The sequence below is a fragment of the Desulfosporosinus hippei DSM 8344 genome (assembly GCF_900100785.1).
GTDB classification, from domain to species: Bacteria; Bacillota; Desulfitobacteriia; order Desulfitobacteriales; family Desulfitobacteriaceae; genus Desulfosporosinus; species Desulfosporosinus hippei.
The window spans coordinates 1-57,671 of the sequence record NZ_FNCP01000002.1 but is presented as its reverse complement, the minus strand read 5'-3'; the positions used below and the strand labels follow the sequence as shown (position 1 = coordinate 57,671).

Annotated in this window: 50 protein-coding genes and 6 riboswitches (1 of these 56 running past the window's edge); of the genes, 19 read left to right on the top strand and 31 right to left on the bottom strand. The window is 41.1% G+C overall.

The genetic code is table 11. The features are described from left to right. Positions 1-103, top strand: partial view of a tRNA (N6-threonylcarbamoyladenosine(37)-N6)-methyltransferase TrmO gene (gene tsaA / locus BLS16_RS02130; protein WP_092329268.1) — the end only. It extends 461 nt beyond the left edge of the window; only the last 103 of its 564 coding nucleotides appear in the window; its start codon lies beyond the left edge, outside the window; it ends in the stop codon at positions 101-103. A 233-nt stretch (positions 104-336) separates the two neighbouring features. On the opposite strand, the gene BLS16_RS02125 is transcribed toward tsaA, so the two are convergent. Next, on the bottom strand, positions 337-1,140 hold the full coding sequence (locus BLS16_RS02125; protein WP_092329265.1) for a manganese catalase family protein: 804 nt from the start codon (positions 1,138-1,140) through the stop codon (positions 337-339). Between the two features lie 234 nt (positions 1,141-1,374). Continuing rightward, positions 1,375-1,485: riboswitch (cyclic di-GMP riboswitch) on the top strand. A gap of 438 nt (positions 1,486-1,923) precedes the next feature. On the opposite strand from BLS16_RS02125, the gene nhaB (BLS16_RS02120) reads away from it, so the two are divergent. Next, entirely contained in the window at positions 1,924-3,453 is a 1,530-nt protein-coding gene (nhaB, locus tag BLS16_RS02120; protein WP_092329263.1) for a sodium/proton antiporter NhaB, read from the top strand. Between the two features lie 39 nt (positions 3,454-3,492). Beyond that, positions 3,493-3,597, top strand: a riboswitch (cyclic di-GMP riboswitch). Positions 3,598-3,794: 197 nt separating this feature from the next. Further along, positions 3,795-5,324, top strand: coding sequence for a sodium/proton antiporter NhaB (gene nhaB / locus BLS16_RS02115; protein ID WP_092329260.1), 1,530 nt, complete (start codon positions 3,795-3,797; stop codon positions 5,322-5,324). Between the two features lie 235 nt (positions 5,325-5,559). Here nhaB (BLS16_RS02115) and amrS read toward each other — a convergent pair whose 3' ends face one another. Then, the gene (gene amrS / locus BLS16_RS02110) at positions 5,560-6,558 is read right to left on the bottom strand and encodes an AmmeMemoRadiSam system radical SAM enzyme (RefSeq protein WP_176786040.1); all 999 of its coding nucleotides are present in this window, start codon (positions 6,556-6,558) and stop codon (positions 5,560-5,562) included. After that, positions 6,551-7,813, bottom strand: a complete 1,263-nt coding sequence (gene amrA / locus BLS16_RS02105) for an AmmeMemoRadiSam system protein A (protein WP_092329901.1) — start codon at positions 7,811-7,813, stop codon at positions 6,551-6,553. Before amrA ends, amrS begins: the two co-directional genes overlap by 8 nt. Positions 7,814-8,217: 404 nt before the next feature. Here amrA and BLS16_RS02100 point away from each other — a divergent pair, with 404 nt between their 5' ends. The 3 genes from BLS16_RS02100 (at position 8,218) to BLS16_RS02090 (ending at position 11,385) form a co-directional block, all read left to right on the top strand. Continuing rightward, positions 8,218-8,598, top strand: a complete 381-nt coding sequence (locus BLS16_RS02100) for a RidA family protein (protein WP_014901442.1) — start codon at positions 8,218-8,220, stop codon at positions 8,596-8,598. Between the two features lie 369 nt (positions 8,599-8,967). Beyond that, entirely contained in the window at positions 8,968-10,287 is a 1,320-nt protein-coding gene (locus tag BLS16_RS02095) for an MFS transporter (RefSeq protein WP_092329258.1), read from the top strand. Between the two features lie 570 nt (positions 10,288-10,857). After that, complete coding sequence (locus tag BLS16_RS02090; RefSeq protein ID WP_092329255.1) at positions 10,858-11,385, top strand: hypothetical protein; 528 nt, start codon at positions 10,858-10,860, stop codon at positions 11,383-11,385. A 125-nt stretch (positions 11,386-11,510) separates the two neighbouring features. On the opposite strand, the gene BLS16_RS02085 is transcribed toward BLS16_RS02090, so the two are convergent. After that, a complete protein-coding gene (locus BLS16_RS02085) occupies positions 11,511-11,939 on the bottom strand; it encodes a universal stress protein (RefSeq protein ID WP_092329252.1) in 429 nt (142 codons plus the stop codon). Between the two features lie 198 nt (positions 11,940-12,137). Further along, entirely contained in the window at positions 12,138-12,566 is a 429-nt protein-coding gene (locus tag BLS16_RS02080) for a universal stress protein (RefSeq protein WP_092329250.1), read from the bottom strand. Positions 12,567-12,823: 257 nt separating this feature from the next. On the opposite strand from BLS16_RS02080, the gene BLS16_RS02075 reads away from it, so the two are divergent. Beyond that, positions 12,824-13,075, top strand: a complete 252-nt coding sequence (locus tag BLS16_RS02075; RefSeq protein WP_242876160.1) for a hypothetical protein — start codon at positions 12,824-12,826, stop codon at positions 13,073-13,075. Positions 13,076-13,191: 116 nt separating this feature from the next. On the opposite strand, the gene BLS16_RS02070 is transcribed toward BLS16_RS02075, so the two are convergent. Beyond that, a complete protein-coding gene (locus BLS16_RS02070; RefSeq protein ID WP_207649715.1) occupies positions 13,192-13,725 on the bottom strand; it encodes a DUF2179 domain-containing protein in 534 nt (177 codons plus the stop codon). A 188-nt stretch (positions 13,726-13,913) separates the two neighbouring features. Here BLS16_RS02070 and BLS16_RS02065 point away from each other — a divergent pair, with 188 nt between their 5' ends. Then, on the top strand, positions 13,914-14,384 hold the full coding sequence (locus BLS16_RS02065) for an HAD family hydrolase (RefSeq protein WP_092329246.1): 471 nt from the start codon (positions 13,914-13,916) through the stop codon (positions 14,382-14,384). 91 nt (positions 14,385-14,475) lie between these two features. Next, on the top strand, positions 14,476-14,901 hold the full coding sequence (locus tag BLS16_RS02060) for a YueI family protein (RefSeq protein WP_092329243.1): 426 nt from the start codon (positions 14,476-14,478) through the stop codon (positions 14,899-14,901). Positions 14,902-14,915: 14 nt separating this feature from the next. On the opposite strand, the gene BLS16_RS02055 is transcribed toward BLS16_RS02060, so the two are convergent. Continuing rightward, positions 14,916-15,992: a radical SAM/SPASM domain-containing protein gene (locus BLS16_RS02055; protein WP_092329241.1), complete on the bottom strand. Its 1,077-nt coding sequence runs from the start codon at positions 15,990-15,992 to the stop codon at positions 14,916-14,918. Positions 15,993-16,056: 64 nt separating this feature from the next. Then, positions 16,057-16,983, bottom strand: a complete 927-nt coding sequence (locus BLS16_RS02050; RefSeq protein WP_092329239.1) for a LysR family transcriptional regulator — start codon at positions 16,981-16,983, stop codon at positions 16,057-16,059. Positions 16,984-17,255: 272 nt separating this feature from the next. On the opposite strand from BLS16_RS02050, the gene crcB reads away from it, so the two are divergent. The 3 genes from crcB (at position 17,256) to metA (ending at position 20,506) form a co-directional block, all read left to right on the top strand. Next, positions 17,256-17,630, top strand: a complete 375-nt coding sequence (crcB, locus tag BLS16_RS02045) for a fluoride efflux transporter CrcB (RefSeq protein WP_092329236.1) — start codon at positions 17,256-17,258, stop codon at positions 17,628-17,630. A gap of 187 nt (positions 17,631-17,817) precedes the next feature. Next, a riboswitch (SAM riboswitch) is annotated at positions 17,818-17,924 on the top strand. Between the two features lie 193 nt (positions 17,925-18,117). After that, a complete protein-coding gene (locus BLS16_RS02040; protein ID WP_092329234.1) occupies positions 18,118-19,410 on the top strand; it encodes a homocysteine synthase in 1,293 nt (430 codons plus the stop codon). Positions 19,411-19,582: 172 nt separating this feature from the next. Continuing rightward, positions 19,583-20,506 (top strand): homoserine O-acetyltransferase MetA, encoded by a 924-nt coding sequence (metA, locus tag BLS16_RS02035; protein ID WP_092329231.1) that lies wholly within the window; start codon positions 19,583-19,585, stop codon positions 20,504-20,506. Between the two features lie 86 nt (positions 20,507-20,592). Here the strand turns inward: metA and cooS are convergent, their stop codons facing one another. After that, positions 20,593-22,524 (bottom strand): anaerobic carbon-monoxide dehydrogenase catalytic subunit, encoded by a 1,932-nt coding sequence (gene cooS / locus BLS16_RS02030; RefSeq protein ID WP_092329229.1) that lies wholly within the window; start codon positions 22,522-22,524, stop codon positions 20,593-20,595. A 207-nt stretch (positions 22,525-22,731) separates the two neighbouring features. On the opposite strand from cooS, the gene BLS16_RS02025 reads away from it, so the two are divergent. From BLS16_RS02025 to BLS16_RS02015, 3 genes are all read left to right on the top strand, one after another. Then, entirely contained in the window at positions 22,732-23,079 is a 348-nt protein-coding gene (locus BLS16_RS02025) for a YggT family protein (RefSeq protein ID WP_092329226.1), read from the top strand. A gap of 337 nt (positions 23,080-23,416) precedes the next feature. Beyond that, the gene (locus BLS16_RS02020) at positions 23,417-23,785 is read left to right on the top strand and encodes a MarR family winged helix-turn-helix transcriptional regulator (protein WP_242876159.1); all 369 of its coding nucleotides are present in this window, start codon (positions 23,417-23,419) and stop codon (positions 23,783-23,785) included. 10 nt (positions 23,786-23,795) lie between these two features. After that, positions 23,796-25,202 carry an MFS transporter gene (locus BLS16_RS02015; RefSeq protein WP_092329221.1) on the top strand — a complete coding sequence of 469 codons (1,407 nt, stop codon included), beginning with the start codon at positions 23,796-23,798 and terminating at the stop codon, positions 25,200-25,202. A 128-nt stretch (positions 25,203-25,330) separates the two neighbouring features. Here the strand turns inward: BLS16_RS02015 and BLS16_RS02010 are convergent, their stop codons facing one another. The 12 genes from BLS16_RS02010 to modA (BLS16_RS01955) form a co-directional block, all read right to left on the bottom strand. Further along, complete coding sequence (locus BLS16_RS02010) at positions 25,331-25,981, bottom strand: potassium channel family protein (protein ID WP_092329219.1); 651 nt, start codon at positions 25,979-25,981, stop codon at positions 25,331-25,333. Between the two features lie 13 nt (positions 25,982-25,994). Continuing rightward, positions 25,995-27,308 carry a TrkH family potassium uptake protein gene (locus BLS16_RS02005; protein ID WP_092329897.1) on the bottom strand — a complete coding sequence of 438 codons (1,314 nt, stop codon included), beginning with the start codon at positions 27,306-27,308 and terminating at the stop codon, positions 25,995-25,997. Positions 27,309-27,356: 48 nt separating this feature from the next. Continuing rightward, entirely contained in the window at positions 27,357-28,040 is a 684-nt protein-coding gene (locus tag BLS16_RS02000) for a response regulator (RefSeq protein ID WP_092329216.1), read from the bottom strand. 1 nt (position 28,041) lies between these two features. Then, positions 28,042-30,717 carry a sensor histidine kinase gene (locus BLS16_RS01995; protein ID WP_092329214.1) on the bottom strand — a complete coding sequence of 892 codons (2,676 nt, stop codon included), beginning with the start codon at positions 30,715-30,717 and terminating at the stop codon, positions 28,042-28,044. A 533-nt stretch (positions 30,718-31,250) separates the two neighbouring features. Next, positions 31,251-32,336 (bottom strand): XdhC family protein, encoded by a 1,086-nt coding sequence (locus BLS16_RS01990; RefSeq protein WP_092329895.1) that lies wholly within the window; start codon positions 32,334-32,336, stop codon positions 31,251-31,253. A gap of 171 nt (positions 32,337-32,507) precedes the next feature. Continuing rightward, positions 32,508-32,638: riboswitch (molybdenum cofactor riboswitch) on the bottom strand. Between the two features lie 34 nt (positions 32,639-32,672). After that, positions 32,673-33,527: a ModD protein gene (gene modD, locus BLS16_RS01985; protein WP_092329211.1), complete on the bottom strand. Its 855-nt coding sequence runs from the start codon at positions 33,525-33,527 to the stop codon at positions 32,673-32,675. 64 nt (positions 33,528-33,591) lie between these two features. After that, on the bottom strand, positions 33,592-34,458 hold the full coding sequence (gene modA, locus BLS16_RS01980) for a molybdate ABC transporter substrate-binding protein (RefSeq protein ID WP_092329208.1): 867 nt from the start codon (positions 34,456-34,458) through the stop codon (positions 33,592-33,594). Between the two features lie 16 nt (positions 34,459-34,474). Further along, complete coding sequence (locus BLS16_RS01975; protein ID WP_092329205.1) at positions 34,475-35,536, bottom strand: sulfate/molybdate ABC transporter ATP-binding protein; 1,062 nt, start codon at positions 35,534-35,536, stop codon at positions 34,475-34,477. 1 nt (position 35,537) lies between these two features. Next, positions 35,538-36,224, bottom strand: coding sequence for a molybdate ABC transporter permease subunit (gene modB, locus BLS16_RS01970; protein WP_092329893.1), 687 nt, complete (start codon positions 36,222-36,224; stop codon positions 35,538-35,540). A gap of 126 nt (positions 36,225-36,350) precedes the next feature. Further along, a riboswitch (molybdenum cofactor riboswitch) is annotated at positions 36,351-36,485 on the bottom strand. Beyond that, positions 36,479-37,165: an ATP-binding cassette domain-containing protein gene (locus BLS16_RS01965; protein WP_092329203.1), complete on the bottom strand. Its 687-nt coding sequence runs from the start codon at positions 37,163-37,165 to the stop codon at positions 36,479-36,481. It overlaps the preceding riboswitch by 7 nt. Beyond that, complete coding sequence (gene modB, locus BLS16_RS01960) at positions 37,158-37,850, bottom strand: molybdate ABC transporter permease subunit (RefSeq protein ID WP_092329200.1); 693 nt, start codon at positions 37,848-37,850, stop codon at positions 37,158-37,160. Before modB (BLS16_RS01960) ends, BLS16_RS01965 begins: the two co-directional genes overlap by 8 nt. A 166-nt stretch (positions 37,851-38,016) precedes the next feature. Beyond that, positions 38,017-38,829, bottom strand: a complete 813-nt coding sequence (gene modA, locus BLS16_RS01955; RefSeq protein ID WP_092329198.1) for a molybdate ABC transporter substrate-binding protein — start codon at positions 38,827-38,829, stop codon at positions 38,017-38,019. A 223-nt stretch (positions 38,830-39,052) separates the two neighbouring features. Between modA (BLS16_RS01955) and BLS16_RS01950 the strand changes: the two genes are divergently transcribed. Next, the gene (locus BLS16_RS01950) at positions 39,053-40,006 is read left to right on the top strand and encodes a helix-turn-helix transcriptional regulator (RefSeq protein WP_092329195.1); all 954 of its coding nucleotides are present in this window, start codon (positions 39,053-39,055) and stop codon (positions 40,004-40,006) included. 156 nt (positions 40,007-40,162) lie between these two features. Here BLS16_RS01950 and BLS16_RS01945 read toward each other — a convergent pair whose 3' ends face one another. The 6 genes from BLS16_RS01945 to BLS16_RS01925 form a co-directional block, all read right to left on the bottom strand. Next, a complete protein-coding gene (locus BLS16_RS01945) occupies positions 40,163-42,169 on the bottom strand; it encodes a methyl-accepting chemotaxis protein (RefSeq protein WP_092329192.1) in 2,007 nt (668 codons plus the stop codon). Positions 42,170-42,556: 387 nt separating this feature from the next. Next, positions 42,557-42,988 carry an FAD-binding oxidoreductase/lyase gene (locus BLS16_RS24145; RefSeq protein ID WP_242876158.1) on the bottom strand — a complete coding sequence of 144 codons (432 nt, stop codon included), beginning with the start codon at positions 42,986-42,988 and terminating at the stop codon, positions 42,557-42,559. Further along, complete coding sequence (locus tag BLS16_RS24140) at positions 42,930-43,199, bottom strand: FAD-dependent oxidoreductase (protein ID WP_242876157.1); 270 nt, start codon at positions 43,197-43,199, stop codon at positions 42,930-42,932. The genes BLS16_RS24145 and BLS16_RS24140 overlap by 59 nt, the downstream gene beginning before the upstream one ends. A 161-nt stretch (positions 43,200-43,360) precedes the next feature. Continuing rightward, positions 43,361-45,328 carry a PAS domain S-box protein gene (locus tag BLS16_RS01935; protein WP_092329190.1) on the bottom strand — a complete coding sequence of 656 codons (1,968 nt, stop codon included), beginning with the start codon at positions 45,326-45,328 and terminating at the stop codon, positions 43,361-43,363. Between the two features lie 72 nt (positions 45,329-45,400). Further along, a complete protein-coding gene (locus tag BLS16_RS01930; protein WP_092329187.1) occupies positions 45,401-46,240 on the bottom strand; it encodes a CheR family methyltransferase in 840 nt (279 codons plus the stop codon). A gap of 32 nt (positions 46,241-46,272) precedes the next feature. Next, on the bottom strand, positions 46,273-49,047 hold the full coding sequence (locus BLS16_RS01925) for a response regulator (RefSeq protein WP_092329184.1): 2,775 nt from the start codon (positions 49,045-49,047) through the stop codon (positions 46,273-46,275). Positions 49,048-49,479: 432 nt separating this feature from the next. On the opposite strand from BLS16_RS01925, the gene BLS16_RS01920 reads away from it, so the two are divergent. After that, positions 49,480-50,586 (top strand): DUF362 domain-containing protein, encoded by a 1,107-nt coding sequence (locus BLS16_RS01920; RefSeq protein WP_092329891.1) that lies wholly within the window; start codon positions 49,480-49,482, stop codon positions 50,584-50,586. 185 nt (positions 50,587-50,771) lie between these two features. Here BLS16_RS01920 and BLS16_RS01915 read toward each other — a convergent pair whose 3' ends face one another. Next, positions 50,772-51,968: an MFS transporter gene (locus tag BLS16_RS01915; protein WP_092329182.1), complete on the bottom strand. Its 1,197-nt coding sequence runs from the start codon at positions 51,966-51,968 to the stop codon at positions 50,772-50,774. Between the two features lie 178 nt (positions 51,969-52,146). Between BLS16_RS01915 and BLS16_RS01910 the strand changes: the two genes are divergently transcribed. Next, on the top strand, positions 52,147-52,515 hold the full coding sequence (locus BLS16_RS01910; protein ID WP_092329179.1) for a MerR family transcriptional regulator: 369 nt from the start codon (positions 52,147-52,149) through the stop codon (positions 52,513-52,515). A 147-nt stretch (positions 52,516-52,662) separates the two neighbouring features. Here BLS16_RS01910 and BLS16_RS01905 read toward each other — a convergent pair whose 3' ends face one another. The 3 genes from BLS16_RS01905 to BLS16_RS01895 form a co-directional block, all read right to left on the bottom strand. Continuing rightward, positions 52,663-54,735 (bottom strand): sensor histidine kinase, encoded by a 2,073-nt coding sequence (locus BLS16_RS01905; RefSeq protein ID WP_092329177.1) that lies wholly within the window; start codon positions 54,733-54,735, stop codon positions 52,663-52,665. Continuing rightward, positions 54,710-55,396 (bottom strand): response regulator transcription factor, encoded by a 687-nt coding sequence (locus tag BLS16_RS01900; RefSeq protein ID WP_092329174.1) that lies wholly within the window; start codon positions 55,394-55,396, stop codon positions 54,710-54,712. The genes BLS16_RS01905 and BLS16_RS01900 overlap by 26 nt, the downstream gene beginning before the upstream one ends. Positions 55,397-55,665: 269 nt before the next feature. Then, a complete protein-coding gene (locus BLS16_RS01895; RefSeq protein ID WP_092329172.1) occupies positions 55,666-56,025 on the bottom strand; it encodes a response regulator in 360 nt (119 codons plus the stop codon). A gap of 75 nt (positions 56,026-56,100) precedes the next feature. Beyond that, a riboswitch (cyclic di-GMP riboswitch) is annotated at positions 56,101-56,184 on the bottom strand. A gap of 341 nt (positions 56,185-56,525) precedes the next feature. Between BLS16_RS01895 and BLS16_RS01890 the strand changes: the two genes are divergently transcribed. Then, positions 56,526-57,305, top strand: coding sequence for a TetR/AcrR family transcriptional regulator (locus BLS16_RS01890; RefSeq protein ID WP_143015490.1), 780 nt, complete (start codon positions 56,526-56,528; stop codon positions 57,303-57,305). The last annotated feature ends 366 nt before the right edge of the window (positions 57,306-57,671 follow it).

Sequence of the window (57,671 nt, the reverse complement as noted above, 5' to 3'; positions counted from 1 at the left end):
TCATGCCCTGGGCCTTGCCCATAGCCATAGCCACAACCATGACCATCATCATGAACATGAGCCCCTTAGGCATGCAAAAAAACCCCATAGTCATAACGACTAGGTTCATCAAACTTAGATTGAATAACAAACAATACTAATCCTCAGTCTATGGGCATTGAATTTTTTTATCTCAAGATTTCAGATTGACGTTTAGTAAACGAGTTGATTGAAGCATAACCTTAGTCAAAATTAAGTTAATAGGAAGCTAACCGGCAGAAAAAAGCGAGAGGCTAAATGGCATTCTATTGCACATTTAGCCTCTTTGACTATCAAAAGTCTATTTTGGGGACTTATTTAATGTTTTGGATTAGGCTGTGGTTGAGAGTATTGTGGGTTATTCCGCGTATTGTCATTATATCCAGGCTGAACTTCCTTGGCTCCTGCTGGTTGAGGGTCTTTACCATACTGAGCAGGTCCGCCATATTTCTCATTAGGGTTTTCTTCATAGGAAAACTCATTGCCCTGGTTCCAAGGCCCTCTGCTGTCCCCTTGACCTGTTGACATATTCATGTATTTCTTCGAGAAATCGGAATCACGGAAGTCTTTGTTTACTCCAGTTCCTTTTATGGTCTCCAGTGCTTGCATGAAGGAAAAATTATGGGATTCCTCACGACTCAATAGGAATCGAATCATATCTTTCACTCCGGCATCGTCCGTCTGTTGAAGAAGACGCTCATAAACTAACTTAGCTCTAAGTTCCGCTCCGGCATTGGAAGAAAGATCTGTATAGAGATCCCCTGTGGAATTTACAAAGTTGGCCGTCCATGGTACTCCGGCAGAGTTTACCAGAAGGGGGCCGCCTCCAAGTAAGGCCATATGATTTGCCGAAAAGTCTTTAGGAATATTGTCGACGGGACCAATCAGCATCGCCAGGCACTCACCCACCATCTCCAGATGGCTTAATTCTTCTGCAGCAATGTCTTGGAGCAAATCCCGTATCTTTGGATCATTACACCCTAAACTCTGAGAAAAATACTGCATGGCTGCTTTTAGTTCACCATTGCCGCCACCAAATTGCTCAAGTAATAATACAGCAAACCGAGGATCCGGTTTATCCACATGTACGGTATATTCCATATCTTTGACATGTTTAAACACCTAAAAAACCTCCCTTTTATTTGTTTAAATCCCTAAAATGCTTTTTAACAAACATTTTCAAGAATAGTATCTGATTAACCCTAGATTTTTATCCCTAGTATATTAGGATTTGTAATTATGATTTTTTTGTTTTGGCAATAATTCAGGCAAATGCCAATTATTACTCTTGACGATTAAAAGAAACATTTGGTATACTACGATTGATTTTGTAATTCTTAAAACTAAATAGTCCAAGTTCGGTTGGGGTAAACTTCGCGAAAGCGAAGGACGCTAAAGTCATGGGTCTAAGGCTATATTTAAAGGGCTACTAATCCCTTTGAAAGTTATGATCGCCAGACTACAAGCACAGAACTTCTTAGGGGAGAGCGGTCTTTTTAAGGTTGCTCTCTTCTTGTTTTTGGAAGATTGTCCAGATTACTGCATTGCCGTTGATTTACTATTGAGCATTATTCTTATACCGATTAGCGGGAATAATCGAAATAGTTATTTAGATTATTTTAAGGAGGTATTTGAACATTGATTTAATTGTTGTAGTATTTTTATTCTGACCTACGGACTTATTCTTACATCGTGTAGTAGCTGCTCTTGCGAACTGGCAATCGACCTTTTAGTTTTAAATCCAACAAGTTTTTTCCAGCTGCACTCTTTTAAGCGATAATCAAGTTTAGCAGCGATATTAATGCAAAAAGGGGTAATTCTACAGAATACTACAATAGTGACTAACCTGTGGGTACTTATAATTTGTTAGGTGATATAAAATTTTTTATTTTAGAGGAGGAGCATATGAAACAAACGGGTAACGGACAGGTAAAACAGATGGGTATCGGACGGGCATTTAGCGCAAATTTTCTCGGTCACGCTCCGAGCTGGTACAAAACAACAATTCTTGCTTTTCTGGTGTTGAACCCTATTTTGATGTTTACCGTCGGTAAGTACATTACCGGGTGGGTCTTAATTGTCGAATTTATTTTCACCCTAGCAATGGCGCTGAAATGTTATCCCCTCCCTGCGGGTGGACTTCTGGCCATCGAAGCCGTTGTGATTGGGCTGACTAACCCCCATTCGATCTATCACGAAGTTGAACTGAACCTGCCGGTCATTCTACTTCTAATGTTCATGGTTGCCGGGATCTATTTTATGAAAGAAGGTCTCGTGTACCTGTTTACCAAGATCCTCACCAAAGTACGCTCTAAAGTCGCCCTGGCCTTCCTGTTCTCTATAATGGGTGCAGTTCTTTCCGCTTTTCTGGATGCCCTAACCGTAACAGCGGTGATCATCGCCGTGGCCTATGGGTTCTATAACATCTTCCACAAGTTTGCTTCCAGCGAAAAAGTATACGATACCTATGACATCAATCACGACCATATTATTGATGACATATACCAGGAGGACCTGAACCAGTTCCGTGGTTTTCTGCGCAATCTGATGATGCATGGTGCCGTGGGTACTGCCCTGGGCGGAGCAACAACTCTGGTTGGTGAACCCCAGAACCTACTCATCGGCTCCATTATGAAATGGGACTTCGTTGATTTCTTTTTAAACAGCGCACCTGTGTCTATCCCTGTACTAATCGCTGGTCTTCTGACCGCCATTACCCTTGAAGTCACTAAGTTTTGGGGATACGGCTATCAGCTTCCTGCGTCTGTTCGAAAGGTTATGGAAGATGACGCAAACGCCAAAGATGCTGCCATGGATACTCGCGGACGTATACGCCTGATTATTATGGCTGTATGCGGCGTTCTGCTGATCTTCTCCTTAGCCTTGCACCTGGCAGAAGTTGGTATTATTGGCCTAATGATTATCATCCTGCTTACCGCTTTCAATGGGGTTATTGAAGAAGGGCGCATCGGTCATGCCTTTGAAGAAGCAATGCCCTTTACTGCGCTGCTGATCGTATTTTTCTCCATTGTTGCCGTTATTCATGACCAGCATCTGTTTACGCCAATCATTCAGTGGGTACTGCACCAGGAAGGACAGAATCAGCTTGTGGCTTTCTTTGCAGCTAACGGTATCCTTTCCGCAATCAGTGACAACGTATTTGTGGCTACCGTCTATATGACCGAAGCACAGAAAGCCTTTGAAGCCGGAGGCATTCCTCTGGAGCATTACAACAAGATGGCAGTTGCCATCAACATGGGGACAAACATCCCTTCCGTTGCTACACCAAACGGTCAGGCGGCGTTCCTGTTCCTGTTGACCTCTGCACTTGCTCCCCTGATTCGCCTGTCTTATATGGAAATGGTCAAACTGGCTCTGCCCTACACCGTCGTTATGTCTCTTACAGGTGTACTGGCAACAATGTACCTGTTATAATCCTAAAAGGTATAGAATTGTACAACTAAATACTCGTAAAAACGGTTGGGGTAAACTTCGCCAAAGCGAAGGACGCTAAAATCATGGGTCTAAGGTTACTAATTTCACACATTGAAATTAGGCTAGGATCGCCAGATTACAAGCAGGAACTTCTCAGGGAGAGTAGTCATCTTAGGACTACTCTCTTTTTATTTGGGAATGTTAAAACATTATATGGAGGTGTGATAAAAGCTTATTGTGAGGTAATTGAACATCGACTTAATTGTTATAGTTTTTTCTGACCTGCGAAATTATTCTACATCGTAAAGAATACATAATTTACATTTTTAGAGGAGGGGCATATGAAACAAGCGGGTAACAGACAGGTGAAACAGATGGGTATCGGAGAGGCCTTCAGAGCCAATTTTCTCGGTCACGCTCCGAGCTGGTACAAAACAACAATTCTTGCTTTTCTGGTGTTAAACCCTATTTTGATGTTTACCGCCGGTAAGTACATTACCGGGTGGGTCTTGATTGTCGAATTTATTTTCACCCTGGCAATGGCGCTAAAATGTTATCCCCTCCCTGCAGGGGGACTTCTGGCCATCGAAGCCGTTGTGATTGGGCTGACTAACCCCCATTCGATCTATCACGAAGTTGAACTGAACCTGCCGGTTATTCTGCTCCTGATGTTCATGGTTGCCGGGATCTATTTTATGAAAGAAGGTCTTGTGTACCTGTTTACCAAGATCCTCACCAAAGTACGTTCTAAAGTCGCCCTGGCCTTCTTGTTCTCTATACTGGGTGCAATTCTTTCCGCTTTCCTGGATGCCCTAACCGTAACGGCGGTGATCATCGCTGTAGCCTATGGGTTCTACAACATCTTCCACAAGTTTGCTTCCAGCGAAAAAGTATACGACACCTATGACATCAATTATGACCATATTATTGATGTCAAATATCAGGAGGACCTAAACCAGTTCCGTGGTTTTCTGCGCAATCTTATGATGCATGGCGCTGTGGGTACCGCCCTGGGCGGAGCAACAACACTGGTTGGTGAACCCCAGAACCTGCTGATCGCCTCCATTATGAAATGGGACTTCGTTGATTTCTTTTTAAACAGCGCACCCGTGTCTATCCCGGTACTGATCGCTGGTCTTCTGACCGCCATTACCCTTGAAGTCACCAAGTTTTGGGGGTACGGCTATCAGCTTCCTGAGTCTGTTCGAAAGGTTATGGAAGATGACGCAAACGCCAAAGATGCTGCCATGGATACTCGCGGACGTGTACGCCTGATTATTATGGCAGTATGCGGCGTTCTGCTGATCTTCTCCCTTGCGTTGCACCTGGCAGAAGTTGGTATTATTGGCCTGATGATTATCATCCTGCTTACTGCTTTCAACGGGGTTATTGAAGAAGGGCGCATCGGTCATGCCTTTGAAGAAGCACTGCCTTTTACTGCGCTGCTGGTCGTATTTTTCTCCATCGTTGCAGTTATTCATGACCAGCATCTGTTTACACCGATCATTCAGTGGGTATTGCGCCTGGAAGGAGAGGATCAGCTTGTGGCTTTCTTTGCGGCTAACGGTGTCCTTTCGGCAATTAGTGACAACGTATTTGTGGCTACCGTCTATATGAGCGAAACACAGAAAGCTTTTGAAGCTGGCGGTATTGCCCTGGAGCATTACAACAAGCTGGCAGTTGCCATCAACATGGGGACAAATACTCCTTCTGTTGCTACACCAAACGGTCAGGCGGCATTCCTGTTCCTGTTGACCTCTGCACTTGCTCCCCTGATTCGCCTGTCTTACATGGAAATGGTGAAGCTGGCTCTGCCCTACACCATCGTTATGTCTCTTACAGGTGTACTGGCAACTATGTATCTGTTGTAATCCTAAATTTAGACAATAAAGGGCGGTTCTCTGGTTTTTGCCGAAGAACCGCCCCCCTGTCTTATCTTTGCGGAAACGGGAAGAAGAAGAATCTGATCCATTTCGTTTTTTCGTTCCTTTATAACTTTTCTTGCAAAGAGCCCCGTGATTCCAAGGGTAATTACTAGTCCGGCGGAATAAGAAATGCTTGTGGGCAGACCAAAACCTTTCGGTGCTCTTTAGGAATCTCCTTTCATTACATCATCATCCCAACTCCAAAAATACCCTCCCCACATTTTGGGCAACATCCTTGATCTAGGTAGTTAATAAGGTGGGGTTGACGTTCAATAACAACTTTCCCGCACTGTGGACAAAAGGTCGTGCCTCCCCCTCCTACATTTCCTAAATAGACATAAGGCAGATACTCTTTGCCAATATCCCAGGCTCGTTCTAAAGTTTTTCTCTCCGTGGGCGGAACAGCAAGCTTATAAGCAGGATGATAGGCACTTAGATGCCAGGCCAGTGGGATATTAAGTTGGCGCAGCCATTTTGCTAATTCTTTTAGCTCTTGGGGATTATCATTTGCCCCTTGAATAAGAAGAGTTGTGATTTCCAAATGAACTCTCCCTGCTAATCGCTCTACATTATCTAATACCCAGGCTAATTTGCTGCCACAATAATGCTGATAAAAATTTTCTGTAAAAGCTTTTATATCAATGTTAACTGCATCCAGCCAAGGAATTAGCTCCTCAAGAAAGTGCGGCGCAATAGTTCCATTGCTTACCAAAACCACCTTCCCCCCTCGAGCACGAACCAAGGGAGCAGTATCTCTAATCATCTCAAACCACACGCTGGGCTCTGAATATGTAAAACAAAGCCCTATTGATTCCTGCTCCTGCATAGAGAGCTCTGCCAGCTTTGAGGGAGAAACCTTTTTTCCAACTTGATGTTGCTGAGATATCTCATGATTTTGGCAAAAGGAACAGCTTAGATTACAACCAAAACCTCCGACAGAAAAAATCCATGATCCAGGATAAAAATGATAAAGAGGCTTCTTTTCAATGGGATCCATATTCCAGGAGGCTACTTCACCATAGGTTCGAGATACAACTTCCCCTTCTCGGTTTTCTCGAGCATGGCATCTGCCTGATTGTCCATGACTTAATTGACAGTGCTGAGGACAGAGCAGACAGCTGGCTTTATAGGTTTTTTCCGGCAAAAGAACTCTCCCCGTGTCTAGCCTGTGATTACTCATAATGCCTCTTAACCTCAAATCTCCAAAGTTCTACGGAGCCTTCGTAGATGCCCGCCTTTTGTTGAGCAATACTAATTTGCTCGGCCACGGTATCTACCCCTTCCAAATGGGGGAGCAAAAGTCCGCTTTTTCCTCGTTGTCGAACAACAACTCCATATCTCCAGGGATCCAACTCTTCAGGCCCGTCGATCTTCTCAAGTTCTCCAAGTACATCTACCGTAAAGCTTAGGGAATCCAATTCCTCCCCTCGAACTGGGCGAAAACGCGGATCCTGTGTCCCGGCGGCGATTGCATTATGCTGGATTTCCAAAGCTAAATTTTCCTGCCATGGTTCAGTTGTCCCAATACATCCTCGCAAATTCCCCCCTTGTTTCAGGGTGACGAAACATCCCCCTCGCACAGAGAACTCCGATGTTAATGGGGCTGGCAAATCTAATACCCCCTGCTCACCCTTCTCTAAATAAGCAGACAGACAACGCCGCGCCCACTGTGGCAAAGGTGAAGAATGATAGAGATCAGCAACGAGATACCCTACGCCAAAAGGCCCTTCATACGAAAGGACTTCAGGTGCTCCCTCTTTAGCTGCCAGTGCCAAGAGCAGGCTTCGGTAACCGCATTCACCGGCTTCTTCAACAAGGTCAGCCGGCAGATCAGCGATTTTTCTCGTATCTCTCTGGAGGGTCTTCACGATAAATTGGTCGAACTCCGGCCCGGCAGAATCAAAGCCATAGGGCCCGTCCTCTCTCAAACGATGAGAGAGATCCCCGCTTGCTACAAGGGCATAGCGTCCTGGCAATTCCTCAAGAATCTGACCGATCCGCAGCCCGTAATCCTCAGGTTGCTCTAAGGGCATCCCTAACAGAACAACCTTGCCCTTCCACCCTGCCTTTTGCAAGAAATAAAGAGGTACAAAGGCACCATGATCAATAGAACCCTGTATCGGAATAACTCCTGAAAGCTTTTGAAATTGTTCTATAACCAGAGGGTCAGTTGCTAAAGACAAACTGACCTGAGGGGCTCCAAATTGAGCAAAGTTTCCTTGAATATTGTCATCAACGACAAGAGTCATGCCATCCTTGACAAGAGGCGCGTGAGGTGAAACTAAGATTACCGTTTCAACTCCCGCTTGAGCTATTCGATTTGAAATCTCACGATAGGAATCTAAGCTTGCTTGACATTTTCTTTCCTCTCCCTTACCAACTTCAGGAACCAGAAGAGGCGGATGGGGAACAAATATTGTATAAACTAAGCTCATGTTCAACACTCCCTTGATGGAATCATTTAACAACAGTTTGACAAGGGCTTTCTCCTTTGTCAATTGAGAGTCAACTCTTAACGAGGAGCAGTTGTTTGCTAAAATAGGTTTCTCAATTTATAAAATAATTATAGCTTAATCCTTGGGAACAGTTCCGTTAGCATACTATCCCTACCCCCAGAAACAAAACGGTACTAAAACCCAAAACCGAATGACGTTTCAAAACCGGATAAAAACTCCTTATAAGGGAAAACTATTTTCAATCAACCTAAAATCCCAATTTCTTGCTTGGTTATTCCCCTAAACTGGGCTATACTTAATAAGTCATTGCATAGAAGAATTAATTCAGACAGAGTTCTCTGTCAGATATTTGCATGACTAAATTCAAGGAGGTAGATCTTACCATGAATAAACAAACCCTTAATACTCAAAATGCCCCTGCGGCTATTGGTCCATATTCACAAGGGGTCAAAGTAGGCAACCTAATCTTTACATCAGGGCAATTGCCTATTAACACTCAGAGTGGAGAATTAGTTACTGATATTGAAGGAGCTACCAAGCAATCCTTAGATAATGTTAAGGCAATTTTAGAATCCTCTGGTTCTTCAATGGATAAAATCGTCAAGACAGTGGTTTTCTTAAGAGATATGAACGATTTTGCAGCAATGAATGCGGTTTATGCCACCTATTTCCCGAGTAATCCACCTGCCAGATCCGCTGTTCAAGTTGCAAAATTACCTAAAGATGCAATTGTAGAAATCGAAGCAATCGCTCTCGCTGAATAAAGCGTTTTGAAAAAAGGTTCCTAAATTCAACTTGCGAATTTAGGAACCTTTTAAAATTAATTCCGCCTACACCAAGCATGTGTTAAACGGAACTCTTCAGTGCCCATATATCTCCAAAGACTCTTTTCTAACATATACTTAAGCCTTTCTGAAGTGCACTAACAAAAATCCCTGACCAATATAAAAGCTATATCGCGATATCTTACTTTGAGGTTGTTCAGTAAAGCACCGATAAAATAAATTTTTATCCAAACTCCATAACTTTTGGAGGTATTTGCATAATAGAGTGGAGAATATGTACTATACTATCGAATAACATAAATATTTACACTTAAGATCTTATTAGTATGCTTAGAAAGGACGAAGGATATGACCCTAACCGAACGCTTAGAAACATTACCTGTATCTAAATTTCATTATCTTCTGCTAATCTCAGCTGGCCTAGGTTGGATGTTTGACTCTATGGACACCGGAATTATTTCCTTTGTACTCCCTGTGTTAATGAAGGCTTGGAGCCTCAGCCCAGAACAAGTCGGTACAATCGGGAGCATTGGACTTGTAGGTATGGCAATCGGGGCCATACTTTCGGGAACTATCGCTGATTTGATTGGCCGAAAGAAAGTTTTTGCCTCAACACTTATTATCTATAGTTTGGCTACAGGATTATGTGGTCTGTCTTGGAATTATGAATCTCTATTATTATTCCGTTTTTTGGTAGGCTTCGGTTTAGGAGGGCAACTTCCTGTAGCTGTAACCCTGGTAAGTGAATTTTCTCCTGCTAAACATCGTGGTAAATTTCTCGTTCTCTTAGAAAGTTTTTGGGCCATAGGGTGGCTCTTAGCTGCTCTTGTTTCATATCTCATTATTCCCTGGTTAGGATGGCAATCCGCCTTTTACATTGGCGCCCTTCCCGCCCTGTATGTATTCTATCTCTGGAAGTCCATCCCTGAGTCTCCTCGCTACTTAGCCTCAAAGGGAAGATTCTCTGAAGCTGAGGAGATTGTAAAGGACATTGAAACTCAAGCCGGTGTTCAGCGTTCTAACACGAAGCAGCACTTGCAACAGAAGACTCTACCAAGAATGGCAGTAACCGAACTTTTTTCAGCAAAATTTCTCAAGAGAACTGTCTTTCTGTGGCTGCTCTGGTTTGGCATTGTCTTTGCTTATTACGGAATCTTTACTTGGCTTCCTTCGCTACTGGCCTTAAAGGGGTTCGCCTTAACCAAAAGTTTCCAATATGTAATGACGATGACTCTTGCCCAAATTCCTGGTTATTTTAGCGCTGCCTATTTAGTGGATAAGATTGGTCGAAAACCAACCTTAGCTATATATCTCATCGGCACGGCAATTTCTGCTTATTTCTTTGGACTAAGCACAGATGTTCAAACTATACTTATAATGGGATCTCTGATGTCCTTCTTTAACCTGGGTGCCTGGGGAATTGTCTATACTTATACTCCGGAGCTTTATCCTACCCATGCTCGGGCTACCGGATCCGGTTGGGCTGCAGGGTTTGGAAGAATCGGCGGGATCTTGGCTCCTATAGTGGTCGGGTTAATGATAGGGACTTATAAGTTACCTTCAGAATCTGTATTCCTGATGTTTGCAACAGTCCTTATTCTAACGGCCCTCAATGTAATAATCCTTGGAGAGGAAACTAAAGGAAAACCCATGGATGAAGCTTCTTAAGGAAACGAACTTACTTATACAGCATGCACAGCGGAGGAGGATTCGTTCAACACAACAATTTGTGTTGAACGAACCCTCCTCCTTTAATCGTATGAGATTCCCTCAAAGTACTGCTTATACCCTAGCAAGCTGGCTGGAGGAGCGCTTTTCTGCTAAGCGGATGCGTCAGTGAAGCCGCGCTAAGGCGAGGGCCGACGGTTCGCGTCCTCGTAGCGCGCCGCAGGACTTGTCCATGGATGGACTGATGCCGCGGTGCCAAGGATGGCAAGGAGCGGCACACATTCAGAAATGCCCGGAGGTTCGGACGCGCTCGCGAACCGTCCAGCGAGCCAGCGGCGGAACTCGCAGACGCGTGCAGAACGAAGACACCGTCTTCGCACGGGTTAACACAGCTAACAAGCGCTTCCCCCAGAGCCAGACAGAGGAATCGACCCCAAGTATACCAGGAAGGTTTTTTAAGAGCCGGTATAACATTTCCTTTTATTTACATTATTGTCACTTTTATCAATTAAGTGCATACCGTGTATTATGAACAAAATAATTCAAACGTTTATATAAGGGGGCTTTCCCATGAAATCCTTGATGGGGCAACGGGGTTATTCCCCAACGCAATACAACAGATTCTCCCCCATTCAGAGGCAGGAATCAAGACCGGCTTCTCAGCAAGGGCCAGAACCATCCCCAAATCAATCGTTTAATTCTCAACCGGCTCCGCAACCGGCTCCGCAACCGGCACCTAAGCCGGTAAGTCAGCCTGTATCACAACCAATAACACCCTCCGCATCTTCTATTCAGAAGCAAACACCGTTACCAGACCCTCGCTCCTCTTCAGCAACAGCAGAGTCTCTAAACCCTTGGCAACAGCAGGCCGGAGCTCTTATCAAGCAATATGGCCCATCTCTAATGAAGCAAATCGGCCCCCCTCTGGTACGAAAAGTAGGCCTTCCCCTTGCACAACGTCTAGGCCCTCCTTTAGCACAGAGAGTGGGGATCCCCCTGGCACGACGGGTCGGGCTGCCTCTGGTACGCAAAGTGTTTTTTCCTCTCGCCAAGCGAGCAGGCTTTGCACTGATTCGTCGCATAGGACTTCCCTTTTAGCCCCTTTATTCTTGACAACTTATCCTTTGTTATTATCAATCTCGCTTGAGGTATTGAGTCTCAATAAAATAATAAAAGGCCGTTGGCAGCGGCCTTTTATTATTTTATTGAGAGTTTTACTAACTTTACTTGACGATGAGAACAGGGCAAGTTGCTCTTCGGAGAACACGCTGGCTTACGCTTCCTAATACCGCTCCGGCTATTGGTCCATAGCCATGGCTTCCCATAACCACTAAATCAATATTCTCTGTAACAACCTCTTCTAAAATTATGGTCGAGGGATGCCCTTGGATTACTTTTTTCTTGACAGGGATATTCTGAGTATTGATTCCTTCAAGGGTGGCTTCTATGGTCAGCCTCCCTCTTTCTTCAATTTCCTCAAGAGTAATTTGTATTGAATACGCTGAATTATAACCCCAATATGCTTCCGGAGTATAAGCTACAAACAAAAGAACAATTTCAGCCTGAAACTTCTGGGCAAACTCTAGGGCAGTTTTAAACGCTCGACGTGAGTACTCCGAGGCATCTGTGGCCACCAATATCCTTTTAAACATACATCACCCTCCTACTATATCAGATCTTTTACCACCATCATTATTGATCTGTCTACTACGGGGCTTCTGTTCCTAGGATAATCTTAAGTTTTGTAAAAACAGGCTATATTTTCCTTGATTGCAGATTATCACTTTGCATCTAACAAGTCAATATTACTTACATATAGCCTCAATCAATGTTACCTATTTCAAAATCTTTTACTTTACAATAAGTACCGGGCATTCTGCTCGTGGAAGGACGCGCTGACTTACACTTCCTAACAGAGAACCTGTAATTGGACCGTAGCCATGGCTTCCCATAACCACCAAATCTGCCTCCAGTTTCTTAGCTTCTTCTAAGATCATTGTTGACGGATAGCCCTGTACCATTTTCTTCTTCACGGAAATATTTCCTACATCGATTCCTTGAAGGGTTGCTTCTAAGGCTTGTTCTCCCGCTTCATCAATTTGTTCTTGGGGAATCAGGATTCCGTAAGCAACGTTATTGCCCCAATAGGCCTCCCTGATATAGCTGACGAACAAAAGCTCAACTTCTGCATCATATTTTTGGGCAATTTCTAAAGCAGTTATTAAAGCCCGACGAGAATATTCTGAGGCATCCGTGGCTACTAATATCTTTTTAAACATCCACTCAGCTCCTAACAATAAATTTTTCTTCGTAGTTCCTATTATACTATATTACGCCATCTGATTCACTTGAATCCTAAATAATAACTACTCTTTAAAAACATAAGCTGAACCTCTGATTTTGGTTACGTATAATTTTAAGGAAACAGGCGTACTCTTTACATAGAACATTCGTTCTGTTAAAGTGTATTTATGAATGACTCAGATTCGCAAAAATCAATTTCTAATAGGCAAGGTGATATGTGTTGAGGATTTTAATGCAACCCATTGAGATGATTGCTTGGTTCAACCTAGAAGGAATCCCTAATCCAATTCGATATAAGATTGCTTCATCTGACGCCTCCAAGACAGTGGTTAAAATTGACCGAATCGTTACCCGCTCCGAGGAAAAGCTTGCCGGCAATCGCATGATTATTTTTCGCTGCCAAAGTGAAGTTAGCGGACAATTAAGGGTTTACGAACTCAAATATGAGCTAAATACATGTAAATGGTATTTATATAAAGCCTAGTTGCCCTTAATTCTTTGTTAACTCCACTACCTATGACAGTAATCTATCAAACACTTTTTTTAAAACTAACCCCTAAGTTCGATACCTTTTATCTGAACCCTGGCTATTATTAGTTACTATTCGAAAGACTTAGGCATTCTTTTTTTCCAAAAGCCACCCTTGAAATTTTTAGGTTCGTAAGAGACAACAAAGGCTTTAGGACAAAGTTTATCAAGAATGTCAATCAATTTACGTTCATTACTCCTCTTTGCCAGCACTTGCATCATAAGACGTTGTCCATCCTTGCCATCGGCTAACCAAGAAGTTACACCATAGCCATATTCTCTGAGCTTTGTAGGTATTTCTATTTCAACGCAATCCACTGTTACTTGAACAGTAACATAACCTAGGGCTAAATACTCTTCAATCCGACTTCCAGTATAGACTCCTAGACCGTAACCGATACAATAGGCTGCTAGATTCCAGTGATTATCAAGGTTTTGCAGAACTATTCCCAGCCCTGTCATATAAACGAAAACCTCAACTATAGAAAGAGCGGACGCTAAGCCTTTCTGCCCTTTAATTACGAAAATCGTCCGCAAAGTGTATAAGGATACGTAGACTACATTTATCCCAATAATAATTAAAATCAGTTCCATAATCTCCTCCATTTTCCGCTCAGTATTTATTCTCTCTTCCTTTTATTCTACCTTTTTAATACGGCATTGTCACGGATAGATCCGATTACTATTTTTCACAGCAAGACAATTATCACAATCATATTATAGTGGTACAATCAAAGCAAAAGACCCATGTTTGCCATGGATAAGTTAATGATATTCAGATAGGAGGCGATCTCATGATTCAAACGTATATACCCGGTCGTGGGAATATTAATCTGGAAATCCTAGTCTTAGACTATAATGGAACTTTAGCCTTAGATGGTAGAATGTTCGATTCTGTTAAAGAAAATCTTAAGCGCTTATCACCTTATCTAGAGATCCATATTATTACCTCAGACACCTTTGGTTCCGTCGTCCAACAATGTGAAGGGTTACCCGTACAGGTTAACGTATTAGAAAGCGCGGAACACATTAAAGAAAAGGGAGATTATGTTCTAAGATTTAGGCCTCGTGAAGTTGTGGCCATTGGAAACGGAGCCAATGATCAATTAATGCTTCAGCAAGCCCAATTAGGGATTGCGGTCATTGGCGGCGAAGGTGCCTCTGTACAGGCTCTTTTATCAGCTGATTTAGTTGTTAATGCCATAGAAGACGCCTTCGGTTTACTTCTGGAGACTAAACGTCTTAAGGCAACTTTTAGACTATAAATGCCAACCTGTCGTATCATATATACCCCTAATGTATATCCTCAAGATAAAGGCAGATCATATCAGTATCACACTCAAAGGAGGAGTCTCCATGGAATCTGATACTTATAAAGATACTCTGCCCTCCGTCGATCAGGATCTGACCTTACAAAGAATATCTCTAGGTATACATGGGGCACCAGAATTAAAACGCGACGAGAAAATGAACTACCTGGGAGAATTTCGCGAGCGGATTATTCGACGCCTAACCAAAAAACAAGTTGCTGAAAGAATTGTTTATACTGAAATAGTGGAAGCATTGAAACACGAAAAGAGCTCAAAAATGCTTATAAATGGCACTCTGAGCCCTCAATTAACTGATAAGTATACAAAATTAGCCCGTCAAGTTGATAAATCCTACACGATGATTTATGATCCACAACTTACCGGCAACACTGGATTAGTCGTGGTGAGTAACGAGGCTGTGGACATAAAAGATATTGACGTTCAACCGCAAGATCCGGGCTCTAAAGACTAACTTTCTAGACGAACTTAGGGACAAACACTTATCCCTCGTCCCCAAAGACAATCCCCACAAGACGGGGCATGGCCTAGACAATCCATGTCTGACCGGAGAACCATATCACACCCTTCAACCCACTTACAATCCGGACATGAAGCATATTCACTATGAAGAACATTATAACGATATCTCATGAATTCAAGAGAAGTCCAGATTTCAAGCAAGGATTTCTCTTGGAGAGATCCAAAACTATGAGCTTCAATCTGCTTATATCTCCCAAAAACATATTCAGGGTAGGAGTGCAAAAAACGATAACAGGAGGATACATGACCATCCCAACGCACGACGGCACTTTGAGTTTCTATGAATTTGCAGTACCGTTCAGTAGTTATCTCACTTTTCGGCAGGACCACCTCTACCCCTCTGGTCAAACCTGCTATTAAAGCTGCTTGAAAAAACTTATCTACCTCCGTGGACTTTGTAGGACCATAAAGAGTCTCTGAGATCATTTCTTCTCTCATAGGAATAACATGAGAAACAAAAATTCTGGTTACTCCTAATAGCCCGGCTTGTCGAACTGTTTCCACTAAAAAAGGGAGAGTATTCTTCATGACAACAAATTCCCATACTATCTCTGGCCCTCCCTGAGGTCTTTGCTCAGCAATATAACGTGTGCTCTCTAAAATCCCTTGAATATTTTGATGACGAATTGTATCAAATGTATCTACATCAGTTGTGTCAATAGACAAAACAATCCTTGCTACTTTATGAGAAACGAGAAAGTCAATCAATTCTGTGTCCAAGGTAGTTCCATTTGTGGTTACAGTCACTTCATACCGGGAAGAGAAAAGTTCTATTGCTTGACGAAAATTATAGGCAATTGTGGGTTCTCCAATTCCGCCAAGGATTACTTCTTTAAGATCCGGGAATTGAGTTGCCTCATCCGCAATTGAATTCAGCATTTCTTTAGACATGTCTCCCAAAGGTTCCTGCCACTTTTGACGATAACACATTTCACATGACAAATTACATCGGTTGGTCAATTCTAAGTAAAGACGTTCAATAGATGGTGTTGGATGAAAAACTAATTCAACAACATCTTTCATATTTGTCACCCTTCCTCTCCACTCTCAGACTTATTCTTATCTTCATCATAAATACCCTGTGGGATTAAATATCCAGCCCCTTCTTTCCCACTTTCTTCCACGAAGTAGCCTCTAGGGCAAATAGGTGTTCCATAAAAGCCTTTATAGCCTCTGAGGCCGTTTCTTGGTCTTTAGACCCGATTAAATAGAAAGAACGGGTTAATCGCTTTCCTTTAATTCTGATTGACTTCAATTCCTTGGCGTTCAACTCTTTTTTTACAATACAACGCGAGACTAAGGCGATTCCTAAACCTGCTGTTACAGCCTGTTTAACTGCTTGACCACTTCCAAAAACATAGGTTTTCCTAACCTCTATCCCCCATTCTTTAATAAGCTTATCACTGAACGCACGAGTTCCTGAACCACTTTCTCTAAGAATCCATACTTGGTCTTGGAGATGCTCTGAAGTAACTATAGGGAGCCTTGCCAAAGGATGTTGATTGGGTACTACTAAAATAATTTCATCCTCCATGATTGGACGAATCATAATATCTGAATTATTGACTTCTCCTTCGACAAGAGCAATGTCTAAATAATTTTCTTGCACTGCATGAATTATCTCTTGCGTATTAGCAATAGCAGTATCAATCTCTACTTTTGGATATCTGGCTGCAAATTCTGCCACTACAGAGGGTAGAATATATTCTCCAATGGTATAGCTCGCTCCAACCCTTAAATCCCCTGTAACCACATTCGATAACTGCTTGATTTCCTGTTTGGCCTTATCCTGCAAAAGCAATATTTGCTTTGCATATCCATAGTAGATTTCACCGGACTGCGTAAGGGTTAAATGCTTCGATGTATTATCTATAAGCTTTGAGCCTAATTCCTCTTCTAAACTTTGAATTTGAGAATTCACATCCGGGTGAGTTAAATAAAGTTCTTCAGCTGCAAGAGAGGAATGTTTGTTCTCAACTATAGTAACGAAAATTCTCAATGGATCAATAATCACGATTACACCCTCTTATTTTTAAAACTATTTAATTTAAACAAAACTTCTATTTTGTAGTTTTTGTATAATAATACTTCTTTTCTCAAAATTTCACAATGTCAGCCAACTTACACAGACTATTATCCTTGACGTTTGGAACTCTTCAGGCGTTAACTCCTTGTGGTTAACACTCAACCAATATATTATTATATATAAAGTTCTAGTTGATTCCCTTTACTGATCTAAATTTTTATTCGTTGATCCTAAATTTTGAGAATTAGAGGTTGAAAACAATGCAAACTGCCTTAGTCATTGCTGTGGGAGGGGCTCTCGGTGCCCTCTCCCGCTATAGTCTTGGAGTATGGATCTCCAACAAATGGAATAGCAGCTTTCCCCTGCACACCTTTCTTATAAATATCTCGGGAGCCTTTCTCCTAGGTTTCTTACATATATTATTTGTTGAACGACTTAATGTAAGTCCTTTCTGGCGTTTGGGAATTGGTGTTGGTTTTTTGGGGGCCTTTACCACTTTCTCCACATTTGGTTTTGAAGTAATTTCCTTACTTGAAGGCGGAAGTTTTATGACAGCCGGATTGTATGTCATACTCAGCATCATCGTCGGTTTTTCCGGAGTAGCTTTAGGAGTAAACCTAGCTCGTTTATTCTAAGCCCTTCTAGAACTACGAAAGCGGTTTTCTTGGCTGAATTCTCGTGTCTACCTGTCCGTCCGTGCTTAGCTTGCCTTCCTCAATAATTATTGCTCAGGAATAAATTGGAAGACCATCTTCTGTTGACACGAATTATTTTTTGTTTTATAGTAAGCTATATTCCAAGTAAGACAATTAAATATTGATTCTCTTATCAAGAGTGGCGGAGGGACTGGCCCTATGATGCCCGGCAACCGATAGCGTAAGCTATAAGGTGCTAATTCCAGCAGAACCTTAGGTTCTGAGAGATGAGAGTAGCGTGTAAATAATATACGACCGCTTCTCTTGAAGTGGTCGTTTCTATTTATTCAAGACAACTCAGTAAATTCTCTCTCACATTACTTCCAGACTGAATTATTCTCAGACAGAGAACCCGCTCCAGTATGCTCAGGCAGAAGAACCGCCTCGTGAAGTCTCTTACATCACCAATAATTAAGGAGGAGTTAGCATGACTGATAAACGACAACTGGGTATCGAAACAATTTCCTTACATGGAGGGCAAAGCCCTGATTCCGCGACAAATTCAAGGGCTGTTCCAATCTACCAGACATCTTCCTTTGTCTTCAATGACACTGATCATGCAGCCAATTTATTTGCTCTCAAAGAATCCGGCAATATTTACACTCGAATTACGAATCCTACCCAAGATGTTTTCGAACAACGCCTAGCTCTTCTGGAAGGAGGTATCGGCGCTCTGGCTACCGCTTCCGGCCAAGCTGCAATTACCTATGCTCTTTTAAATATTGTTCAAGCCGGAGACGAGATAGTTGCTTCAAGCTCTCTTTACGGCGGCACCTTCACCCTATTCAACTATACATTTGCTAAACTGGGCATCAAGGTTCATTTCGTAGATGTTGATAAACCGGAGGAATATCTCTCAAAAATCACGGCTAAAACTAAGGCCCTATATACTGAAACCATCGGGAATCCCCTTATCAACATTGCGGATCTGGAGATAATTTCCGATATTGCTCACCAGAACGGCATTCCCCTAATTGTTGACAATACCTTTGCCTCACCTTATTTATGTCGCCCCATCGAACACGGAGCAGACATTGTGGTTCATTCAGCAACAAAATTTATCGGGGGACACGGTACTTCAATCGGAGGTGTGATCATTGACTCCGGAAAATTCAATTGGAACAACGGGAAGTTCCCGGGGCTAAGCCAACCCGATCCCAGTTACCACGATATTGTCTTTACAGAAGCCTGTGGAAATGCCGCTTATATTACAAAGGCTAGAGTCTCCCTGCTTAGAGATACTGGAGCCTGCCTCTCTCCCTTTAACGCCTTCCTATTCTTGCAAGGATTAGAAACACTTCCCTTGCGTATGGAGCGTCATGTTGAAAACGCCCAAAAAGTAGCAGAATTCCTTGATCAACATGACTTAGTAACTTGGGTAAACTATCCTGGTCTGAAAAAAAGCCCTTACCATACACTCGCTGAAAAATATTTGCCTAAAGGGTCGGGATCAATCTTTACCTTCGGCATCAAAGGCGGGCTTAACGAAGGAAAAAAATTCATTAACAACCTTCAACTCTTCTCTCACTTAGCTAATATCGGGGATGCTAAATCCTTAGTCATTCATCCGGCAAGCACCACCCATCAACAGCTCAATGAAGAATCCCAACGCAGCGCAGGGGTCTCACCGGATATGATCAGACTGTCTATTGGAATCGAAACAATTGCTGACCTGTTGGATGATTTAGATCAGGCCTTGCTGGCAAGTCAGCGTCCCTAACACTTTGCCCATAGGAAAGTCCCAGCAACTTGGGCACGCAACTTAGAAACGATCCTTTTATTTACTAGAAGGTTTTGATCTTTTTCTAATATAAATTGCGCCAAGCGCTGATGGGATAGATATTAAGCTTTGAACTTCCCCATCGACCCTCGCGCCTGAAAGGAGTTATCCTATGCCTATCAAAATACCTGAGAATTTGCCGGCACTTAATATTTTACACCAAGAAAACATCTTCGTCATGGGAGAAGAACGCGCCTTTCACCAAGATATCCGTCCTTTGAAAATTGTAATTCTCAACCTTATGCCTCTTAAACAGGCTACTGAAATACAGCTATTAAGATTACTGGGCAATTCGCCTTTACAAGTAGACATTGTACTTTTGCATATCGAAAGCCATGTCTCTAAAAATACCGCCCAAGAGCATCTAGATTCATTCTATAAAAGTTTTAGTGAGATCCAAGCCCAAAAGTTTGACGGAATGATTATAACCGGAGCACCGGTGGAGCACTTAGACTTTGAGGAGGTAACTTACTGGGAAGAATTCCAAACTATTCTAGACTGGACAACAACTCATGTAACTTCAACAATTCACATTTGCTGGGCAGCTCAGGCCGGTCTATATCATCACTATGGAATTCCTAAGTACCCTCTTGCTGAGAAAATGTTCGGGATCTTCAGGCATAATGTCAACAAAAGCGGCTTAAACGGAATGCAGCTCCTCCGGGGTTTTGACGATGAATTTTACGTCCCCCACTCTCGTCATACAGAAGTTAGGCGCTCAGACCTTGAAACACACCCTGAATTAGAAATTTTATCCGAATCGAGTGAAGCAGGTCTTTACCTTGTTGTCTCCAAAGATGGACGGCAAGTATTTGTAACCGGGCACTCAGAGTACGATACCTTAACATTAAAGGAGGAGTACGACCGGGACATCGCCAAGGGATTATCTATAGCTCTGCCTAAAGCATATTTTCCCAAGGATGACCCCACCAAAACCCCTATTCATAACTGGCGTTCCCATACTAACTTGCTTTTTCAAAACTGGCTGAATTACTACGTCTATCAAGAGACCCCCTACGATTTAGGGGCACGTTAAACAACCTTAAAATTAATGCTCATCCTTTGCCACCTCTAAACTAAAACTCCTCGACATCGTTTTGACACGAAGTCGAGGAGTTTATTTTACCTTGCCGCTTGATTAGACCTTAACCCCAGACCTTCCCGCTTAGACATTATATGAGCTTCAATGTTATTGGCCACTTCTACAGGGTCATCTCCGAGAGCAACTTTTCCTCCGGTCAATCCCTCCACATCTTGGGTCAGTAATTGGACAAGTTGAGGCGCGCCGGTCACAAAGGGTGTTGGTGATAGATGAGTATAAGCCCCATAGGCTACTGCAAAAATCCCATCAATGGTCGCTTTCTGCTCCATCCATTCCGGGGCAGTGACCGCAATGGGTAATTGAGGTACATCAACATCCAGATGGTCTGCCAATGCTGTAACAAGCATGGAAATTCTCCCTGTATCCGTACATGTTCCAAAGCTTAGGACGGGAGGAATTTTTAAGGCACCGCAGATTTCGCTTAGACCGGCACCGGCCTGTTTAACAGCATCCATGTTGCAGAGCCCGGCGACTTCTAAAGCGTGATTTCCGCACCCTCCGGCAACCACCAGTATATCTCGCTTAATCAGTTCTTTAGCCAAATTGATTGTATTCCAATCCTGAGGGCCATTCCTTATAGTGGAACAACTAACCAAGGCCACAACACCTTTTATTTTACCCGCTGAGATTACATCCACAAGTGGATCAAGCTTATTGCCAAGGGCCTCCAAAACAGCTTCAGTGGAAAAACCGGCAATTGCCTTTTGAGTTATTTGAGGGACCTTTGGTGTAACCTTCCCTTTTCGCTTTTTAAAGTTTTCAATAGCAATCTCGATAAGTTGATCAACCATTGTATCCACTTGTTCCGGATGATATGGGATCTTATGTTGGAGCCCAGGGACACCGATAATTGTACTGACGCTGACCAGGGAAATTTGATATTTCTCAGCATACATATCTATAGCCGGCGGAGAACAGTTTTCATCCATAGCTAAGACATCCACTGTCCCCGTTGCCAAGAGAGGCTCAATCGTCAGCCAATTCCCCATCATGCCAACAAATACCTCATCCATGCCAAATCTTTGCACCAGCTCTTGTCCTGTTTCAATAGAACCCACCACTCTAAGGCCTTTCGCGCCGGCCGCTTTCGCTCTTGCTTGAATTTCCGGCATTTTAGCCTTTTGAATGGTTGCAACACCTGGCCAAGGCTGGTGCCCATTAAAGACAATATTGACATAGTCCGGATCCATAATTCCTAAATCAACATTAACCTCATGAGGTTTAGGGGTACCAAACAAGATATCTTGGGTCATTTCTAACCCGATCTGAGCATTATAAATGGTGGCCAAGCCTAAGCGCATTGCTTTAAGGGCCAAAGAAACATGATCCCCATCAACATTAGTCAAGCAGCTGGCGACTGAATTTTGTTCTTCATGGTTAACCCCAGCAGGATAGATATGTAGATCTTTCCATACTTTTTTGCGTTTTTTAGGAGCAAAGGCTTCAACCATCAGATTAGGTTCATCCGCTCCAATGCTCATTTGGGCATTAAGCAGCTCTGCTAATTGTATGGCCATCTGGTTAGTATCCTGATTTGTATTGAGTCCAAGTTTTTCACACATCCATTTAAGCTTATTAACATCTGTAACTTTAAAAGGCGTTTTTCCTTCTCCTGTCGCCCGTAAAGTTCTAAATGCCTCATAAGCATGATGGCTATAAGTTCCTGCTCCCATTATGTTTTGAAGAAGCAGTTTTCTCATAGCCATAGCGTCCGGGCCAATGCCACAGACCCCTTTATCCTGCCCACCTTTTTCACTAATGCGACACGGACCTTGAGAACATTGTTGACAGGTTAATCCTTGCAAGCAAAATTTACAACGAATTTTCTCCTGCTGTACCCATCGGTCAAAGACATTGGACATTCCATCCTCACGGATACGCGGCATCATCTCTTCTACTGAGTCATGGTAACTCAATCGGCCTTCAGTTTTCTCTTGGATAGTTTCTGTCATTTCCTATCTCCCTTCTAACATTACTGAAAAAATTTTGCCCATTAAATTCCCTATTTATGTACAGTTCTACTTGTTTGTATACCAGGGCAATGGGTTTAGGTGGGATTACCAGTCCATATTTTTTTATTAAATCTGCTCTAGATGTAATAGTAAGTATTTAAAAATGGAAAGATAAAAATACTATAAATTATTAATGGAGGGTTCCTAATGAACGAAGTTAATGATATAAAAACTAACCCCGATTATTTAAAAGCCAAGAATATTGTTTATTATATCTTAGGTGTCTTGGAAGTTTTATTTGCCTTCCGTCTGGTTTTTAAACTTCTGGGAGCAAATCCCAAAAGCCCCTTTGTTTCCTTTATATATTCAGTATCCCAAGCCTTCTTAGTTCCCTTTAATGGTATTTTCCCACCTGCTGTTACTAAAGGTATTGAAACTCAATCAATCTTAGAGCCAACCACCATTATTGCCATGATTGTTTACGCAATTATTGCTTGGGGAATTGTAAAGTTAATTGAGATCAGCAAATCATCCTCAAAACCCGATCTTCATTAATATAACCTGTAGATTGGTTTCGTATCTCCTCTCCTAATGGAATTTGCTTTTTAACGACTATTCAGGCATGAGAATTACCATCCCTCCTAACGGAAACCCTTTTAGGTGGGGTGGTTTTTTTCTTTTATTCCCCTAACCTCCAATAAGGCAAACTCCATCAAATAAGCGTCACAGCATTAAAATCTCTTGATTACTCCTATTACGAGTGATACACTTTAAAATAATTGTTGCAACAATATTTTATTTAGACAAATATTGTTGCAACAATATTAATTGAGGAGGAATTCACATTTTCGAAGAGAATTTAGGATTTATTATCGGCAAAACTAACTCAAAAATGAAGAATAACCTTGCTAAAGCATTAAAACCCTATAATGTTACACACGAGCAATGGCCATTACTAAAATGGTTGTGGGTAGAGGATGGCATTTCTCAAAGGGAATTAGCTGAGCGAAGTTATAAGGATCAACCTACGATCACTAGAATTCTCGATAAACTGGAGCAACGCGGTTTGATTCGTCGCCAAGCTGATTCCGGGGACAGACGAGTTTCTCTAATTTACCTGACAAAAGAAGGCCAAGAAATTGAGGCCTCTCTCAAACCTCTGGCTCGTGAAGCCCTGGAACACGCCTTACGTGGACTATCAGAAGAGGAAAGGTCTCAACTTACCAATTTAATGAACAGAATTAGTGCTAATATCGATTAGGGGGATAACCATGTTTGACAATATCAAGAATTCGCCGAATTATCGTTGGTATGTCTTGGCGACAGTCGCTGTAGGAACCTTTATGGCAACCTTAGACGGAAGCATCGTAAATGTAGCCTTACCCACAATTTCTCATCAACTGAACTCCAATCTTTCTACCTTACAATGGGTAGTTACCGCCTACCTTCTAACCATTACCAGCTTACTGCCGGTCTTCGGGCGTCTTGCCGATTTGATGGGACGCAAAAAGGTCTTCGGCTATGGCTTTTTAGTTTTTATTCTTGGATCCGCCCTCTGTGGATTGGCTCAAAACATCTGGTTTTTGGTAGCTACTCGAGTGGTACAAGCCCTAGGCGCCGCAATGCTTATGTCAAACAGCCCAGCTATTATCACCGCAATATTTCCCCCAAAGGAGCGAGGAAAGGCCTTAGGTCTGACGGGAACCGTTGTGGCTCTGGGTTCTCTGACAGGACCTGCCTTGGGCGGTATACTTATTAAATTAGCGGGCTGGCGCTCCATTTTTTACATTAATGTCCCGATAGGACTTCTTGGTTTCGCTGCTGTACTCCTAGTTCTTCCCAAAGACGTACCTAATAAAGAAAAAGAACCCTTTGATTATCTCGGTGCTTTATCCTTTACCCTTGGAATGATCTTTCTGCTTCTCGGAATTACCAATGGAGAAGATTGGGGTTGGTCAAGTATACCGGTACTCATGAGCATTATTATTGGAATCATACTATTAATCTTATTCATTCTAACTGAGCGCAAAGTGACCCATCCCATGATTAATTTATCTCTATTTCGCAATCGTCCCTTCCTGATCGGTAACCTGGCAGGTGGGTTATCCTTTATCGCTATGTTTGCTAACAATATGATTTTGCCTTTTTACCTACAAGGTGTTTTAAACTACGATCCGGCTCAAGCAGGTATGCTCTTAATGATCTTTCCCATCACAATGGCCATCGCAGCGCCAATAAGCGGTAATGCCTCAGATAAATTCGGCCCTGTATTCTTGACCACAACGGGTTTGACTATCACTGGTGTGGGCCTGCTCTATTTCTCTACCCTTTCAGCATCAGCTAGCTTCTATCATATAATTCCAGGTGCCATACTTACCGGGTTAGGAGCGGGAATGTTCCAATCTCCCAACAATAGCAGCGTTATGAGTTCAGTTCCTCCTCAAAAGCTTGGAGTTGCCGGAGGAATTAACAGTTTAGTTCGCAATTTAGGTATGGTCATTGGCATTGCTTGGTCTGTATCCTTATTTGATGCCTTAGGCGGTGTCGCTACACCAAATCCTTCTCAAATAGACGCTTTCATGTCTGCTTACCATTATGTTATGTTAGTAGCTATGGCTATTGCCCTTACAGCTGCTGTAATATCCTTTAATCGCAAGAGTTACGCTAAAGCTCAGTAAATAGTTGGGAGGTCACAACGAACATTTCAGTTCAATGCGACCTCCCTTTGATTTTTCTACGTATTTTTAATTGTCATTAAAAGGTATCTAAAAACAAATATCCTCTTGCTAGTTAATATAATAAAAAATTAGTCCGGCAACTTGGAAAGAGCTTTTTTGTTGCAAACAATTACTAAAACATCTTTTTCTTCCACCACCGCATTGGCCCCTGGAGCAATCACAATTTCCTCTTTACTTTTTTTGATGGCCATCACATTAATCTTATAGACAGCTCTTAAGTTTAATTTTCCGAGAGTTTGATTCACAAATTTTGAGGGGGCAATTATTTCAAAAATGCTGTAGTCTAAGGATAACTCAATAAAATCCATGACATTTGTTCGTATAAAATTGTTGGCCAAGCGAATCCCCATATCTTGTTCCGGATAAACAATTTTATCTGCCCCAATTTTCTCTAACACCTTGCCATGTTGTACTGACTGAGCCTTAGCCACGACATAGGGTATACCCATTTCTTTGAGCATCAGGGTAATTAGAATATTTGCCTCCAGATCATCGCCGATTGCAACAACCCCAACATCTAAATTTCGCACCCCTAATCCTCTAAGGGTGTCCTCCTCTCGAGCATCGGCCTGGACTGCTTGGGTCACATCCTGCATGACAGACTGAACGGCCTGCTCGTTCTTATCTAAGGCAAGAACCTCATGCCCTAAAGAAGTAAGAGTTTTAGCAACACTGGTTCCGAATCTCCCTAAGCCAATAACTACAAATTGTTTGCGCAAAATCTTTCTCCTCCTACCCAATCAAAATCCGTTCATCCGGGTACTTAATATGTCCGGTCTGTTGGTTCTTTTTCTGGGAAAGTACAAATGCCAAGGTTAAGGGCCCAACCCGGCCTATAAACATGGTTAAAATAATTGCCCCTTTGCCGACAGAGGAAAGAGTGGGGGTAATACCCAAGGATAGACCCACAGTTCCAAAGGCAGACGTCACCTCAAAAAGGACGGTTAGCAAATCTGAGTTCTCCGTGTAGGATAGAATTGATAAGATTAAGAAAACCAGAATTACTGCCGTAGTCGTAATTGCCCAAGCCTTTTGGATGACATCTCTAGGCAAAGTCCGCCCCTCTAAAACTACATGAGGATCACTGCGATAGGTGCTTAATACCGATAAAACAATGGAAATAAAGGTCGTTGTTTTAATTCCACCCCCTGTACCCCCCGGAGAAGCTCCGATAAACATGAGTACAATCACAGAGAGCAAGGTTGTGTCATGCATACCTGCCAGATTGATGGTGTTAAAGCCCGCCGTCCGAGGAGAGACGGATTGAAAGAAAGCTGCCAGTACCTTTGTCCCTAAAGGAAGCGGCCCTAAAGTCATAGGATTTGAGTACTCCATGATAAAAATAAACACTGCCCCCAATAAAATCAGCGCCCCAGAAACCTGGAGGACAATTTTTGTATGAAGTCTAAACCTTTTCCGATGTTGCAGTATTTCTGCCATAACAATAAAACCCAAACCTCCGCAAATTATCAAAAGCATGACGGTAATATTAACGATGGGGTCGCCAACAAAAGCTGTTAGGCTAGAAAAATTACCAAAAAGATCGATACCCGCGTTATTAAACGCAGAAATTGAATGGAACACACCATAATATAATGCTTTACTCCAACCATAATCCGAATGCCACCGTAAGGTTAGAATGACTGCGCCAATAGCCTCAATTGCAAAGGAAATCTGCAAGATAGACTTAGTTAAGCGCACGATCCCTTCGACGGAAAACTGGTTTAAGGCCTCCTGCAATAACAATCGTTCCTTAAGAGTAATTCTTTTTCCCAAAATCATAGCAAACAAAGTTGCAAAGGTCATAAATCCCAGCCCACCCACTTGAATCAGGAAAAGGATGATCCATTGCCCAAAAATCGAAAATGTCGTCCCCGTATCCACAACTACTAATCCTGTAACACAAACGGCCGAAGTCGCTGTAAACGCTGCATTTAAAAAAGGCAAGCCCAATCCATCCTGAGTTGCTTGTGGCAAAGTCAGCAATAAGGCCCCAAACAGAATTAGAAGAGCAAATCCAAAGACTAAAACTCTAGACGGTGACATGAATTTCCCCAAAGCGTTCAATTCTTTTTCCCTCCAAGTGTGTCTGTATTACAACAAACGATATCCTACCCCTGATTCAGTGATAATATGCTGTGGACGGGATGGATCACGTTCCAACTTTCTCCTAATCTGGCCAATATAAACCCGTAAATACTGTACTTCCTTCTCATAGGAGGGGCCCCATACCGTGCGCAGTAGATAGCTGTGGGTTAATACCTTTCCAGCATTAATCGCCAAATTCTTAACAATTTCATATTCTGTCAAGGTAAGCTTGATCTCTTGATCATCTCTGGTGACCCGTCGATGCAAAAAATCGATGGACAAGTCGGCAAAATGCAAAACCGGCTGTTCCTCTACTCCTTTGCTATGACGCATTGCCGCTCGAATTCGAGCCAGTAATTCACCCATGCCAAAGGGTTTCGTCACATAATCATCTGCCCCAACATCCAGAGCCTTAATCTTATCATTCTCTTGTTCATTGACCGATAGAATGATAATAGGTACTTTTGTCCATTCTCGCAGTATCCGCACTACCTCTATCCCATCAAGATCAGGCAACCCTAAATCTAGAACTACTAAGTCCGGGCTGAAAATAGCAACTTCCTCAAGACCCTCTTTACCCGTCTTGGCATCTTTTACCACATAACCATGACTCGTTAAGGCCACCCTTAAAAATTTCCTTATTTGGGTTTCGTCATCAATAATCAAAATCCGCTGACCTTTGTTTTCCATCTTACTCCCCTTCATCCATCTCGGGTACGATCCCCAAAAATTGGTCGGTTAATGGCAAAGTAAAGGTAATTGTCACCCCGCCGAGTTTATTGTTTTCGGCCCAAATGTTTCCACCATGTGCTTCGATGAATCCTTTACAAATGGCCAGTCCAAGCCCAGTTCCACTTACTTGCAGAGGGGAACTGAGCCGATAAAACTTATCAAAAACCTTGCTCAAATCTGTCTCAGGAATATTTTGGCCCCGGTTAGAGACCACAATTTCCAGATGATTTTCTTGTTGCCGGATCGATACCTTAATTTTACTTGCTGCTTCAGAGTACTTAAGAGCATTATCCAGCAGGTTGACCAACACCTGCTCGATCAAGATTCCATCTGCCTGCACTAAGGGCAGATTTTCCTGGATATTAATGTCCAGAGGTCGTCGAGTTAAGGTGTCTCCCAATCTCTTAATTGCCACTCCGACAATATCTTGAAGATCACACCAATCTTTCTTTAAGCGCAGCATCCCACTTTCTAACCGTGCCATATCTAACAAGTTACTAATAAAACGATTCATTCGTTCAGCTCCATGAAGAATGGTTTTTAGCAACTCTTTGCGTACCTCGGGGCTATAGACGAGATTTTGATCTTCTAACAACCCAGTGACTCCTCCGATAATAGAAGCCAGAGGTGTGCGCAAATCATGAGAAAGGGAATTAAAAAGTGCCGTGCGTAACCGTTCAGATTCAACTAAGGAAAGCGATTCTCTAGCTTGCTCCGCCAATTTGACTCGATTAATGGCCATAGCAGCTAATCCTGTAAAGGCTTCTAATAAGCGAAATCTTTCAGGATCTAAATTCGCCTTTCGGTCAATGCTATATATTCCCAGAACTCCTTGCATTCCCTGCTCTGTGCGCAGTGGCAGGTATAAGGCCTTAGCAGTTCCCAAAGTCTCTGTTCCGCTGCCTGCTTTTAGTCCCCTTTCATAGACCCAAGTAGCAACTGAAAGTTCCTGCCGATCTAAGAAATTATCAGATCCGGAATTTTTTCTTAAGGTAAGTTGGGCCTGTTCATTAGGCAAAAGCAACATTACTTGTCCCTCTAGGGTTTTGGAGACATTACTGACGATACTGTCTAAGACGGCATCTAGGTCGTCGACAGCTGCTATATCTCGGCTTAGAGAATAAAGTGCAGAAATGCTGTTCTGCCTTTGCCGGGAATAGTTCACTTGCTTTTTTAAGCGGTCTGATAGAGTTCCCGTAATCACACCTACCCACAGGAAAATAGCAAAGCTGATGAGATAACGAAGGTCTGCCACCGTAAACTTAAAAATTGGAGGGACAAAGAAGAGATCAAAGGCAATCGTTCCCATTAACGCCGTTGCAATGGCTGGCAGAGTCCCCCAGCGAGCAGCACTGATTAGAATAGGAAGTACGTATGCTAAGGAAATATTAACCAGTCCCAAAAAAGGAGTTAGTACCATAAAAAATAAGGTCATGACAGTAATCATCAGGCCTGAGACCAAATAAGGAATGGTCTGTGGAAAAACCCTCTGCTGGGTCTTAGCTCCAGTATCTTCATTTTTCTTCAATCTATGAATTTGCGACAGGCCTACTTCTTGCTTATTCCCAGGGATAACATGGATACTAATTCCTTGACTTTGTCGAATTACCTTGTCCACGACGGATCCATGCAGGATCTCCCAGAAACGGGTATGCTCGGGCTTGCCAATAATTATCTGGGATACATTACGTTTTTTGGCTGCTTCTAAAATTGCCTCAGCAACACTGTTCCCGGTTAGACCAATAATTTCCGCACCTAATTCCTCCGCTAAACGGAGATTTTTAGCCATAGAATCTTTTTCCGCCTCACTACTGGGCAAGCGGCGCAGAGTTTCCACATGGACGGCCAATAACTCCCCTTGTACCTTCTCTGTCATTCTTTTGGCTATCCGAATTAACTGCGCTGAAAAGGGACTGGCGCTTATGCAGACCAAAATCTTCTCCCCCGTCGGCCAGGGTACGGCGATCCCGTGGACTCTCCGATATGATTCCAGCTGACGATCTACGCGTTGCGCAGTATAGCGGAGAGCTAATTCTCTCAAAGCGTTAATATTGCCCATCCGAAAGAAATTTTTAAAGCCCTCTGTTTCCTGATCGGGAACATGCACCTTGCCATCTTTTAGCCTTTGAATTAACTCCTCAGGGGGAATATCGATCAACTGAATTTGGGAGGCTATCTCTAGCATCTGATCAGGGACTGTCTCTCCTACAGTTACGCCAGTAATTTGGGCTACGATATCATTCAAGGTTTCTAAGTCCTGAATATTCATTGTGGTATATACATTGATGCCTTCTGACAATAATTCTTTGACATCCATATAACGTTTTCTATGCCGTGATCCCTCTGCGTTCGTATGAGCCAATTCATCAATCAAGACAAGTTGTGGATGCCTTGTCAAGACAGCATCCAGATCCATTTCTCGAGAAATCTTACCCCTATAGTTCAGATATCTTGTAGGAATGACCGTTAATTTCTGAACCATTGCCTCAGTATCTGTTCTACTGTGAGTCTCGACGAAACCCACAACGACATCTATACCTTCTGACAACCTTCCTATAGCCGCTTCTAACATGGCATAAGTTTTTCCAACCCCGTAAGCTGCTCCTAAGAATATTGTAAGTTTTCCCTTTGGCATCCTTATCACCCTCATTATTTACGGTCTACATCATTATTGTCTGACAAACTCAAACAAACATACTAAATGCAGCCTTAATTATAGTGCTTTTGTACATATAAATGATGTAAAAATTTAAGTAAAGAGCATAAAGAAAAAATAAAGATTGTATCCTATTTGATAATATAGAAAAATACTGCGGACAGCAATTCCGACTCTTGTAAAAATTGAGACTTAACCTCTAATTTTTTTAATCGGATCGATTAAAATGGGGCGGTAAAGAGCTTGAAAAACAAGCTTTTTACCGCCCCACTATCTTTATTAAGCACAGACAAATTTTAATACTCAATTCCCACTCGCGCCATTATGCCCTTTTCCACCGATTAGTTAAGAGGCTAAACGCTGAAAAATATTGCTCAGCACAAAGAAATACCTCCTCCATCGCTCGTGGAAGTGCCTGCTAATGTTAGATTGCCTATACCCCGAAACTCCGCCCAGGTAACTTGGATAAACTCGTTATCATGATGAAGATTCACTAATTATCTTGAGCTTTCTCAGGCCAACTGCTTCTGCACTTTAATTACCTGTCCGAGAATGCTTACAGCAATTTCTGCTGGAGTCTCAGCTCTTATTTTCAGACCAATCGGAGAATACAATTTTTGTAACGACTCGCTATCTATTCCTTCTTCCTCTAATTCAGATTTTAATGCTTTGACCTTTCTATAACTGCCAGTCATACCAATATACCTGGTTGGTTGATTAATCACTTTCCGCAGACACACCTTGTCCGAATAAGTTCCTCTAGTAACAATCACAATGAAGGTTTGAGGATTTATATTTATAAAATCTAATCCGCGTTCAAAGTCATCACAAATAATCCTATCCGCCAAGCAAAAGCGGGTAGAATTAGCAAGTGCTGGGCGGTCATCTAAAACTGTCACATCATACCCAAGAACTTTAGCCATGGCCACCAGTGATTGGGCGATATAACCTGCTCCTATAATCACCAAGTGCAGAGTAGTTGTTGGAGGCTCAATAAATAACCGAAAACAAGCCATGGAAGGCTCACAGATCTCAAACTCAGAATCAAAACAAATTAACTGGGGAAACAATTTTTCCCCGCCTGCTATAGCTTTCTTTATGGCAACTCGGTTCAATTTTTCCGAGCCTAGATCCCCGAATGCATCCCCGGTACTTCTAGTAAATAGCTTTTTTCCGATTAGCTGTTCGTCGAGTGCTTCAATTACAGTTACAAGAGTAGGATTGTCGCTCATTAAAGCTGAGAGATAGTGCCTGTTAAGATTTATTTGTTCTAAGGGATTTTGATGACCTAAATAATCGATGAATAAACCCATGATACCCCCACAAACCATTCCCTCTTCTTGAATACCATCTGCAACCATATTTAGATAATAGACCTTTGAAGTACGAGACGCGATTACCTTGAAAGCCTCCCGCCTGGCCTCATCCTCACCACATCCTCCGCCGATGGTACCAGTCGTAGTGCCGTTAATATCCACCAACATCTTAGCCCCAGGTTTGCAAGGAGTCGAACCGAGAGCACTGGTCACAGTAATCAAGGCCGCCTCCAGGTTTTGGTCAAATACCCTTACTAGCCCCAGAAAAACATCATTATCCATAAATTCTTGCCCCCTAACCCCTGCCTCTCTTCTCTCAATATAGAAAATCCTGGCTAATTTGGATCTCATGCCTTCCTGGATATCCTTTTCTGGCAGTATGTTCTCCAACTGAATCTTATCTATAAAAAACAGCTCCACTCATAGAAAGTGGAGCCCACACAAAATAAAACCTTTGCAGGCCTGCCACCTCCTTTTCAATAGTGAAGGCAGATCCGTTTCCAGATATGCCCGAGGGCTAAAACCCTGGCCGAAATACCATAAATTGCTCTTTAGGTAAGTTCGGCTCGGAGATAGTGAATTATAAAGTTTTTACAAATACTTCTTTACTTCAGTGAATCAAGGAGTTTGGATATTCTCCATCGTCACTCCAATATCAGAGGGTTTTCCAAAATACATGGAAGTTGTTACAATCGCATCTATACCTGTTCGAGCATACTCTTCAATATTCCCTTCATTAATCCCACCAGCTCCAAGCAACGTAATATTAGGGTTAATGCTGTGGATTTCAGCGACGATGATCTTTAGATCCTTGGCCGGGACTTTATCAAATTGTAATCCATCAACACCTGATTCAATCAAAAGGCGAGCATCCTCAACGCTTTCTACCTCTGCAATAATTTTCTTTTCACAGGCCTTTCCTTTGATTTCCTTAATCATCTGGGTCAGATTATGGATATCTCCCAGAAAATTGACATGCTGCTTGAAAATTAAGATAGTTTCAGATAGACCTAAACGATGAGGATAGGCTCCTCCAGCAATAATCGATTTGATGGATAGCTCCTTGGTGCCCGGAAATGATTTCCTGGTAGCTACGACAGTGGAATGCGGGTTTATTGCCTTTGCTTTATCTACCATCCTTTTTGTTCTAGTTGCAATACCTGAACAGTATTCAAGAATATTCAGAGATACTTTCCAGGCCATGTGTAGGTTTTCTGCCAACCCTTCAGCTATTATAAAGGTATCTCCTTGATTGACGATGGTACCTGATGGTAAGGACTGAAGCTCGGTTATTCCCAGCTTGCGAAAAATCCTTAACACCTCCTCCACCCCGGATAAAACAGTAAATTCCCTGGCCCTAAACGAAATTCTTCCCTTCATTCCGCCTATGCCAAGTGTCAGGGTTGTCAAATCAATATACGGAACATCCTCTTTGATCCATCTCTCAATCGTCTCATCGCTAATATAAAGCATCCTTACACCTCCAATTTAACTGGTGTAATCATCCTAACACCACAAAAGAACTGACTGGTCTGGCTTATTCCCCCCTGATAAATCCATTTTTCTCAAAGATTTTCATCGCTTCATCACTCTGCAGGTATTCTAAAAACTTTGAGGCTTCATCACCGTTTTTGGAGGAAGCAACTACTGCCGCCGGCAAGGTCACTGGCTTATGCGAGTTAGCTGGAGCGGCTGCTACAATCCTAACCTTATCTGAGGTAATTGCTATGGTATCCCAAACGAAACCTGCCTCAGCATTCTCCGTTTCCACATAAGTCATTATTTGCATTAAATCCTTACCGATCACAAACTTTGGTTGTAACTTGTCCCATAATTTCAGGGTCTCTAAGGTTTCCTTTGTTGTTTTAGCCGCCGGAACTGAATCTGCTTCACCAATCCCGATTTTCTTGACCTCTGAGCTTATTAAATCTTCAAAACTCTTAATCCTAGTATTGTTCTTATTAACAATCAGCACTAGCTCGTCTCCCAATAGATTTATCCTAGTCCCTTGCTTAATTAGCCCTTTTTGCTCTAAGGCATCCATTTGCGGTTTGCCCTGAGAGATAAAGATGTCCGCAGCGGCACCTTGTTCAATTTGGTTTTGAAGTGATCCCGATGGTCCATAATTGTAAACCAGTTTGACTTGAGCATTCTTCGCTGTATAGAGCCCTTTAATTTCTTCTAGTGAACCTTTCAAGCTTGGCGCAGTGGATACTAAGAGTTCGATAGGTTTGAGTTGCTCAGTCTGACTGCCTTCCGCTTTTGGAGTTTCATTAACTGCACTTGAACATCCGGACATTAACAGGACTATTAATCCGAACAAAGCAGCTATCAGAGTATAGGAAACTTTCGTTTTATAAGTTTCACGAGGTTCACAAGCTTTAGAAGTACTAAGTAATTTCATAAGTACAATCCCTCCGCTAAAAAATTATTAAATCATTGAGATTTATTTTCAGGTACCAGGGCTGAGGCTTATTCTTTAATTTTAACCAAGTTTGTTTGGTAATCTCCCATTGAAGAGTATAGTGATCCTGTTCTTGTTTATCGCTTTTTGTAAGTAGATATACAATCGTACGGGAGGGGGTCTCGCTAGTAGATTTCGGCCAACACTTGAATACATTATCTTCTTTTTCGTCTCTGGCAACTTCAAGCAAATGTGCATGAACACCCACATTTTTAATTTGATTTGAAATCTTGCATCCAGTTTTTAGGCGCACACCCCATTCAAGGGCTTCTAATTCAAAGGGTGATATGTATTTTGCCTGAGACAAATTCTTACAACCTGTCAATTGCGCTGCTATAAGTGTAGGCGGAGATTTGAATACATCCTCCTTTCTCCCCTTTGCTTCAATCTTTCCTGTTGACAGCACCACTAGCTTATGGCAAATCCTATAGACTTCGTCCATGTTATGGGTTACGAATAGGGTAACCCCTTGATAATCTGACAAATTCTCGGTTAAATGTTTCACCATCTGACCTCTTAGATAATCATCCAGAGCCGAAAAGGGCTCATCCAAGAGCAGCGCCTCGGGCTCAACCGCTAAAGCCCTGGCTAAAGCAACACGTTGCTGCTGTCCTCCGGAAAGCTGATTGGGATAGCGTTTTTCTAAGCCTTCCAGTTGAATCAGCTTCACCTTCTCACTGATAATTGCCAATCTGTCCTTCCTGTTTTTATCTCCAATTCCAAAGCCAATGTTCTCCTCTACCGTCATATTAGGGAATAAAGCGTAGTTTTGAAACAAATAACTAAGTTTTCGCTTGCGACAGGGGAGATTTATTCCTTTCTTAGAGTCAAATAATGTCCTGCCGTTAAGGACAATTCTGCCCTGATCAGGAGTATCAATTCCCGCGATGCAGCGCAAGGTCATACTTTTACCTGAGCCTGAAGCGCCTAAAAGTCCAAGAATATTCTTGTCCGCTTCAAAACTCACATCCAGCTCAAATCCTAGAAGCTTTTTTTGAATATCTACCAATAGTTCCATGCTATTTCCTGCCTGCTGAAATTATTAACTTACGTTGGTAATCCGTCCAATAATTCATTAACGTCATAACAATCAGTGAAATAATAAAGATAAGTATCACCCAGAGTAAAGCCTTATTCATATCTCCACTTTCGGCAGCAAAGAAGATTGCCGCAGGGATGGTCAATGTTTTACCCGGTATGTTGCCCCCTATCATCAGTGTGGCACCAAAATCCCCCAGAGCTCTTGCAAAGGCCAAGACTGTTCCTGCGGCAACTCCCGGCCAAGAGAGCGGAATTGTAATCTTCCAGAATATCTTCCACTCCGAGACACCTAATGTGCGTGCAGCATAAATAATATTTTGATCAATCTGTTCAAAAGAACTTCTTACTGTTCGATACATCAAAGGAAAGGCCACGACTGAGGCTGCAATAACAGTAGCCGGCCAAGAGAATATGACCGTCGTTCCAATGGCTGTCAGAAATTTTCCAAGGGGCCCATTCTTACCAAACAAAACAAGCAACAAAAAGCCTAAAACGGTTGGTGGCAATACCAAGGGAAGAGTGAGGACACCGTCTATCAATCCCTTAAATTTTCCCTGATACCCTGAAACAAAGTACGCTGCAGCAATACCTAAAAAGAAAGTTACAATAGTGGCCATTGTTGCAGCTCTTAAAGATATAATTAACGGAGCAAAGTCAATCTCCATCAAATCAAAAGACACATTAACCCCCTTACAGAGTTAGTCATAGTTAATATGTTAGAAATCCTGGCCTAGCATAGAGGCAAAACAATAGGGCTCCCCGAAAAGGGAGCCCTGAGTAAACTAGTAGCCTAGTATTACACCTGTACTCCTTTTCAAAATGTGAAGGCATACCTGTTTCCAAGAATACCCTGAGGATCTAGAATCCTGTCCAGCGACCGTAGACTTTGATCCTTAGGTCAAACTGGCTCGGAGATTTATTATTTAATTTTCCTAAGAGTTTCATTAAACTTATCTGACATCTTGATTGTCTCTTGCTTACCCCGATCCAGCTTAATAATCTGATCTCCAAGCATTTCTGCTTCCTGTGGATCATGAGTGACTAAAATGAAGGGAATCCGCCATTGAGCTTGCAGCCTAAGCAGTTCTTGTTGAAGTGTTTTTCGCGTGTCTTGATCAAGTGCCGAAAGTGGCTCATCCAGCAATAAGAGTTCTGGCTCAGTCATTAAGGCACGAGCCAAAGAGACTCTTTGTTTTTCCCCCCCGGAAATCTGGTTGGGATAGCGCTGCCGGAGATGTTCAATCTTCAGCATTTCTAATACATTGGAAACGGTTAAAACCTTGTTAGGGCTATTATCTTTTTTGGGCATACCGTACATTACATTCTTTTCTACAGTCATGTGCGGAAAGAGAGCATAGTCCTGAAAAACATACCCTATACGCCGATTTCTGATAGGAACATTTATGCCCTGCTCAGAAGAAAAAACGGCTTTATCATTGATCTTAATCTCGCCCTGAGAAGGAGTCTGCAGGCCTGCGATGCACTGCAGGATCGTGGTTTTGCCAGCTCCGGAGGGACCGACCAAAGCAAGGATTCCGTTACTCAAGGAAATATCTGCTTCCAGATCAAAAGAGGGCAACTTTTTTTCAAAATGTGCCTTAAGCATGGTCCCCGCCCCCTTTCCTATCCTTCTGGGAGCCTTTCCCCCAACGGTTTAGCCCATAAATCACCATAAAACTAAACACTGTCATAATTATAACCAATATACTTGCTTGCCTTGTATCCCCTGATTCATTGGCAAAGTAGATAGCTAACGGCATTGTTTGAGTCTTACCCGGGATATTCCCAGCAATCATCAACGTTGCACCAAATTCCCCCAAGGAGCGAGCAAAAGCCAATACTAAGCCCGCCACAATTCCATTCCAAGCCAAAGGCAGAGTGATGGTAAAGAATATTCTTAGCTCTTTAGCCCCTAATGTACGGGCAGCCTTTTCGAGGTTTGGGTCCACATTCTCCATTGCTACCTTCACAGATTGATACATTAAAGGCAAAGCGACAACGGCAGCCGCAACAACAGCTCCTGCCAAGGTAAAGACGATTCTGGTATGGAACCATTGTTCTAGCAGCTTTCCTACAGGGCCATTCTTGCCAAAAACAAAAAGTAGCATAAAACCAATAACTGAAGGCGGTAATACCAAAGGTAAGGTAATAATTGACTCGACGACATCCTTGCCCAAAAACTCCCTCTTGGCCATCAACCCGGCTAGTGGTATGGAAGTACAAGTCACAATAATAACGGCTGCGAAGGCAACTTTTAAGGATAAAATAATCGGAATAAAGCTAAAATCCATAAGGCTCACCGCACTTTGTCCAGTTTTCAGGCCCCTGCTTAATAAGTATGGGTAAGTTCTTCAGGAAGGCGATCCCCTCCTTCTGCGCCAAGCACTTTAACCAGTACTGCGGATCACTGGAGGGTATCATACCAGAAGCCTCAATGTTCAGCTTCACTGAACAACTTTACTTTGCTATCGACTTAAATCCGTATTGGGTAAAGACTTTCTGAGCATCCGAACTCTGTAAGTAATTTAAAAAGTCTTCTGCAGCTTGTTGATTTTTGGTAGCTGAGATAATCGCCGCGGGGTATACAATGGGCTTGTGGCTGCTCTCTGGAAGAGCCATAACGACTTTCACTTTATCTGACCCCTGAGCATCGGATTGGTATACCAAGCCCGCGTCCACATTACCTGTTTCTACATAGTTTAAGACTTGGGTTACATCCTTAGCCAAGACAAACTTAGGAGTTAATTGATCCCAAAGCTTGAGGCTTGTCAAAGCTTCCTGCGCATATTTTCCGGCAGGCACAGATTCAGGAGTGCCGATACTAATTTTTCCTACATCCGCTTTAGCCAGATCTTCTAGAGAGGTTACCTTCTTGTCTTCCTTTCCCGTAACAAGAACTAAGTCATTCCCCAGTAAATCGATTCTGCTTTCTTTAACCAGCAAATCTTTTTGCCCCAAAGCATCCATTTGAGATTTCCCAGCAGAAATAAAAAGATCAGCCGGCGCACCCTGCTCAATTTGTTGTTGGAGAGTTCCTGAACTTCCAAAGTTAAAGGTAAGCTTCACTTCGGGTTTTTTCTGAGCATAGTCCTTTTGCAGTTCAGTTAGCGAATTTTGCAGACTTGCCGCAGCCGACACCATGATTTCTACAGGTTCTACCTGAGTAGTTTTTTCTGGCGATTGGGCGGCATTATTCGCATTACAACCTACACTAGATAAGATGATCAACAAACTAAAACTTAATACTAATAACCATGATACTTTTTTCACTTTCCACTCCTCCTCAAGCACTTCTTTCTACGCTACTTCATTCATGTTAGGTTGTATTAGCTAATGTTGGTTAAGATTAACTTCAATAAACCATTCATAAGCAAACAAAACCCAACAAGACTGAATTACACTGACATTATACTATGTGTTATAATACATTAGCAAGTACATTCAGCAAAGTATACAGTACATTTGCATACTTATAAGAGACAGGAGCTTAGCTATGTCCACTGATATTTCCTATACGCCCGAAGAAATTGCCAAGATCTTAAAGATTTCGAAATTTACAGTATATGAGCTGATCAAAAGAGGTGAGCTTACTGCTTATCGCATTGGTCGTAAAGTCCGTGTAGAGGGTGCTGATCTTGAGGCTTATAAGCAAAAATCTAAGGGCTTAAGCACATCTACCACTCCTCTAGACCCCTCAGCTATTAACGAGCAATTAGTTCAGCGCCATCGTTTAACCAGTGACGAAAGCTTAGTTATCTGCGGCCAAGATATTGTTTTGGACATTTTGACCCGGTATTTAGAGAAGCAATTTCCGCAGGTTCCCTTCTTACGCCGCTATATCGGTAGTATTGATGGGCTGATGGCCTTATATCGCGGGTTGGCCAACGTTGTCACTGCCCATTTATGGGATAGCGATACTAACGAATACAACACCCCGTATGTACGAAGACTAATGCCTGGTCACCAAACCTGTATCATTAACTTAGTCTATCGAATGGAAGGATTCTATGTTGCTAAGGGAAATCCAAAAAACATAACCACTTGGGGAGACTTAGTCAAACCTGAAGTTCGTTATGTAAATAGAGAAAGAGGCTCTGGAGCAAGAGTATTGTTAGATGAACAACTGAGGATCTCGGGAATTAAACGCCAAGACATTCTTGGCTACGGAGAAGAAGAGTTAACCCACTTGGCCGTCGCCAGCAAAGTTGCCCGCGGAGAAGCAGACGTTGGTTTGGGGATTGAAAAGGTTGCTATGCAATTTGTGAATCTTGATTTTATCCCCCTTCATAAAGAACGCTATGATTTAGTAATGCGCTTGGAAGATGTGGAACGCCCACATTTCCAGGCATTAATCAGCATCTTAAGATCCTCTGCATTTCGCAATGAAATACAGGGAATTGGAGGGTATGACATATCTCAAATGGGTGAGATCATCTCAGAAGTCTAATCAAAAATTTTACGATGTTAAGAGTCCTCCCTGCGACCCGGGAAAGCCGAGAATCTCGGAAAAGCTTTGACAACCATAAGCCATAAAATTACAGGCAAGGAGTAGTAATCGAGTTCTTTAGCAACTCTTTTACTACTCCTTAATATAGCTTATATATTATTCAACCTTGAAGCTCGATACTATCTTCATAAGATTATCAGAACTCTGCTTTGATAAATCTGCCTGGTTCATAACCTCATTGGAATTTTCCATAACCGTTATACTTTTCTCTGCAATTACCGTTGCTCCTTCAGCTCCTTGATTTGCAGCTACGGCAATTTCCTCGATAACCTTAGCCATCTCCTGCATCGAAGCGGTTAATTCTTCCGCAGTTGCACTGAAGTCATTTACCAGGTTATCAACGAACTTAGCATCCTCATTGTATTGCTCACTAATTTCAAGCATATTGTCAAATTCTTTACGAACCTCTTTATCTATAAATTCCAAAATACTGGCAGAGCTCTCAGACAGATTACCTACCGCTGAAACAACAATCTTAGTCACATTCTGTATTTCATTAACCGTTTCCTTAGAGTTTTCTGCCAGCTTCCTTATCTCGTCGGCTACCACCGCAAAACCCCTGCCTGCTTCCCCGGCTCTTGCCGCCTCTATGGCTGCATTTAAGGCAAGTAGATTCGTTTGGGAAGTGATCTGTAATATTGAGTCCGAAAGTATATTAATCTGATCAACAGCTTTGGATTCTTCAATAGCCTTGACCATTTTTTCCTGGGTGGTTAAATAGATCGTCTGAGCACTGCTTTGGGAAGCAATGGTGTTTCGATTAAGGGCGCTTGCTCTTTTACTTATCTCCCCCGCCGAGACAGCTCCAGCTTCTGCTTTACTGGCGATTGAGCCTACCGCTCTCTCGATCTCTGTAACAGATGCACTCATTTCCTCACCTGAGGCAGCAGTCTCTTCCATTCCCGCAGACAGTTCCTCAGTCGTAGCAGAGACTTCTCCAATCTGAGAAGTCAACTCTGAGATTGCCTTACCAGTTGCTATGACTGTGTTCTCTACATTGCGGGACTCAGTGATTACACCTATAACCAGCTCTTTTACTGACTTCTGCATAGTGTCAATTGCTTTGCTTAATAAACCAATTTCATCCTTTCTCTCTAAAAGTTCCTTAGGGGAGGAGTGGGTGAAGTCTCCTGCGGAAATAATCTTTAGGTGTTCTGCAGCTGACATAATCGGATTTGCGATTAGCCTCGCAACAAAGTAAGCTGCACCTATGCTAAGCAGTAAAAAAATTACTGACGCGATAAAAACGGATCTGCCCATTGTATGTACCCCTGCCATAACCTCATCTTTAGGGGCAGCCACCGCTAAGGACCAAGTTGTACCCGGAACCGGTACATAGCCAAGATATTTTACGATTCCGTTATAATCGTACTCTCCAACTCCGGTCTTGCCTTCAATCATTTTTCTCTCGATATTTGCCAAAGATTCTAGTTTAGGATCCTGCTTAACGTTTTCCAGATCATTATCCATATTCATAACAAGATCAGCGTTACTATGGGCAACCTTTATGCCCTTATCATCAATCATAAATGCTTTGCCGGATTTGCCATAAGTAATGTCATTAGTGATTTTAATTAATTCAGTACCTTCCCTCATTGCAACTAAAACTCCAACTATGGCTCCATCCTTTTTTATCGGAACAGCACAGACAATAATCATAGATCCATCGTCTTTGTTGACAATCGGTTCAGATATTGTTCGTTCACCAGCAATAGCTTTCTGGAAGTATGCCCTATCTTTTAAACTAACATCTTTTCCAGTTTGGCCAGATGGTATCAAACCATCTAGACCAAGGGTAAACATCTGTTTATGTCCTAATCTTTTTGCTTCATCTTCAAAAAACTTGGTTTTAGCCTCTGAATGGACGCTAACGTTGTTTTTTATTTCCTCCATGTTCGCAACCGTTTCAAGGTTATCTAACACTGCGTTCATTCTTGCTGAAACAACCTTTGCCCCTTCATTTGCTAATAATGGAAGGTTTTGATCAACCTGATCCGCAATAGCCTTTGAAGCAGCTATATCCGATATAAGCCCCAGTCCCCCACAAACAAATAACAAAAGAGCCCCAATATAAACAACCATTTTTAGCTTAATACTTCTCATAACTATTTCCCCCCATCAAATTATTTGTTCGATATGTTCTGTTAGAGTAGATTGTTTAATTGTTAACTTGTCACACCCTCCCTTGGCTTGATATTTGGTTATGCTGAACTTGATAAGTTTTTCTCATGAGAACTAGATAAAAACAGGAAAATTTCTTATACAAATCTTAGTCCTGTCTGTAACATTTAGGGAGTGACTTAAGTCATTAAAAGATATGCAAAAGTCATTATTAAATTGGACAAATTGCATATTTTTTGAAATTATTGCTTCCAGTGGCTGCCAAAACTATTACGTACCCAATGAACAGGCTCTCCATTCACTTTAATAAAGAACATGTCCATATCCATCATGTTTACTCTATTCATATGGGTAAATCTGGTTTAAGGGCTATAGTGTCTCAAGTTCCTTCATCGCTGGCCCTTCTAAGATTTCCATCAATCGTAAATCTTGAGCCCTGGCAAGGGCAATTCCAAGAGTGTTCAGCGTCATTCCACTGTACTTCGCACCCCGGGGAATGAGGATTGGTATCTCTAATTCTGTTTGATAAGATGCTTTAATGCCTAATTCCTCCGCCACAGTCAGCTCATCTTGAAGTTTCTGAATATATTTATTGGATTGGGTAAATACATAGGCTGACCGCCAACTAAAATCACATTTAATCTTTTTCTCTTCGATTAACTTGGCGACAAATTTAATTGCAGTTTCATTAGCATCTGCATATTGCTTTGCTTTTTCTAAACCCATCTGATGTTTTATCTGATCATAGATTAACCCGTGCTGAGAGATAAGTTTTGCAGTCGTATGAGCCGTCGTACCCATACGATCCGCCCGCTTCTAAAACGGCAACCTTCAACCCTTCTTCTGCAAGTAAGTAAGCTATCGTAATACCGACCATTCCCCCGCCAATAATAGCGACATCCACTTTTAGATCTTCATTTAAAGTCGGATAATCTGTCATTAGAGTAGAGGCAATCCAAAAAGACTTTGGGGGATTCTGCAAGGTGGAGTTAGCTTTACTTTGTTGATTCATTTTACGTATTCAACCCCTTGATAGCATTTCCCTTAATGTACCCGACTTTAATTATTATATAAGCATGTATAAGCGGCTTATCCATTTATAGAAGCAGAGCTTTGAAAACACGAGAAGGGACAGGTTTCAAAAAGTTATGAAACCTGTCCCTTCTCGTGTTTTCAATATTTCCGCTTAGTCTTAAACTTCACATAAAAGGTTGTTCCCGAATTCCCCGTCTCAATATCTATTTGAGCATTATGCCGAGCAGAAATGCTGTAACAAGTAGCCAACCCTAAACCCGTTCCGCTCTCTTTAGTCGTGAAAAACGGGGTTCCAAGCTTCTCAATGTCCTGATCCTTGATTCCACACCCTTCATCCTGTACTGCCAGAACAACCCTATCCCCATCCATGAAAGTATTTAGTGTTAATGTGCCATTGCGACTCATGGCCTCCATCCCATTTCGGACAAGGTTCAAAATAAGCTGGCGAATTTCCTTCTCATCCAAAGATAAGACTTCTATGTCCAGTAATTCTGTTTCAATATTCTTGTCACTAACCATGGCATCTGCCTGTAATAAGGGAAATAAGTTTTCTATAAGCGTGTTCAGGTTTAAGGGCCGGAGATCGACTGTCTTATTCTTGGCCAAACTTAGAAATTCTGAAATGATTGAATTAGCTCTATCAAGCTCCTCAATCATTAACTTGATATAACCCTTGGACTTTGTGAATTCATCTTTCCCCTCCATTAGCTGAAGAAAACCGCGAATTGTCGTAAGAGGGTTCCTCACCTCATGACCGATTCCAGCCGCCATTTGTCCCACAAGGTTTAGACGATCGAGACGGGCCATTTCTTTTTCGAACATTTTCCGCTCCATAATATTATGGTAATAAATGGATAGCCCTTCTTCGGAAGGATAAACATGAGCTTCGTAAGGTGTCTCGGAATATAGTCCTTTAATTTCAAAATGTATAGCTTCTTTCTTTGATTTCGCTTTCCTAAATAAAGGATAATACTCTAAAAGTGCTTCCGGGAAGAGATCCCAAATATTTTTTCCAATTAACTCATCCCGCCCCTTCAGCCAATATTTTTCCGCCTCTTCATTGACAAAGATAAACTTCCAATGGTGGTCTAGGGTAAAGAAAACATCCGTTATGCTTTCCAGGATATTATTAAGCCTTAGACTGGTCTTCCTAAGTTCCTCGGCTATTTTGTTGCGTTGAAATATTTCTTCCTTTAACTTCTGGTTCGTACGGAACAGTTCACCCGTTCTCTCCAAGACTAATTTTTCAAGAGTTCTATAACGGTCTATTCTCTCTTTCTCCAGCTGCTTCCGCTCGGAGATGTCCCTAACAGACCATACTGAAATCTCCTGCTCATCTATGCTGGCAACTCCCACTTGAATCTCTACGGGAAAAACCCTTCCGGTTTTGTGTTTAGCCGTGGCATTCAGCACCTTACTACTTTGACAAAGAACAAAGTCATTAAGGGAATTATGAAACGAAAAGTTGTTATCCGGCAAAAGAACTTCAACAGTTTCCCCCAGTAAATCCCCATGTTCATACCCAAACATAGTTTTAATTGCTGGATTAGTGTTAATGATTCTGCCCATAGTATCCATAGTGATCACAGTATCTGTTGAAGTTTCTCCGATTATGCGAGCCAGAGCTTCTGCTCTGCGCAAATCCGTAGTCGTGCGTTCCAGGCTGTTATTAATAATTTCTAGTTCAAGGGCATGCTGCTTTAGCAAATCATTCTGATGCTTTATCTTTTTCTTATGCATGTGTATCTTAATAAACCCTTCTATCTTGAATTTCAGCATTTCAGGATTGAATGGTTTGAACAAATAATCAATAGCCCCTAAGGAGTAGCCTTTAGTAATGTTTTCTGTAGACTGATAGATTGCTGTAATGAAAATTATAGGAGTCTCCTCATTCTTTTTCCGCGCCCGGATGAGCTTAGCAGTTTCAAATCCATCCATGCCCGGCATCTGAACATCTAGTAGAATTACGGCAAAATCATCTTTCAGTAAGCATTTTAAAGCTTCTTCTCCGGACATAGCCAAAACCAGCTGATAATCAGGTGATTCAAGTACAGCTTCCAAGGCCAGCAAATTATCACGGCGGTCATCTACAATTAAGATCTTCATACTTTTTAACATCCTCGGTACCCTAAGATACTTTGTCTTTCTCTCTTAATGAATATCACAATTACTGGGTAGTCACTTCACCTTACAATACAGCTTCTGCCGAGTACTAAGGGCTTCATAGTATTGAGAATAATCATTAAAGGCTATATCCTCCTTGCCACCTAACCCTAAGAATCCTCTCATACACAAACTCTCATAGAACAGCTGATGTACTCGGTTTTGTAGAATCTTATCGAAGTAAATCATTACATTTCTGCAAATTATGACATGAAACTCATTAAAGGAATGATCTGTCGCCAAATTGTGTTGGGCAAATACTACATTATGGGTAAGAAATCTATGAAAACAAGCTTTATCATGACATACATTAAAGAACACCGAAAAATCTTGTTTTCCCCCTGCGGCAAGATAATTATCTTCGTAACGAGGCATTTTGTTTAATGGGTATACACCTTTTCTCGCCTTTTCTAATAATTCTTCATTCATATCTGTCGCATAAATTTTCGTCTTATGGTATAAACCTTCTTCATATAAGATCATGGCCATAGAGTAAACCTCTTCTCCGGAGGAACAACCGGCATGCCAAATTCTAATAAACGGTATGTCTTTAAGACTTGGAATTACTTCCTCTCTAAACGTCTTAAAGAAAAAGGGATCTCTAAACATCTCAGAGACATGGATAGAAAAATCTGCAATGAGCCGAGCCATAGCACCTGGATCATGGAGAACTTTTTCCTGTAGGCTGGAAACATTTTTCAAACGTTCAGCCCGGATACGATTCCAGATTCTGCGCCTTATTGAAGCAGAAACATAATTTCTGAAATCAAAACCATAGAAACGGTATATTCCTTCTAATAGAAGTTCAATTTCAATTTTCTCTATTTCCTCCTCCTGATTGCCTAAATCAGCCATAGTCTCACTCTTTGCCCCCCCTTAACCCAACCCTATCTATATAACCAGATCTTTATTAAGGTGAATAACTGCTCCAAATTCACCGGTTTGCTAATATAATCGGAGGCCCCCGCATCAATACACTTTTCACGGTCATTTTTCATAGCCTTAGCCGTCAAGGCAATAATCGGTAAGTTTGCATATTCAGGAATTTGCCGAATACGTTGGATAGCTTCATATCCATCCATTTCCGGCATCATGATGTCCATTAGTAGTAAGTCCGTATCCGGATTCTCATATAAAACTTCGATAGCCTCTCTGCCATTCTCGGCAAATACTGCCTTAATCTTATGATTTTCAAGTGCCGTGGTAAGGGCAAAGACATTTCTCATGTCATCATCTACTACCAAAATTTTCTTGCCTTCTAAGCTCACATTTCTATTCTCAATTTGTTGAGCATCATCGGCTTGATAGATACTATCAGAATTATCTTCAACCCTTTTAACTCCGGGAGCAGAAGAATCATCAGAATCGACAAATCTTGTAGCCGCCACTTCAGAGAATGGTTTAATGAAAACCTCTCTTTGAGCAGGATGGCCCGGCAAATAGAGGGTAAATGTACTTCCTTGACCTTCAACACTGTCGATATCGATAAATCCTCCTAATATTCCGGCAAGCTTCCGGCTAATAGTAAGCCCCAGGCCCGTACCGCCGTACTTCCTGGCAGTTGACCCATTAGCCTGTTGAAAGGCCTCAAAGACAATCTCATGCTTGCTCTTTGGCATACCAATACCAGTGTCTATAACGGAAAATGCCAATACCCACTCTACATCTTTGCCTATTCCATTATTCATAACTACATGTTCTGCTGCATTACTGATCCGTAAGGAGACCCTTCCCTTGTCCGTAAATTTAAAGGCATTAGATAATAAATTCTTGAGAATCTGCAACAGCTTATGTTCATCAATACAGATAGTCATTGGCAGGTTCTTATCCATCTCTACGATAAACTCGAGGTCCTTTTGACTAGCCATTGGAAGAAAATACTGTCTGACATGGTCCAGCATATCGGCTAATTTTACCACTTCAGGATGAAGGGTTATTTTCCCGGACTCTATTTTCGATAGATCTAAAATATCATTAATTAAGATCAAGAGTTCATTTCCGGAAGAAAAAATTGTTTTAGCGTATTCAATCTGATTTGAAGTCAAGTTTCCTTCCTTATTTTCAATCAGCATTTGGGAAAGAATGAGCAAACTATTCAAAGGTGTTCTTAGCTCATGTGAGATATTGGATAAAAACTCCGACTTATAGTTCGAGCTTTCTTCAAGCTGCCGTGCTTTTTCTTCAAAGGCTTCCTTTAAGGCCTCTAATTCTGTCGCTCTTTTTTCAGACTCACTATACTGTTCCTCCAAATTCTCATTAAAGGTTTTTAGTTCCTCCTGCTGCAATTGAAGTTCCTCAGATTGGGACTGGAGTTCTTCCGTCAAAACCTGTGATTCCCCCAGCAGTCTCTCTATCTCCATCCTATTTTGGACACGGTTTATAGTCGTTCCGATGTATTTCGAAATAAATTCCAGTAACTCTAACTGTATAGCTGTATACGACTGATGGGAGGCCAACTCTATAACAGCCAGAACCTGCTCTTTAAACGTTAAAGGAAGTATGATAATCATTTTGGGGAAGGTTTCCCCTAATCCGGAGGAAATCTTTATATAATCCTCTGGTACTTTGTCCAGAATAATCGTTCTATTCTCTAGCGCACTCTGACCAGCTAATCCTTCCCCGATAGGAATGATCTCTCTTGCAGGGTCATGGGAACTTTCTGCATAAACCGCTTGTTTCTTTAAGAACTCCTTATCCCCTTGACGTTCCAGGACATAAAAAACTCCATAACTTCCTTGGATCATGGGAGTAACCTTTGTAATGATGAGATTGGCCAATGTTTTCATATCCTGAAGCCCTTGACATAAAGTCGTAATTTCTAGGACTTCTGTTTTCAGCCAATCACGATCCTGTATTTTAGAGATAAATTCTTTTTCCTGCCTAGCATGTTCTTCTAAAAAACCAGCCATTTCATTAAAGGACGCTGCAATTTCGCCAACCTCGTCATTTGAACGAATATCAATTCGTGGTAAATTGACATGATCACGTATCGAAGGAAAGCGATTCATAATGTCAGTGATATAACGTATGTCTCTAGTAACCTTGCGTGTAATCCAGACAGTTATTCCTGTTCCGACTAGTATTGTAAGTAGTAGTGATATAAAAAAGGATATTAAGGCATAGTTATAGACACCTGAGGATGATTGCAATAATTCATTCATGGATTTATCTTCAAGTCTATCTAACTCTTCAACGTACTTGAAAATTTGCCCCCGCTCAAAGGCTCCATCATTGATAGCCTGCTCATACTTCTCTTCCTGACCGGAAGTGGCCAATGCTATGATTTTCTCCTGCAGCTCAATGTAGACAAGGTTTTCGGCTTTTATCTGGCGAAGTAGATTTTTTGTTTCGTCACGGATGGCTGTGTCCTCCAGCAAATTCAGGGCAATTTCGATCTCTTTTCTCGAAGTATGAATTGATTCGATTTTTTGATAATAATTATAATCGACATCGAGAAAAGCCAGGTCTCTTAAGTACCTACTGATATTGTTCAGCTCGTCCTCAATAGTCTTGCAATACTTAATTTTCTGATATCGATCTTGCTGGTTTTTTTCAATTCTATTATTTACTTGGGCAATAGAGTAAATAGATATCCCAAAAAAAACAGCAACGATTAATAATACCGAAGCAAAACCCAGAGATAGCTTTGATTTAAGTTTCATTGCTCTGATTCCTTCCTGCAAGAATAAAAAAATCCAATGCTGCCTACTTCTTTACTTTAGTGTAGTGATTCAACATTTATCGTTCAATCTCCTTCGGTAAATCTGTCGGTAATTGTTATATTTTGGATTGATACGTAGAGAAAAGAGCAAGAAGCCCCTCACCTTCAACGCGAGATCTCTTGCTCTTACTAAATATATTTAAAATTCTAATCTTTACTCTCTCAAATGAGAGAATCACTCATTAACTCTAAGAATAATATCATTGAATGGTATAATTTTCAGGTTTATTTTTAAGAAAATTTCTGCTTGACTTAAAGTATGCTCAAAGGTTTATGCTAAAATAAGGATGACATATGATTATCCCATTAATCTAATTCAATGATTAATCCTTTAGGTACACTTAACGAATCAAATTTCTTGGAGGTTATTATGTTGGAAAAATCAAAGGTGTATTTTACGGATATGCACGTGACCATGAAAGAAAATTTGCAGCAGAAGTTAAGCCGGCTGATCAAAACTGCAGGAATGAATCAAATTGATTTTGAGAAAAAATACGCCGCAATCAAAATTCATTTTGGAGAACCGGGAAACTTATCCTATCTAAGACCAAATTTTGCCAAGACTGTGGTGGATATTGTGAAGGAACTCGGCGGAAAACCCTTTCTGACTGATTGTAACACCTTATATGTGGGTGGCAGAAAGAATGCTCTTGACCATCTGGATTCAGCTTACCTCAATGGCTTTTCTCCTTTTTCTACAGGTTGTCATGTACTGATTGCCGATGGCTTGAAAGGTACCGACGAGGCTTTGATTCCCGTTGAAGGCGGTAACTATGTGAAAGAAGCAAAGATTGGGCAAGCTATTATGGATGCCGATGTATTCATTTCTCTGAACCATTTCAAGGGACATGAACTAACCGGTTTTGGCGGTGCCTTAAAAAATATTGGGATGGGTTGCGGTTCCCGCGCCGGCAAAATGGAAATGCACAGCAGCGGAAAACCCCAAGTTTTTCAGAAGAAATGCGTCGGCTGCGGTGTATGTACAAAAATCTGCGCTCATAATGCCATAACCGTGACAGAACACAAAGCTAACATAAATCATCTAAATTGTGTCGGCTGCGGACGCTGTATTGGTGTATGTCCAACGGATGCTGTTCAAGCTGATTGGGGAGAGTCCAATGAAATATTGAATAAAAAGATTGCTGAATACACCTGGGCTGTACTGAAGGGGCGTCCCCACTTCCACATCAGTTTAGTAATTGATGTATCCCCTTTCTGCGACTGTCATTCTGAGAACGATGTCCCGATTGTTCCAAATGTAGGTATGTTTGCCTCCTTCGACCCGGTAGCCCTCGATGCCGCTTGTGCAGATGCTGTAAACTCTCAGCCCGTTATGGCCGGCAGCATATTAGATAAAACCTCCCCAGGACATAATGATCATTTTACCGCTGTCAGCCCAACCACCGACTGGAAAGTGGCAATTGACTATGCCGTTGAAATGGGGCTAGGCACTAAAGACTATGAGTTAATTACAATTTAAAAGGAATAAAACCGGTAGAAGGCTCAGCGGTACACTTTTTTCCGCTGAGCCTCCTTTATGACCATTGGGGATTTCCGTAAACTCTCTAACTGTTTCAAATATTATGATTTCTAGTGTTGTTTCTGTTGCTAAAACAAAACACTTTGAAAGATTAACGAACTAACTAAGTATCGGGGGTATTGCATTTAGAATATATGTGGCTTTGCTTTATAGGTCTTGAGAGCTATAAAGGCTATTAGTTGAGTTAGTAGTCCCAAACTGCAAACTCCATACCACCCAAAATGGGCATAGCTGTATGATCCCAGATAGGATCCCAGGGCACCTCCGCTAAAGTATGAGACCATGTAAACTGTATTTAGTCTGTTACGTGCTTCATCGTTAAGAGAATGCACTCTAGCCTGATTGGAAATCTGACAAGACTGAACTCCTAAATCAAGAAATACCACTCCAATAATCAATCCCCATAATTTAAACCCTAAAGTAATAAAACAAATATAAGCTATTGTTACTGAGATCATGCCGATTACCACTGTAAATTTTGGGCTTCGTTTGTCTGCTATCCTGCCAACGATCGGAGCAGCCATTGCGCCGGTCACACCGACTAATCCAAAGAGACCGGCAGCATCAGCTCCCATATTATAGTGTGAACTCTCAAGCAAGAAGACTAATGATGTCCAAAAGGCACTGAAGGAGGCGAACATCAGCGCTCCATTCAAAGATGCCTCCCTTAATACCGGAAGACTTTTGGTCAGATTCACCATAGATTTGAACAATTCTTGATATTTCATACTTGAAGTAGGGGGACATAAAGGCAGCATTCTGCTTAAGAAAATAGCCAGAATAATCATTAAGGCTGCTGCAATTAAGTAGACAATTCTCCATCCCCAATATTCACCTATAAGGCCACTGAAAGTACGCGATACCAATATACCAATAAATAGGCCGCTCATAACAGATCCGATGATCTTCCCTCTCTCTTGGGGATTGGCTAACTGTGCAGCAAAGGGAACAATTAGCTGAGGAACCACAGACGTAAAGCCAACAGCAAAGGATGCAATGGAAATCACAGTTATATTAAAAGAAAAATACATAGCTAACAATGCACAAGCAGAACACAGCAGCATAGAAACAATCAAAAACCTTTTTTCCTTAATATCCGCTAAAGGCAAAATACTCAGCATACCTAGGGCATATCCGATCTGAGTGAGCATAGCCACAAAACCAACACTAACCTGAGTTACATGAAAGCTTTCCGCAATTTCTACAAGTAACGGCTGACTATAATATAAATTAGACACAGTTATACCACTGGCTATAGCCATTATTAACACCAAAGAATTACTTAATTCAAAATGATTTTGTCCAGCATCGATATTCTTCAAATCAATCTCCTGGCCCCTTCATAAAAGCATTCAATTTTAGTTTATTGACTCGGCTTCTATCACTGTATTACTAAACTGATTGTAATTCAATATTAAGTAGTTTATACTGAAAAAAAACTTGAAGTTTAGCTCTAAGCTAAATTTTTTTGTTATTAAGGAACCTTAGAGGAGAATTACTATGAGTTACACCATCAGTCAAGTCGCTGAGAAATTCGACCTAACTGCACATACAATACGTTATTATGACAAAGAGGGTCTGCTTCCTTTTGTTGATCGCAGCAAATCTGGAATCAGAGAGTTTTCTGATAGTGACCTAGAGTGGTTAAAGCTCATTTGCTGTTTGAAAAATACCGGAATGCCTATAAAACAAATTAAGCAATATATCGAATGGTGTCTGCAAGGTGATGAGACTTTAGAAATTCGTCGGCAATTGTTTCTCGATCACCGCAAAGAGGTTCTAAAGCACATGGCTGATTTAAGAGAAAACCTCAAAATTATCGATTTTAAACTTAAAATGTATGACACCGGCTGTAATATACCCACCTAAGTAATCTACTTGAACACTAGATATATTATTTAGATTCCTTTCTGCTAAATCAGAGTATTTTATAATTATTGCATATAACCCTTATAGAGTAGAGGGCAGCAAACTGAAGTTTGCTGCCCTCTACTTTTATATTGTCGATTTAATAATTTAATTCCTTTGTACAAGGGGCATTTGAATTATTGCTTTAAATAAATCCCCATCTATCTCAATATTAAAACCTCCTCTTTGAATTTCCAGCAAACTCTTAGCAATTGATAATCCCAACCCGCTGCCTTGACTGCTCCTAGATTCATCCCCTCTTTTAAATCGCTCCATAAGCTCGTCAGAAGAGATATTTAGTTCATAGGCCGATATATTTTTAATAGTTAGTGTTGCTACAGTTCCTACATTGGTAACATCGATATAGACTCTTGACCCTTGCAGGGCGTATTTAAATATATTTGATAACAAATTTTCAATAGCTCGCCACAATAGCTTCCCGTCGGCTTTAACGACCAGTCTTTCCTTTGGATGACTGATTTTGAATTCTAACTCACTCTCTTGGATTTTGTCATCAAGCTCGCCTAACCCTTGGGTTATTAAAGACATAAGATCAATTTCTTCGAAGTTAACCTGAATATTCCCACTTGATGCTTTAGCCGCTTCAAACAAATCCTCTGTTAGTACTTTTAACCTTTGTGACTTCTGATCGATTATTTCTAAATAATTATCTACCTTTGATTGATCCTTTTCGTGTTTTAATAAGTCAACATAGGTAATGATTGAAGTTAAGGGGGTTCGAATGTCATGGGAGACATTAGTGATTAATTCTGTTTTTAACCGTTCACTTTTGATCTCGTTTTCAACCGCTTTAGATAGCCCGTCGGCGATACTGTTAATATCTGCCGCAAGCTTAGCAAACTCTCCATTTCCGTTAGCGTTTATGCTGAAGTGGAGATCTCCGTCTTTTACCCTTTTCACGCCTTGTTTTATAGCGTTAAATTCCTTAACTTTTTTATGCGCTATCCAGGCTGCTGCCCCAAGAGTTATCGGAAACATAAAAAATGTTATGGCTACGATTATTGGATAGCCTATAACGATTAAGACAACCTTTACACCTGCACTTCCACTATTATAGATATCTCTGAAGAAGGTAAATAGTTTATGAAATATTTTATAGATTAAAGTGTTCTTGATAAGCGTCCGGTTTTTAAAATGAGTTACTAAAGAAAGAAGCAATAATAGACCTAAGCTTGCAGTAAATAAAGTTATTAGAAATATAAGGTTAAGGCTTTTAAACTGCTCTGATTCAGAGATGACCAGTGCCCATATAGCGACCAGCAAAATGCACATAACTAAGTTGAAATCATTAAAGATTCTGCTGAAGAAATTCAGATGCACCTGATCGTCATAGGGTTTCCTTCCTATTACAACTATTAGATATATGAAAGCTACAAATAATACTATTAGCAGGGCAGCGATTTGATAGAGGCTATCTGTTATCAACAACTTATTGTCTTGCCATTCGACAATTCTGGGATTCAAATAATCCTGAGTAAAAGCGATATAAATAGCATCTTGTTGCTCTATATTATTTGTACTTGATGAAAGCCAGTAATACCGAGTATTTTGGTTAACTTCTTGAGGAAATACTTCATTTTCATAGCCCTCAAATATCATATAGGCTGGAAAAGCTTTGAAGGATTCTTTGGTTTTATCTGTGCTGTTAGAGAATTCCGTTTCACCATTCTTAGCATAATAAACAAGGCCTTGGTATCCTGCTAATCTTTGCAGGGCCATATTAAAGTCATTGAGATCTTGCTTGATTTGACTATTCTTCGCTTGCAATAGTTCATCAGCATAAACTTCCCTGAATGTCTTACGATTCTCCTCAGACGTTAAATTAGGATTATAGCTTTTTGAGTTATATTGAAACTCCCAAAATAATCTATCTTCTTGCTCTGCTATGACATTTTCAGTCAAAGTCCCACCATTTAAAATGTTCTCTTTGCTCTTATATTTTTGCACCTTCTTGATATTTTCAATGACTCCTGAGCAGTTGCTCAAGTAATCCTTACCTTGATAATAACTTTCTTCAAAAACAATATCAAAATCTTCATTATGCAGAATAACAATATTTGCAAATATTGTTAGAGAACTAGTCAAACAGAGGATCACGATTATAAAAGCCACAGCCTTAGCTACCACTGAATGACTATAGTTTCTCCACTTTATATCCAATTCCCCACACCACCTTTAAGTATTTAGGTTCTTTAGGATTTATTTCAATCTTTTCTCTAATTTTTCTGATATGAACTGCCACAGTATTTTCCGGACAAAAGGCCGTTTCTTTCCATACCTTTTCATATATTTCATCAATGGAAAACACTCTTCCAGCATTAGCAGTCAACAGCTTTAGCATTTTGTACTGAACGGGAGTTAATTTTACTTCATCACCATCAACTGTTACAGTCTTCAACTCATCATCTATTACAAGTCCACCTGTTTTATAGACATTAGTTTTGGTTTCCAGACTCCCTAGAGTTGTATATCGTCTAAGTTGTGACTTCACCCTGGCAATTAATTCTAAAGGGTTAAATGGCTTAGTGATATAATCATCGGCTCCCATATTTAACCCAATTATCTTGTCAGTATCCTCAGATTTTGCTGAGAGCATTATCACCGGTATATTCTTATCTTCTCTGATCTTCATTGTTGCTCTTAGACCATCCATTCGGGGCATCATAATATCCATAATTACCAGATGTACTTCAATTTCCTCTATGACTTCCAATGCTTCTAGGCCATTAGTCGCTTTAAATATTTTATATCCTTCATTTTCTAAATAAATTTTTATAGCATCCGATATTTCTTTATCATCGTCACAAACTAGGATATTCAAGATGTATCACTCCTACATATAAATCTATACAATCATATCACACCCTTATTATTTACTTTAGATAATGATATCAACTAAATCTTACGAAAATCCTAATCTATTTCTTAAGAACTTCTTAAAAAATACCTAAACACTAATAAAGTTCCAAAAAACTCTTTTTCTATTTATTTCATACCCGGTTGATTTTTTTCCAAGAAAAAACTCACATCCCTGATGGGATTGTGAGTTTCTCAAAACGACTAGCATTCTTTGGCAGATTCGCCCTTCTACTATTTATAAGATATACTTTCAATTTCTCTTAATATTAATTCCGCATCAAAAGGCTTTGTGATAAAGCCTTTTGCCCCCGACTCGATACTTTCTTTAATCATAGTTGTTTGACCCATTGCAGAACACATCAATACTTTTGCTGTGGAATTATAACGGAGAATCTCTTTTAATGATTCTATGCCGTTTAATATCGGCATAGTGATATCCATGATTACCAGTTCAGGATTTAAGTCCATGTATTTATAGATTGCCTCTTGGCCATTTGTAGCCTCTCCAATAACTTGATGTCCTGCTCTTTCCAATACCGAACGAACTATATTGCGCATAAATAAGGAATCATCCACAACAAGAATTCGCATAATTTATCTTTCCTCTCTTCCGACGAATAGCTCAAATAAAAAAGCCATCCTCAACGGGTTGGCTTAAAAGTTCCCCTTGGTAGCCCGGCGATCATTACTTTTAGTAGAAGACCCGTGGCTTTGCGTCCTTAGCTTTCGCTAAGTTTGCCTTTATCAAGCGTTTGTGAAATTTTGACGTAAACAAAGCTGAACTTACTTTATATTCAATCGCTGAGCGATCTGCCTTGAATTTAATATAGATTATTATTCTAAAAAAGGATTCTGTGGTACTTATTTCAACACATTGTTTAGTATATTACCTTTATTTATACCTGTCAATATGGTGAATTACTTCCATTACCTTGAGTATTGGAAACAGCAATTCATTTACTCTTATAAAAATTGGTGTTTTTCGGTATTTGCCCAATTCTCCGTTTTTGATTATAATTCATAATGAATACACTTTGTCTGGAATTTTAAGGAATTACCAGAAGGCCATATATATTGAGGGAGTTAAGCGATTGGATAAAAAAGAATTGTCTAGGAAAAGAATACTTGAATGTGCCAAAATAATTATCGCAACTGAGGGGATAGATAAGCTTACGGTCTTAAATCTAGCAAAAAAATGTAATATTAGTAAAAGAACTTTTTATGAAATATTTTCTTCTAAAAGTATTTTAATTGATGAACTAAAACAAGAAGGCTGTAGGGTACCAATCATTGATGAGAGGGAAGTAATTATTGAGAAGGCCCGAGAAAGATTCGCTAAAAAAGGTTACACCAGAATTGATATGGATGAGATAGCAAAGGCTGCAGGACTTCAGCGAACAACACTGTATAAATATTTTAAATCTAAAGAGGAACTCCTCGAATATTGTATTGAACATGAAACCGAAATGATTAAGCGAGAGGCAGGAAGAATTTTATTAAATGTTGAAAATCCAGTGGAAACCTTGAAAGTTTATATTACTGGTTTTTGTAATTATATAAGCAACCCTTATCCAAATTCTTTGTTTTCAGAAGCATATAATCAACTACAATACAATAAAAAGATAGATCAATGTTCAAAAGACATCCATCATTTTTTCGTTGAACGTTTTATAATCGTTCTCAAAGCTGGTATTAAAAGCGGTATTTTCCGCAGTGACCTAGATGTCAAAGGTGTTGCAATCGTTGTATTGGCAACATTAAACGGGCTCGACTTTTTTAGTAAAATAGACCCATCCCTTGATATAAAGGTACAGATAAAAAATAGTGTGCTTGACCTTCTATTTAATACAATATTAATAGAAAAGACATAATGGAGGCAAAGTCAAAAGTCATTGCCTACTTATTAAGAAGTTGCAATGACTTTTTGGTATTTTTAATGCAGGTTACATACTATAGATATCTCCTGACTTTAGGAGTTTCTTAACAAAATAGAGGAATTTGAACCCTGAGAATCGCTTAATATAGCGGATTTCGGGGTATTTTTACCCTTAAAATTGTTAAATTATTTTGTCCTGTTATATCCTGTTATTTCATTCCTTTTTTGCTCGACTCATGGTATAATGGATTTATACAATTTCTTTAATTCGGAGGGCTCGATGTACGTTGCTATTACAGGCTCGGGCAAAGCCCGAGTCGTCCAGTTCAGAGAAGATACTCGCATACCGGGAACAACTAAA

Coding starts and splice junctions, on each gene's coding strand:
- nhaB (WP_092329263.1), top strand. CDS start 1,924: ATGAAACAAACGGGTAACGGACAGGTAAAACAGATGGGTATCGGACGG.
- nhaB (WP_092329260.1), top strand. CDS start 3,795: ATGAAACAAGCGGGTAACAGACAGGTGAAACAGATGGGTATCGGAGAG.
- amrS (WP_176786040.1), bottom strand. CDS start 6,558: ATGAGTAATCACAGGCTAGACACGGGGAGAGTTCTTTTGCCGGAAAAA.
- amrA (WP_092329901.1), bottom strand. CDS start 7,813: ATGAGCTTAGTTTATACAATATTTGTTCCCCATCCGCCTCTTCTGGTT.
- BLS16_RS02100 (WP_014901442.1), top strand. CDS start 8,218: ATGAATAAACAAACCCTTAATACTCAAAATGCCCCTGCGGCTATTGGT.
- BLS16_RS02095 (WP_092329258.1), top strand. CDS start 8,968: ATGACCCTAACCGAACGCTTAGAAACATTACCTGTATCTAAATTTCAT.
- BLS16_RS02090 (WP_092329255.1), top strand. CDS start 10,858: ATGAAATCCTTGATGGGGCAACGGGGTTATTCCCCAACGCAATACAAC.
- BLS16_RS02085 (WP_092329252.1), bottom strand. CDS start 11,939: ATGTTTAAAAGGATATTGGTGGCCACAGATGCCTCGGAGTACTCACGT.
- BLS16_RS02080 (WP_092329250.1), bottom strand. CDS start 12,566: ATGTTTAAAAAGATATTAGTAGCCACGGATGCCTCAGAATATTCTCGT.
- BLS16_RS02075 (WP_242876160.1), top strand. CDS start 12,824: ATGCAACCCATTGAGATGATTGCTTGGTTCAACCTAGAAGGAATCCCT.
- BLS16_RS02070 (WP_207649715.1), bottom strand. CDS start 13,725: ATGGAGGAGATTATGGAACTGATTTTAATTATTATTGGGATAAATGTA.
- BLS16_RS02065 (WP_092329246.1), top strand. CDS start 13,914: ATGATTCAAACGTATATACCCGGTCGTGGGAATATTAATCTGGAAATC.
- BLS16_RS02060 (WP_092329243.1), top strand. CDS start 14,476: ATGGAATCTGATACTTATAAAGATACTCTGCCCTCCGTCGATCAGGAT.
- BLS16_RS02055 (WP_092329241.1), bottom strand. CDS start 15,992: ATGAAAGATGTTGTTGAATTAGTTTTTCATCCAACACCATCTATTGAA.
- crcB (WP_092329236.1), top strand. CDS start 17,256: ATGCAAACTGCCTTAGTCATTGCTGTGGGAGGGGCTCTCGGTGCCCTC.
- BLS16_RS02040 (WP_092329234.1), top strand. CDS start 18,118: ATGACTGATAAACGACAACTGGGTATCGAAACAATTTCCTTACATGGA.
- metA (WP_092329231.1), top strand. CDS start 19,583: ATGCCTATCAAAATACCTGAGAATTTGCCGGCACTTAATATTTTACAC.
- cooS (WP_092329229.1), bottom strand. CDS start 22,524: ATGACAGAAACTATCCAAGAGAAAACTGAAGGCCGATTGAGTTACCAT.
- BLS16_RS02025 (WP_092329226.1), top strand. CDS start 22,732: ATGAACGAAGTTAATGATATAAAAACTAACCCCGATTATTTAAAAGCC.
- BLS16_RS02020 (WP_242876159.1), top strand. CDS start 23,417: ATGAAGAATAACCTTGCTAAAGCATTAAAACCCTATAATGTTACACAC.
- BLS16_RS02015 (WP_092329221.1), top strand. CDS start 23,796: ATGTTTGACAATATCAAGAATTCGCCGAATTATCGTTGGTATGTCTTG.
- BLS16_RS02005 (WP_092329897.1), bottom strand. CDS start 27,308: ATGTCACCGTCTAGAGTTTTAGTCTTTGGATTTGCTCTTCTAATTCTG.
- BLS16_RS02000 (WP_092329216.1), bottom strand. CDS start 28,040: ATGGAAAACAAAGGTCAGCGGATTTTGATTATTGATGACGAAACCCAA.
- BLS16_RS01995 (WP_092329214.1), bottom strand. CDS start 30,717: ATGCCAAAGGGAAAACTTACAATATTCTTAGGAGCAGCTTACGGGGTT.
- BLS16_RS01990 (WP_092329895.1), bottom strand. CDS start 32,336: ATGGATAATGATGTTTTTCTGGGGCTAGTAAGGGTATTTGACCAAAAC.
- modD (WP_092329211.1), bottom strand. CDS start 33,527: ATGCTTTATATTAGCGATGAGACGATTGAGAGATGGATCAAAGAGGAT.
- modA (WP_092329208.1), bottom strand. CDS start 34,458: ATGAAATTACTTAGTACTTCTAAAGCTTGTGAACCTCGTGAAACTTAT.
- BLS16_RS01975 (WP_092329205.1), bottom strand. CDS start 35,536: ATGGAACTATTGGTAGATATTCAAAAAAAGCTTCTAGGATTTGAGCTG.
- modB (WP_092329893.1), bottom strand. CDS start 36,224: ATGGAGATTGACTTTGCTCCGTTAATTATATCTTTAAGAGCTGCAACA.
- BLS16_RS01965 (WP_092329203.1), bottom strand. CDS start 37,165: ATGCTTAAGGCACATTTTGAAAAAAAGTTGCCCTCTTTTGATCTGGAA.
- modB (WP_092329200.1), bottom strand. CDS start 37,850: ATGGATTTTAGCTTTATTCCGATTATTTTATCCTTAAAAGTTGCCTTC.
- BLS16_RS01950 (WP_092329195.1), top strand. CDS start 39,053: ATGTCCACTGATATTTCCTATACGCCCGAAGAAATTGCCAAGATCTTA.
- BLS16_RS01945 (WP_092329192.1), bottom strand. CDS start 42,169: ATGAGAAGTATTAAGCTAAAAATGGTTGTTTATATTGGGGCTCTTTTG.
- BLS16_RS24145 (WP_242876158.1), bottom strand. CDS start 42,988: ATGGGTACGACGGCTCATACGACTGCAAAACTTATCTCTCAGCACGGG.
- BLS16_RS24140 (WP_242876157.1), bottom strand. CDS start 43,199: ATGAATCAACAAAGTAAAGCTAACTCCACCTTGCAGAATCCCCCAAAG.
- BLS16_RS01935 (WP_092329190.1), bottom strand. CDS start 45,328: ATGAAGATCTTAATTGTAGATGACCGCCGTGATAATTTGCTGGCCTTG.
- BLS16_RS01930 (WP_092329187.1), bottom strand. CDS start 46,240: ATGGCTGATTTAGGCAATCAGGAGGAGGAAATAGAGAAAATTGAAATT.
- BLS16_RS01925 (WP_092329184.1), bottom strand. CDS start 49,047: ATGAAACTTAAATCAAAGCTATCTCTGGGTTTTGCTTCGGTATTATTA.
- BLS16_RS01910 (WP_092329179.1), top strand. CDS start 52,147: ATGAGTTACACCATCAGTCAAGTCGCTGAGAAATTCGACCTAACTGCA.
- BLS16_RS01895 (WP_092329172.1), bottom strand. CDS start 56,025: ATGCGAATTCTTGTTGTGGATGATTCCTTATTTATGCGCAATATAGTT.